This is a genomic window from Erwinia sp. S43 (assembly GCF_016624745.1).
Classification (GTDB): Bacteria; Pseudomonadota; Gammaproteobacteria; order Enterobacterales; family Enterobacteriaceae; genus Erwinia; species Erwinia coffeiphila.
Window position 1 is genome coordinate 115,343 of the sequence record NZ_JACVTX010000009.1, and the last position, 56,409, is coordinate 171,751.

54 protein-coding genes and 1 riboswitch (2 of these 55 only partly in view) are annotated in these 56,409 nt (G+C 56.1%); of the genes, 33 read left to right on the forward strand and 21 right to left on the reverse strand.

Going from position 1 to position 56,409, the window contains the following annotated elements; translation table 11 throughout:
- Window positions 1-105, reverse strand: the 5' portion of a protein-coding gene (locus tag IBT47_RS13285) for a hypothetical protein (RefSeq protein WP_200560785.1). 39 nt of this gene lie to the left of the window's left edge; the window shows 105 of its 144 coding nt (coding positions 1-105); its start codon is at window positions 103-105; its stop codon lies off the left edge, out of view.
- 447 nt (window positions 106-552) lie between these two features.
- Between IBT47_RS13285 and IBT47_RS13290 the strand changes: the two genes are divergently transcribed.
- The 3 genes from IBT47_RS13290 to IBT47_RS13300 are packed head-to-tail and all read left to right on the forward strand — an operon-like array spanning window position 553 to window position 5,049.
- Window positions 553-1,023: a GNAT family N-acetyltransferase gene (locus tag IBT47_RS13290; protein ID WP_200560786.1), complete on the forward strand. Its 471-nt coding sequence runs from the start codon at window positions 553-555 to the stop codon at window positions 1,021-1,023.
- The gene (locus IBT47_RS13295) at window positions 1,020-3,080 is read left to right on the forward strand and encodes a hydantoinase/oxoprolinase family protein (protein WP_200560787.1); all 2,061 of its coding nucleotides are present in this window, start codon (window positions 1,020-1,022) and stop codon (window positions 3,078-3,080) included. The genes IBT47_RS13290 and IBT47_RS13295 overlap by 4 nt, the downstream gene beginning before the upstream one ends.
- Window positions 3,070-5,049, forward strand: coding sequence for a hydantoinase B/oxoprolinase family protein (locus IBT47_RS13300; protein ID WP_200560788.1), 1,980 nt, complete (start codon window positions 3,070-3,072; stop codon window positions 5,047-5,049). The genes IBT47_RS13295 and IBT47_RS13300 overlap by 11 nt, the downstream gene beginning before the upstream one ends.
- A 20-nt stretch (window positions 5,050-5,069) precedes the next feature.
- On the opposite strand, the gene IBT47_RS13305 is transcribed toward IBT47_RS13300, so the two are convergent.
- A complete protein-coding gene (locus tag IBT47_RS13305) occupies window positions 5,070-5,270 on the reverse strand; it encodes a hypothetical protein (protein ID WP_200560789.1) in 201 nt (66 codons plus the stop codon).
- Window positions 5,271-5,582: 312 nt separating this feature from the next.
- Here IBT47_RS13305 and IBT47_RS13310 point away from each other — a divergent pair, with 312 nt between their 5' ends.
- Window positions 5,583-6,101, forward strand: a complete 519-nt coding sequence (locus IBT47_RS13310; RefSeq protein WP_200560790.1) for a GNAT family N-acetyltransferase — start codon at window positions 5,583-5,585, stop codon at window positions 6,099-6,101.
- A 79-nt stretch (window positions 6,102-6,180) separates the two neighbouring features.
- On the opposite strand, the gene IBT47_RS13315 is transcribed toward IBT47_RS13310, so the two are convergent.
- Window positions 6,181-7,125, reverse strand: coding sequence for a GIY-YIG nuclease family protein (locus IBT47_RS13315; RefSeq protein ID WP_200560791.1), 945 nt, complete (start codon window positions 7,123-7,125; stop codon window positions 6,181-6,183).
- Between the two features lie 673 nt (window positions 7,126-7,798).
- Window positions 7,799-8,458 carry an O-methyltransferase gene (locus IBT47_RS13320; protein WP_200560792.1) on the reverse strand — a complete coding sequence of 220 codons (660 nt, stop codon included), beginning with the start codon at window positions 8,456-8,458 and terminating at the stop codon, window positions 7,799-7,801.
- Between the two features lie 673 nt (window positions 8,459-9,131).
- Between IBT47_RS13320 and phnF the strand changes: the two genes are divergently transcribed.
- From phnF to phnN, 9 genes are read left to right on the forward strand one after another with little or no spacing between them, the layout of a single operon-like run.
- Window positions 9,132-9,851: a phosphonate metabolism transcriptional regulator PhnF gene (phnF, locus tag IBT47_RS13325; protein ID WP_200560793.1), complete on the forward strand. Its 720-nt coding sequence runs from the start codon at window positions 9,132-9,134 to the stop codon at window positions 9,849-9,851.
- Window positions 9,852-10,292, forward strand: coding sequence for a phosphonate C-P lyase system protein PhnG (gene phnG, locus IBT47_RS13330; protein ID WP_105594863.1), 441 nt, complete (start codon window positions 9,852-9,854; stop codon window positions 10,290-10,292). It abuts the gene before it with no gap.
- On the forward strand, window positions 10,292-10,867 hold the full coding sequence (gene phnH, locus IBT47_RS13335) for a phosphonate C-P lyase system protein PhnH (RefSeq protein ID WP_200547813.1): 576 nt from the start codon (window positions 10,292-10,294) through the stop codon (window positions 10,865-10,867). Before phnG ends, phnH begins: the two co-directional genes overlap by 1 nt.
- Window positions 10,867-11,943 (forward strand): carbon-phosphorus lyase complex subunit PhnI, encoded by a 1,077-nt coding sequence (locus IBT47_RS13340; RefSeq protein ID WP_200560794.1) that lies wholly within the window; start codon window positions 10,867-10,869, stop codon window positions 11,941-11,943. The genes phnH and IBT47_RS13340 overlap by 1 nt, the downstream gene beginning before the upstream one ends.
- Window positions 11,936-12,778 carry an alpha-D-ribose 1-methylphosphonate 5-phosphate C-P-lyase PhnJ gene (locus IBT47_RS13345; RefSeq protein WP_105594866.1) on the forward strand — a complete coding sequence of 281 codons (843 nt, stop codon included), beginning with the start codon at window positions 11,936-11,938 and terminating at the stop codon, window positions 12,776-12,778. The genes IBT47_RS13340 and IBT47_RS13345 overlap by 8 nt, the downstream gene beginning before the upstream one ends.
- A complete protein-coding gene (phnK, locus tag IBT47_RS13350; protein WP_105594867.1) occupies window positions 12,775-13,533 on the forward strand; it encodes a phosphonate C-P lyase system protein PhnK in 759 nt (252 codons plus the stop codon). The genes IBT47_RS13345 and phnK overlap by 4 nt, the downstream gene beginning before the upstream one ends.
- A gap of 19 nt (window positions 13,534-13,552) precedes the next feature.
- Window positions 13,553-14,257 carry a phosphonate C-P lyase system protein PhnL gene (gene phnL, locus IBT47_RS13355; protein ID WP_105594868.1) on the forward strand — a complete coding sequence of 235 codons (705 nt, stop codon included), beginning with the start codon at window positions 13,553-13,555 and terminating at the stop codon, window positions 14,255-14,257.
- Window positions 14,254-15,390: an alpha-D-ribose 1-methylphosphonate 5-triphosphate diphosphatase gene (gene phnM, locus IBT47_RS13360; RefSeq protein ID WP_200560795.1), complete on the forward strand. Its 1,137-nt coding sequence runs from the start codon at window positions 14,254-14,256 to the stop codon at window positions 15,388-15,390. The genes phnL and phnM overlap by 4 nt, the downstream gene beginning before the upstream one ends.
- Window positions 15,390-15,953: a ribose 1,5-bisphosphokinase gene (gene phnN, locus IBT47_RS13365; RefSeq protein WP_200560796.1), complete on the forward strand. Its 564-nt coding sequence runs from the start codon at window positions 15,390-15,392 to the stop codon at window positions 15,951-15,953. The genes phnM and phnN overlap by 1 nt, the downstream gene beginning before the upstream one ends.
- A gap of 179 nt (window positions 15,954-16,132) precedes the next feature.
- Here phnN and IBT47_RS13370 read toward each other — a convergent pair whose 3' ends face one another.
- Genes IBT47_RS13370 through IBT47_RS13380 form a run of 3 tightly spaced genes read right to left on the reverse strand, consistent with a single transcriptional unit; the run spans window position 16,133 to window position 19,424 of the window.
- Window positions 16,133-17,638, reverse strand: a complete 1,506-nt coding sequence (locus tag IBT47_RS13370; RefSeq protein WP_200560797.1) for an FAD-binding oxidoreductase — start codon at window positions 17,636-17,638, stop codon at window positions 16,133-16,135.
- 17 nt (window positions 17,639-17,655) lie between these two features.
- Window positions 17,656-18,012 (reverse strand): cytochrome c, encoded by a 357-nt coding sequence (locus IBT47_RS13375; RefSeq protein ID WP_200560798.1) that lies wholly within the window; start codon window positions 18,010-18,012, stop codon window positions 17,656-17,658.
- A gap of 20 nt (window positions 18,013-18,032) precedes the next feature.
- On the reverse strand, window positions 18,033-19,424 hold the full coding sequence (locus IBT47_RS13380; protein WP_200560799.1) for a cytochrome c: 1,392 nt from the start codon (window positions 19,422-19,424) through the stop codon (window positions 18,033-18,035).
- Between the two features lie 496 nt (window positions 19,425-19,920).
- A riboswitch (TPP riboswitch) is annotated at window positions 19,921-20,034 on the forward strand.
- A gap of 76 nt (window positions 20,035-20,110) precedes the next feature.
- Here IBT47_RS13380 and IBT47_RS13385 point away from each other — a divergent pair.
- The gene (locus IBT47_RS13385) at window positions 20,111-20,749 is read left to right on the forward strand and encodes a TenA family protein (RefSeq protein WP_200560800.1); all 639 of its coding nucleotides are present in this window, start codon (window positions 20,111-20,113) and stop codon (window positions 20,747-20,749) included.
- 120 nt (window positions 20,750-20,869) lie between these two features.
- Here IBT47_RS13385 and IBT47_RS13390 read toward each other — a convergent pair whose 3' ends face one another.
- Genes IBT47_RS13390 through citC form a run of 6 tightly spaced genes read right to left on the reverse strand, consistent with a single transcriptional unit; the run spans window position 20,870 to window position 26,693 of the window.
- Window positions 20,870-22,333 carry an anion permease gene (locus IBT47_RS13390; protein ID WP_200560801.1) on the reverse strand — a complete coding sequence of 488 codons (1,464 nt, stop codon included), beginning with the start codon at window positions 22,331-22,333 and terminating at the stop codon, window positions 20,870-20,872.
- A gap of 21 nt (window positions 22,334-22,354) precedes the next feature.
- Window positions 22,355-22,906 carry a citrate lyase holo-[acyl-carrier protein] synthase gene (gene citX / locus IBT47_RS13395; protein ID WP_200560802.1) on the reverse strand — a complete coding sequence of 184 codons (552 nt, stop codon included), beginning with the start codon at window positions 22,904-22,906 and terminating at the stop codon, window positions 22,355-22,357.
- A 3-nt stretch (window positions 22,907-22,909) separates the two neighbouring features.
- Window positions 22,910-24,427 (reverse strand): citrate lyase subunit alpha, encoded by a 1,518-nt coding sequence (gene citF / locus IBT47_RS13400; protein ID WP_200560803.1) that lies wholly within the window; start codon window positions 24,425-24,427, stop codon window positions 22,910-22,912.
- A gap of 9 nt (window positions 24,428-24,436) precedes the next feature.
- Entirely contained in the window at window positions 24,437-25,345 is a 909-nt protein-coding gene (locus IBT47_RS13405) for an aldolase/citrate lyase family protein (RefSeq protein ID WP_200560804.1), read from the reverse strand.
- The gene (citD, locus tag IBT47_RS13410) at window positions 25,342-25,638 is read right to left on the reverse strand and encodes a citrate lyase acyl carrier protein (RefSeq protein ID WP_200560805.1); all 297 of its coding nucleotides are present in this window, start codon (window positions 25,636-25,638) and stop codon (window positions 25,342-25,344) included. Before citD ends, IBT47_RS13405 begins: the two co-directional genes overlap by 4 nt.
- Window positions 25,635-26,693: a [citrate (pro-3S)-lyase] ligase gene (citC, locus tag IBT47_RS13415; protein ID WP_200560806.1), complete on the reverse strand. Its 1,059-nt coding sequence runs from the start codon at window positions 26,691-26,693 to the stop codon at window positions 25,635-25,637. The genes citD and citC overlap by 4 nt, the downstream gene beginning before the upstream one ends.
- Before the next feature lie 310 nt (window positions 26,694-27,003).
- On the opposite strand from citC, the gene IBT47_RS13420 reads away from it, so the two are divergent.
- From IBT47_RS13420 to phnE (IBT47_RS13445), 6 genes are all read left to right on the forward strand, one after another.
- Window positions 27,004-28,296, forward strand: a complete 1,293-nt coding sequence (locus IBT47_RS13420; RefSeq protein WP_200560807.1) for an ATP-binding protein — start codon at window positions 27,004-27,006, stop codon at window positions 28,294-28,296.
- The gene (gene dpiA, locus IBT47_RS13425) at window positions 28,265-28,954 is read left to right on the forward strand and encodes a two-component response regulator DpiA (RefSeq protein WP_200560808.1); all 690 of its coding nucleotides are present in this window, start codon (window positions 28,265-28,267) and stop codon (window positions 28,952-28,954) included. The genes IBT47_RS13420 and dpiA overlap by 32 nt, the downstream gene beginning before the upstream one ends.
- Before the next feature lie 121 nt (window positions 28,955-29,075).
- Window positions 29,076-29,909 carry a phosphonate ABC transporter ATP-binding protein gene (phnC, locus tag IBT47_RS13430; protein ID WP_200547831.1) on the forward strand — a complete coding sequence of 278 codons (834 nt, stop codon included), beginning with the start codon at window positions 29,076-29,078 and terminating at the stop codon, window positions 29,907-29,909.
- 24 nt (window positions 29,910-29,933) lie between these two features.
- Entirely contained in the window at window positions 29,934-30,860 is a 927-nt protein-coding gene (gene phnD, locus IBT47_RS13435; RefSeq protein WP_105594885.1) for a phosphonate ABC transporter substrate-binding protein, read from the forward strand.
- Between the two features lie 60 nt (window positions 30,861-30,920).
- Window positions 30,921-31,790 carry a phosphonate ABC transporter, permease protein PhnE gene (gene phnE / locus IBT47_RS13440; protein WP_105594886.1) on the forward strand — a complete coding sequence of 290 codons (870 nt, stop codon included), beginning with the start codon at window positions 30,921-30,923 and terminating at the stop codon, window positions 31,788-31,790.
- On the forward strand, window positions 31,787-32,671 hold the full coding sequence (gene phnE, locus IBT47_RS13445) for a phosphonate ABC transporter, permease protein PhnE (protein WP_200560809.1): 885 nt from the start codon (window positions 31,787-31,789) through the stop codon (window positions 32,669-32,671). Before phnE (IBT47_RS13440) ends, phnE (IBT47_RS13445) begins: the two co-directional genes overlap by 4 nt.
- A 125-nt stretch (window positions 32,672-32,796) precedes the next feature.
- On the opposite strand, the gene IBT47_RS13450 is transcribed toward phnE (IBT47_RS13445), so the two are convergent.
- From IBT47_RS13450 to IBT47_RS13460, 3 genes are all read right to left on the reverse strand, one after another.
- Window positions 32,797-33,624 carry a glycosyltransferase family 8 protein gene (locus IBT47_RS13450; RefSeq protein WP_200560810.1) on the reverse strand — a complete coding sequence of 276 codons (828 nt, stop codon included), beginning with the start codon at window positions 33,622-33,624 and terminating at the stop codon, window positions 32,797-32,799.
- A 12-nt stretch (window positions 33,625-33,636) separates the two neighbouring features.
- Window positions 33,637-35,019, reverse strand: a complete 1,383-nt coding sequence (locus tag IBT47_RS13455) for a D-arabinono-1,4-lactone oxidase (protein WP_200560811.1) — start codon at window positions 35,017-35,019, stop codon at window positions 33,637-33,639.
- 115 nt (window positions 35,020-35,134) lie between these two features.
- The gene (locus IBT47_RS13460; RefSeq protein WP_200560812.1) at window positions 35,135-35,776 is read right to left on the reverse strand and encodes a TetR/AcrR family transcriptional regulator; all 642 of its coding nucleotides are present in this window, start codon (window positions 35,774-35,776) and stop codon (window positions 35,135-35,137) included.
- 287 nt (window positions 35,777-36,063) lie between these two features.
- Here IBT47_RS13460 and IBT47_RS13465 point away from each other — a divergent pair, with 287 nt between their 5' ends.
- From IBT47_RS13465 to IBT47_RS13475, 3 genes are all read left to right on the forward strand, one after another.
- Window positions 36,064-36,507, forward strand: a complete 444-nt coding sequence (locus IBT47_RS13465) for an NUDIX hydrolase (RefSeq protein ID WP_200560813.1) — start codon at window positions 36,064-36,066, stop codon at window positions 36,505-36,507.
- A gap of 180 nt (window positions 36,508-36,687) precedes the next feature.
- Window positions 36,688-37,758 (forward strand): PD-(D/E)XK nuclease family protein, encoded by a 1,071-nt coding sequence (locus IBT47_RS13470; protein ID WP_200560814.1) that lies wholly within the window; start codon window positions 36,688-36,690, stop codon window positions 37,756-37,758.
- A gap of 192 nt (window positions 37,759-37,950) precedes the next feature.
- Window positions 37,951-38,721: a hypothetical protein gene (locus IBT47_RS13475; RefSeq protein ID WP_200560815.1), complete on the forward strand. Its 771-nt coding sequence runs from the start codon at window positions 37,951-37,953 to the stop codon at window positions 38,719-38,721.
- 195 nt (window positions 38,722-38,916) lie between these two features.
- On the opposite strand, the gene IBT47_RS13480 is transcribed toward IBT47_RS13475, so the two are convergent.
- Window positions 38,917-39,681, reverse strand: coding sequence for a hypothetical protein (locus IBT47_RS13480; RefSeq protein WP_200560816.1), 765 nt, complete (start codon window positions 39,679-39,681; stop codon window positions 38,917-38,919).
- Window positions 39,682-39,755: 74 nt separating this feature from the next.
- Entirely contained in the window at window positions 39,756-40,589 is an 834-nt protein-coding gene (locus IBT47_RS13485; RefSeq protein WP_200560817.1) for an AraC family transcriptional regulator, read from the reverse strand.
- A 246-nt stretch (window positions 40,590-40,835) separates the two neighbouring features.
- Between IBT47_RS13485 and IBT47_RS13490 the strand changes: the two genes are divergently transcribed.
- The 8 genes from IBT47_RS13490 to IBT47_RS13525 all read left to right on the forward strand — a co-directional run bounded on the left by IBT47_RS13490 (window position 40,836) and on the right by IBT47_RS13525 (window position 49,669).
- On the forward strand, window positions 40,836-42,143 hold the full coding sequence (locus IBT47_RS13490) for an alpha-glucosidase/alpha-galactosidase (protein WP_200560818.1): 1,308 nt from the start codon (window positions 40,836-40,838) through the stop codon (window positions 42,141-42,143).
- An 87-nt stretch (window positions 42,144-42,230) separates the two neighbouring features.
- Window positions 42,231-43,712, forward strand: a complete 1,482-nt coding sequence (melB, locus tag IBT47_RS13495) for a melibiose:sodium transporter MelB (RefSeq protein ID WP_200560819.1) — start codon at window positions 42,231-42,233, stop codon at window positions 43,710-43,712.
- A gap of 124 nt (window positions 43,713-43,836) precedes the next feature.
- Entirely contained in the window at window positions 43,837-45,360 is a 1,524-nt protein-coding gene (locus IBT47_RS13500) for an ABC transporter substrate-binding protein (protein WP_200560820.1), read from the forward strand.
- Window positions 45,357-46,292, forward strand: a complete 936-nt coding sequence (locus tag IBT47_RS13505; RefSeq protein WP_200560821.1) for an ABC transporter permease — start codon at window positions 45,357-45,359, stop codon at window positions 46,290-46,292. Before IBT47_RS13500 ends, IBT47_RS13505 begins: the two co-directional genes overlap by 4 nt.
- Window positions 46,289-47,089, forward strand: a complete 801-nt coding sequence (locus tag IBT47_RS13510; RefSeq protein ID WP_200560822.1) for an ABC transporter permease — start codon at window positions 46,289-46,291, stop codon at window positions 47,087-47,089. Before IBT47_RS13505 ends, IBT47_RS13510 begins: the two co-directional genes overlap by 4 nt.
- Window positions 47,086-48,537, forward strand: coding sequence for an ABC transporter ATP-binding protein (locus IBT47_RS13515; RefSeq protein ID WP_200560823.1), 1,452 nt, complete (start codon window positions 47,086-47,088; stop codon window positions 48,535-48,537). The genes IBT47_RS13510 and IBT47_RS13515 overlap by 4 nt, the downstream gene beginning before the upstream one ends.
- Before the next feature lie 596 nt (window positions 48,538-49,133).
- Window positions 49,134-49,385 carry a type II toxin-antitoxin system Phd/YefM family antitoxin gene (locus IBT47_RS13520; protein WP_200560824.1) on the forward strand — a complete coding sequence of 84 codons (252 nt, stop codon included), beginning with the start codon at window positions 49,134-49,136 and terminating at the stop codon, window positions 49,383-49,385.
- Window positions 49,382-49,669, forward strand: coding sequence for a type II toxin-antitoxin system RelE/ParE family toxin (locus tag IBT47_RS13525; RefSeq protein ID WP_200560825.1), 288 nt, complete (start codon window positions 49,382-49,384; stop codon window positions 49,667-49,669). Before IBT47_RS13520 ends, IBT47_RS13525 begins: the two co-directional genes overlap by 4 nt.
- A gap of 533 nt (window positions 49,670-50,202) precedes the next feature.
- Here the strand turns inward: IBT47_RS13525 and IBT47_RS13530 are convergent.
- Window positions 50,203-51,231 carry a methionine synthase gene (locus IBT47_RS13530; protein WP_200547847.1) on the reverse strand — a complete coding sequence of 343 codons (1,029 nt, stop codon included), beginning with the start codon at window positions 51,229-51,231 and terminating at the stop codon, window positions 50,203-50,205.
- A gap of 27 nt (window positions 51,232-51,258) precedes the next feature.
- Entirely contained in the window at window positions 51,259-52,242 is a 984-nt protein-coding gene (locus IBT47_RS13535) for a DUF1852 domain-containing protein (RefSeq protein WP_200547848.1), read from the reverse strand.
- 574 nt (window positions 52,243-52,816) lie between these two features.
- On the opposite strand from IBT47_RS13535, the gene IBT47_RS13540 reads away from it, so the two are divergent.
- Window positions 52,817-53,323 (forward strand): ATP-binding protein, encoded by a 507-nt coding sequence (locus tag IBT47_RS13540; protein ID WP_200560826.1) that lies wholly within the window; start codon window positions 52,817-52,819, stop codon window positions 53,321-53,323.
- A 368-nt stretch (window positions 53,324-53,691) separates the two neighbouring features.
- Window positions 53,692-55,683 carry a TonB-dependent siderophore receptor gene (locus IBT47_RS13545; RefSeq protein ID WP_234471888.1) on the forward strand — a complete coding sequence of 664 codons (1,992 nt, stop codon included), beginning with the start codon at window positions 53,692-53,694 and terminating at the stop codon, window positions 55,681-55,683.
- 57 nt (window positions 55,684-55,740) lie between these two features.
- On the opposite strand, the gene IBT47_RS13550 is transcribed toward IBT47_RS13545, so the two are convergent.
- Window positions 55,741-56,409, reverse strand: the 3' portion of a protein-coding gene (locus tag IBT47_RS13550; protein WP_234471889.1) for an ABC transporter substrate-binding protein. The gene runs 447 nt beyond the window's last position; 669 of the gene's 1,116 nt are visible here — the last part of the coding sequence; its start codon lies off the right edge, out of view — the gene reads right to left on this strand; its stop codon occupies window positions 55,741-55,743.

Consider the following 56,409-nt stretch of genomic DNA (forward strand, 5'->3'; position numbering starts at 1 on the left):
ATTTACTTTCCAGCCGTTCATCCTGATATTTTCTGCTTCTGCTTCTGCTTCTGCTTCTGCTTCTGCTTCTGCTTCTGCTTCTGCGTCGACAACTAAAAAATCCATCCATGAACAATTGGTTTTATACAGGCAACCCGGAAATCAAACAGCAGACGGATGGTGGCCCCAAAAGGGGCAATCCACAGCGCTGAACGGAAAGAGGAAGCCAGGATTTGGCCGCATGGACGCGGCCAAAAAACACAGCCGGGGCAGGACGCCCCGTCTGTGTTGTTCCGACAGGCTGATGACTGAAGTGAAGGAATCGCGAAGCGACGCGAGGACCCGCCCCGTTGGGGGCCACCACCCGTCAGCGTTATCGCAGTCACCACAGCCGACTAAGCCCTTTAAATTACAGACTCGATCCCCCATCAAATCGACAGACGACGCAGAAAATTTCCCCACCCACCCGTAATTCCCCACAAAACGCCGTAGTCACCCCCCGTTACAAAAAAATCCCGCCGCCAAAAACCGTACACTCATTTTATCCCCACAAAAAACAGGTCAGGAGCCACCATGCTACAGCCGCTCGTTCCCATCATTGCCGAATGGCAGCGCGACGACTATCTGCTCAGCAGCGACCCAAAACGGCTGGATGTGGCATGGGTCCACCATCAGCTTTCTGAAAACAGCTACTGGGCCAAAGGACAGCCGCTGGCGCAAACGCTGCGCGCCCTGGCGGGATCGCTCTGCTTCGGCATCTATCACCGGGGCCGGCAGGTGGGATTTGGCCGCCTGATCACTGACTACAGCCGCTTTGCCTACCTCAGCGACGTGATCATTGACCCGTCGCAGCGCGGCCACGGGCTCGGCGGCTGGTTTGCCGCCAGTATTTTGCAGCACCCTGAACTCAAAACCGTAAAACGCTGGATGCTGGCCACCGACGATGCCCATGAGGTCTATCGCCGCGCGGGCTGGCAGCCGGTGGAAAAGCCACAACGATTGATGGAATTCATTCCCACCCACCCAGAGGATCACACCGCATGAGTTACCGCGTTGGCGTCGATATTGGCGGCTCGTTCACCGATTTTGCCGTGCTGGACGAGCGAGATAACAGCATTCGAACGCTAAAAGTTCTGTCGCGCCCCGACAGCCCCGGCAGCGAAATTACCACCGGCCTTGCCCAGTTCCGCGAGCGCGACGGCATCCAGCCGCAGGAAATCAGCGCGTTTACCCACGGCACCACCGTCGGCGTCAACGCGGTGATCCAGCGCAAAGGCGTGCGGCTGGCGTTGTTTGCCACAGACGGTTTCTGCGACGTGCTGGAGCTGGCCCGCCTGAAGATCCCCCATATCCACGATCTGTTTTCACGCCGCCCGGCTCCGCTGATTTCCCGCGATCGGGTTTTCGCCATTCGTGAACGCACTGATCGTGACGGCCGGGTATTGCAGGAGGTCGACAGGCAAAGCGTGGTAGAGGCGATTGACGGCGCGCGGGCGGCAGGCTGCGAGGGGATCGTGGTTTCGCTGCTGCACAGCTATCGCAACGGCGGCAACGAGGCGCGGGTGCGGGAACTGGTCGCTGAGCTGGCCCCGGATCTGCTGACCTCCTGCTCGGCGGAGATCTGGCCGATTATTCGTGAGTACGAACGCACCATCACCGCAGTGATCAACGCCTACGTACAGCCAAAGGTCATCCACTATCTCGACTCGTTCGAGCGGGCGCTAAAAGAGATGGGCGTTCCTGTACCACCACGTATCACCAAGTCCAACGGCGGAGTGATGGGGCTGGCGCAGGCCAAAGCGGAATGCGTACAGATGGTGCTTTCCGGTACCGCTTCCGGGGTGATCGGTGCCAGCTATATTGCGGAAAACTGCGGCTTTGACCGTCTGCTGAGCCTGGATATTGGCGGCACCAGCGCTGATGTGGCAGTGATTATCGATGGTCGCCCGGAATACGGCAGCGGTGAAATTATCGGTGACTTCCCGATCTACATTCCGTCGGTTTCCGTCACCTCGGTGGGACAGGGCGGCGGCTCGATCGCCTGGATCGACAATCTGGGGGTGTTACAGGTGGGGCCGGACAGCGCGGGTTCACTGCCTGGCCCGGTCTGCTTCCGCCGCGGCGGTACAGAAGCCACCGCCACCGATGCCTTTGCCGCCTGCGGCATGATCGGCCATGGCGATCTCGGCTACAACGCGGTGCAGGTCGATGTAGCAGGGGCGCGGGCGGCGGTGCAGAAACTGGCCGAACCGCTGGGCATCAGCATTGAAGAGACGGCAGAAAACATTATCGCGCTGGCGATTTCCAGCATGTACAGCGACACCAGCGGGCTAATATCCCGTTTCGGCCTCGATCCGCGCGAGTTCTACTTCCTTGCATTTGGCGGTGCCGGGCCGATGATGGGCTGCTTCCTGGCGCGCGAACTAAAGCTGAAAGGCGTGGTTGTACCGCCAACACCCGGCGTGCTTTCGGCGTTGGGCGGGCTGGTCGCCGATATCAAAAACGACTTTATCAACACGCTTTACTGCGATCTGAACCCGGCTGCCAGTGCCGCTCTGCATGATGCCAGCGGCGTATTGCGCGATGAAGCCGAAGGCTGGCTGCAGCGCGAGTACGGTGGCGATCTGCCGTACCGGCTGAGCTTCTCCGCCGATATGCGCTATCGCGGCCAGTCGTTTGAAATCGACGTGGCGCTGGAGGAAGAATGGCTGCGGGCGGGCAATCTGGCCGCGATCCGTCAGGCTTTCGATGCCCATCACACCCGCCTGTTCGGCCACCACGATGAGCATGCGGCGGTGCAGCTGATTAACCTGCGGCTGGTGCTGAGTTCGCCTACGCCAAAACCGCAGATGAACCTGCTGGCCGCCGCCGAGGGTCCGGTGCAGGTACTGCGCCAGGTGGAAGCCTGGATCGACGGGCGCTGGTGGCAGGTGGATGTGGTTTCCCGCTCCGCGCTGGCCGCCGGGCACCAGCTCACCGGCCCGGTTATCGTCGCGCAGGACGACTGCACCACCTGCGTACCGCCGCAGATGCAGGTCGACGTCGACCGCTTTGGCAACCTGATTATCACCCCCGTTTCCGGAGAACATCATGGCAATTGATGGCCGTAACCTGCAGATCCTCGCCAACTACTGTGCGGCCGCGGCCGACGCGATGGCGTTTACGCTGATGCGCACCGCGCATTCCACCTTTGTTAAAGAGACGGAAGATTTTTCCTGTCAGATCGTCAGCCGCGACGGGCTGGCCTTTGCCTCGCCGCGCAGCTTCGGCGCGCCCTGGTACAGCGGGATTGACTACGGCCCGGTGCTGGCACTGATCGACGGCTATCAGGAAGGGGATATCTGCATCACCAACGATTCCTATGCCGGAAATGTGGCGACCCACTCGCCGGATATCCATATCTGGAAGCCGGTGTTCTACCAGGGGGAAATCGTCTGCTTTGTGGTTGGCCATATCCATAACACCGACGTGGGCGGCGCGGTGCCTGCTTCACTGTCGCGATCCCTGACCGAGATTGTGCAGGAAGGCATACGTATTCCGCCGCTGAAAATCATCAGCGGCGGCCAGATGAATGAGGCGGTAGCGCAGATCATGCGGCTTAACGTGCGTGCGCCGGATCAGAACTGGGGTGACTTTAATGCGCAGATCGCCTCGGTGAATATCGGCGAGCGCAAAGTGCAGGAGATTATCGCCCGCTTCGGCATCGATGACTTCCTGACCGGCGTTGAAGGCATTCTCGACTACGCCGAGCAGCAGGCACGGTCGATTATCAGTACCATTCCCGATGGTGAATATTTCTATGCCGACTACGCCGACGAAGACGGCGAGGGGGGCTATCCGTGCCGTATCGCGATCACCTTGCGGATCAAAGGTGACAGTCTGGAACTGGACTACACCGGCAGCGATCCGCAGCTGGCTTCATCGCTGAATATGCCCACCGGCGGCCGCGAAAGGCACCCGCTGGCACTGGTCGGCGTCACCTATGTGCTGTCGACTCTTGACCGTTCCCTGCTGCTGAATGCCGGCACTCTGCGGCCAACACGCGCCATTCTGCCGCCGGGCACGATAATGAACTGTGAGGCACCGGCGGCGGTAGGGATGCGTTCGCTGACCTGTGCGATGTCGCAGATCGCAACCGTGGGGGCGTTTTCGCTGGCGATGCCTGACAGGCTGCCCGCTAACTCGCCGGGCGGTAATTCGATCATTAATATCCGTACCGTAGATGCGCAGAACCGAACCGTGGTGGCTTCACTTGGCCCGGTCGGCGGCGGTGCGGGCGGCACGCCAAAACACGACGGACCGGACGGTTCCGGCGGGCTGTCGGCGTTCCTGAAGAACACGCCGATCGAGATCAACGAGGCCGAAGTGCCGGTGCGCTTCCATCGTTACGGGCTGGCGGCGGACAGCGCCGGAGCCGGGAAGTACCGCGGCGGGCTGGCAACGGAGATGGCGTTTGAGGTGTTCGCGCCGAATACCACTATTACCGCGCGCAACCGCAACCGTTCGGTGTTTTCCTCCGCCGGTGCGGCGGGTGGGCGTGCGGGGAGCACTTCCTGGTTCCGCACCACGCGCCCCGACGGCAGCGTCATTGAGCACGGCAATACCGATGTCATTCACTGTGGGCCGGGAGATGTGGTGACGGTGAAAGGGCCGGGCGCGGGCGGCTACGGCGCGGCAAAAGATCGCGATGCGCAGGCGGTGCTGCGGGACGTGCAGTGTGGATTCCTCAGCGAGCAGGCGGCGCGCGAGCAGTACGGCGTGGTGGTGCAGCGCGGTGAAATCGATCTGTCTGCTACCGAAGCACTGCGGGCGGCAATGCCGGGTGCGGGCGATAAGCATTTTGATGTGGGAGCGGCGCGCGAAGGCTTCGAGGCGCTGTGGACGGAGGATCGCTATCGTCTGCTGACGGCATTCCTTGCCGAGCGGCCTGTAGTGTGGCGTCATTTCCTTAAGCATCAGGTGTTTGCGGTGGTGCAGAAGGGCGAAGGGAGCGATCTGCCGCTGGATGAGCAGATGGCGGGGCTGTTTGCCCGGCTGATGGCGCAGTTTCCGGCGCTGAGTGCGGCGTAGCGGGGGGACCGTTTTGCCTGTCAGTATCGGTGATAGCGCGGGCTGTTGTTGGTGCTGTCGGTGTTGTTAGTGCTGTCGGTCAGTCGCTGCGATCGCGCGGGCTGGCCGTGCCCCCGTTTGGTCCTGTCCTCGCGCCGCGATGCGGTGCCGTCACTGCGTGCGTCAGCCTGACGAATCGGCACAGACGGGGCGTCTGCCCCGGCTGCGCCTTTCCCTCGCATCCGTGCGGGGGAATCCTGGCTTCCTTTCTGCGTTCAGCGCTGCGGATGTCCCGCCCGGGTGCACGGCCAGCCTGCTATTTTCTTCGGTGCTGCCTGAAAAACATCAGGATCGGTTCAGACTAGGGTGAGTAACTGCATCCGGTCTTACTACCCGTTTGCATTTTTCTCGACCATCGCCAGCAAAATCTGGTTGTACACATTTTGAATATTTGAATGTTTGCTGTGTGCCAGGAGCGGACGTTGTTAAAAGCGTGATATGTTGATGAAGAGTGTGGCATAAAGTTAACATCTTCAAGGAAAGAGGTTTGTCAGATGAATTTAGAAACTGCGCGTTTAATGCTTGAGCCCTTTCATGATTCACACTACGAAGGCTTAAGGTTGATGGATAACGATTCCGGCGTGATGCGTTATATCAGCAAGGGTATTGTTAAGACACCGGAAGAGACTTGGGAAAGTATCAGGCGTGTTCAGGCCCGTTGGGACAAATACGGATTTTCGTGGTGGGCTATCAAAGAGAAGGCTTCCGAGGCCATCGTTGGCGCAGCATGCCTCCAATACTTGGCAAACGTTGAGGGTGAACCCTTAGAGATTGGCTGGCGACTCGTCCCAGAACAGAATGGCAAAGGCTATGCAACCGAAGCGGCTAAAGCGATTATTAATTTTGCGGCTGAGCAGATTGGCGCAACGTATTTAGTGGCTGTTGCTGATCCAGAGAATATGCCCTCTCAGAGAGTGATGCAGCGATTAGGTATGACTTACAAAGCAATAGAACAGCATTACGATGTGCCCTGCGTAGTTTATGAACTTAGCCTCCAGCGCGATCAATCGTAATGGGGATGTTTACACAACGTCCGCTTCGTGCTAAGTGCGGACCATTGCAAAATGGGGTTATTTCGATCAAAACGTAACGTCACAACCAGCCGACGCTCTCTCTCCATTTATAATTAGTAACTTTATCATTTTCACTTATTTTTTTAGAGATAGAGCGAGGTTCTCTTCCTAGATACTCAGCTATTTCTGTCGGGGATAAATCAAAATCGACAAGCATGACTCTAAGTTTTTCCATTTCCTTTAAAGTCCAGGGTTTGCCAAAATTTTCATAAAGAGATACCTTATGCTCTCTGATAGTTCGCTTTCTCTGAATTTCACTTTCCCTCTGAGAAATCTCGCTTTTAAACTGTGAGCGGAACTCTTTAAGGAAATTTTCATCAGTTTCCTTGTTATACAGATTACTAAAAATAAGTTTGGATGCCGGATCTAAATCAGGCGTATCAATAATAAAAGCCTTGGCCTTCTCCATATGCGGGAATTCAATTTTACCCAATATGCTTAGTTGCTTTATATTAAAAAAACCTCTCAAATCAAAAGATTTAATGAGCTTTGATTGGATTACACTTTCAATCCTGCTTGCATTTGAATAACAGTAACCTGCCATTGGAAGGGCCCATACTACCAGTTGAGGAATATATTTTTCTAATGCAATGCTCTGCCAGTCAGTATCAAAGGTTTGGCTTTTAGCTAGCATGTTTTTCGGAAAATCAGAATATAATGTTGTAGATGCCCATATCTTATAATCCTTCGCCAAGGCTTGATAGTGCTTTGTGTGGTTATGAATTTTATAAGCTGACATGAATCGATACACATCATCATCGTGACCCGCGGCATAAATTGTTCGGTTTCCTCTCAGGTAACCGTCGTAATGTTCGTTTATCCTTCTGCCTACATTACAACTTACCCCAACGTAAACCACACGATTGAAAAGTCCTTTATGGACAATAAGATAAACTCCACTACAGCCAGATTTCCTGGCCTCTGATATAGAACCTAAAAATCTCCATTCCATAATTAAATCCATTATTATTGCTACTTTTTTTGTTTATCATTATTTTCGTGAAACTTCAACAAATCAATCCAAGATCTAAGGGCAAAGACTTATATAATTATACTGACCTGCTCCCTGTTGATTCACACAGAATGCTGTTAGCAATGTCCGTTCCTCGCTCAAAGCCGTCAGTCAATTCAGTAGATGACTTGTTTTCATTTTGTTGTGGCAGATATCCAAATGAAATGCAAACAGGCAGGCAGGTAAAATGCAAATGTATGGTCGAGTGAGTGCAAATCCCCACTCGGGAATGTCCTCATGGCTAGCATCGATCTACACAATACCGGGAGCCCCCAACCACCACAGCCCGTTTTCAAAGACAGCCGCACAAAAACTCAAGGAATGACCACCCAGCCCGGTTTTAAAATCGTGAAATAGAGGCCAGAAGGGCAGAGCGCTACGGGACAGGTTAGCTGGGTGTCTGCCGCATGGATGCGGCAGACAGGGTTACTGGGATGGATTAACGGCGCCTTGGCGATCTGTCCGTAACGCTCTGACCTACCACAGCCCGGTTTTAAAACAACCGTACAGAAGCCAAAGGGATAAGCACTCAGCACGGTTTTAAAAACAGCGGCACAGAAGCCAGAAAGGCTGCAACGGGACGTCATAGATGGGCCACATAACGGCCGTCAGGCTCGAAAGTATCTTATTTCACTCGCGCCATCGCCAGTCCATCCCAGCCTTTGGCCCCGACAGTTTGAACCGCCGTGGCTTCCAGCCGATCGTCGTTGCCCACCAGACTGAGAAATTCCCGCAGCCCTTGCAGATTCGGATCGGCATCTTCGGCATCGGTAATTTTCCCGCTGCGAACCACGTTATCACCGATGATTACCGTACCGGAACGCGAGTATTTCAGCGCCCACTCCAGATAGATCGGGTTATTTTGCTTGTCGGCATCGATAAAGATCATATCGAACGGGGCGGAACCTTCGAGGGTTGGCAGCGTATCCCGTGCGGCACCAACCAGGATAGTCACTTTGCTTTCCAGCCCGGCGCTGCGAATGTTGTGACTGGCGATTTCGGCGTGGCGCGGTTGATACTCAAGGGTGATCACTTTGCCATCCTCCGGCAGCGCACGTGCCAGCCAGATCGTGCTGTACCCACCCAGCGTGCCGATTTCCAGAATGCGTCTGGCACCGATCATTTTGGCGAATAGATAGAGTAACTTTCCCTGATTAGGGGCCACGTCAATCGGCGGCAGTCCGGCGTGTTTGTTGGCATCCAGTGCGGCCTGCAGGGCCTCATCCTGCGGGACGAGTTGTTCAATCAGGTAATTATCGACGGCGGCCCAGCGTTCTTGATCCATTTTGCATTTCCTGTTTTGGGGCAGAGGTAATAACTATAAGTCAGATATGAAGAGGTGTGGTCTCTGAAAGCTGAGAGGCTGGCTTATCAGTTTGGGATTTGGTGTAGCTGCTTGTTTCGCATCTGGCGTATCGGGGCTGGCCGGAACGCGGACCCGCTGTCACGTCCGTGTTCGCTCGACCTCGCACTTCCCTGTGCTCGGACGGCCCGCTAACCCGCCCAGCCCCGATTGCCCGCATACTCCTGAGTAGCTGCCTGAAAGCCACGTTCCTCTGGCAGCAACGGAATGATTTTAAAGGGGAACCGTTACGGGACAGGTTAGCCGGGTGTCTGCCGCAAGGATGCGGCAGCCAAGCCCCCAGGGAATGGGTTTACGGCGCCCCGGCGTTCTGCCCGAAACGGTCACCCCATTCACAGTTCTCGCCGCGAAAACTCTCCGAAGGGCCAGATTAGCGATCATTTCTGGCAGCAACACAAAGATTTAACGGTCGGCCTGAACACCTGACTGCCCGCGAATCCGATGCCCTAACGCTCCGCTTTAGCACCATTTCACAAACGTCATCTCCCCTTAACCGCAGTGTCACACAACCCCGGCAAAGTAACGGCCATCGGTGGCAGGAAGCAGCAATTTGAAGACAGCTTCCCGCCGGGTATGACGCTGTGGAGATTTTTTAATGCTCAACTTATCCAGACATCCGACCACTTTATATCAGGCCATCGCCGCCCGGCTGGAAGATGAACTGCGCAGCCGCTATCGCTGCGGCGAATATCTGCCGTCGGAAAAACAGCTGGCCGCACACTATGAGGTCAACCGTCATACCCTGCGCCGCGCGGTGGATGAACTGGTTGATAAAGGACTGGTTCAGCGCCGTCAGGGCGTTGGCATTCTGGTGCTGATGCGCCCGTACGACTACCCGCTGCACGCACAGGCACGGTTCAGCCAGAACCTGATGGAGCAGGGGAGCCACCCCACCAGCGAACGCCTGCTGGCCGTGTTACGCCCCTGCAACGCTGAAGTAGCCGTCGCGCTGGCCTGTAACGAGGGCGATACGGTGATCCACCTGCGCACCCTTCGCCGGGTTAACGGCGTGCCGGTGTGCGTGATTAATCACTACCTGCCCGATCTGGACTGGTGGCCACAGCTGCAAAAGTTTACCAGCGGATCGCTGCACGACTTTATCAGCCAGCAGTTGGGCGAAGATCTGACGCGCAAGCAGACGCGCATCGCTGCCCGCCGCGCACAGGCAAAAGAGAGCCGTCTGCTGGAAGTTACGCTGCATGCACCACTGCTGTGCGTGCGCACTCTGAATACCCGTAACGGCAGCGGCGCGATGGCGGAATACTCCGTCAGCCTGACGCGTGCCGACATGATTGAACTCACGCTGGAGCATTAAATGGAAGCACATAAGGCCCGCCAGCACTGGCTCTCAGTACTGGCCCACAGCAGCCCGCAACAGCTGCTGGCGCACTGGCCATCAACGCTGCAACCGCAGTACCAACTGCTGCGCGCGCCGGAAACCGGGCTGACCCGTCTCCAGGCGCGAATGGGGGGAACCGGGCGACGCTTTATTCTCGGTGATACCACCGTCACCCGCGCGGTGGTCCAGCTGGAAAATGGCACCTGCGGCTACAGCTATATTATCGGGCGCGATAAAGCCCATGCTGAACGCTGCGCGCTGCTGGATGCCCTGCTACAGGACGACAGCGCACAGACTCTTCACCAACAGATTATTGCGCCGCTGGCCGCCGCACGTCAGGAACAGCTGCTGCTGCGTTCCCGTGAAGTTGCCAGCAGTCGCGTTGACTTCTTCACCCTTGTCAGGGGAGACAATTAATGACTCTACTCGCCAGTTTCAGCCATCCGGTCGCCGATGCCCAGCACGCCTTCCGTCGTATTCTTAAAGCCATGAGCGAGCCGGGCGTGATGGTTTCTCTGCCGTCGCTGCCCGCCTGGGGGCGTACCTCTGTGGCGGCAACGGCGGTGCTGATGACGTTGGTGGATCGTGAAACACCGCTGTGGATCGATGAGCGCTTTCATGATGAGGCGCTGCTGAACAATCTGCGTTTTCACACCGGTGCGCCGGTTACCGATCGTACCGACGCGCCGTTTGCTCTACTGCACGCCAAATCCGCCGTTGATATCGCCAGCTTCTCGCCGGGCGACAACGTCTCGCCGGAGAAAAGCAGCACGCTGATTATTGATGTCGCCGGGCTGAGCGGTGGTCTGACGCTGCGCCTGCGCGGTCCCGGACTGATGGAAACCCGGGCGATTGCGCCGCAGCTGCCGGAAAGCGTGCTGAAATTCCTGCGTAAACGCGCGCATACCTTCCCTCAGGGTATCGATCTGATCTTCACCTGTGGCGAAAACATGATGGCCCTGCCGCGCACCACCAATGTGGAGGTGTGCTGATGTACGTTGCGGTGAAAGGGGGCGAGAAGGCGATAGCCGCCGCCCACCGGCTACAGGAAGATCTGCGACGCGGCGACCGCAGTGAGGCGGAGTTGCAGTGTCAGCAGATTGACCAGCAGCTGGGCCTGGCGGTGGACAGGGTGATGACCGAAGGCGGCATCCACGACCGCGAGCTGGCCGCGCTGGCTATCAAGCAGGCCAGTGGCGATCTGGTGGAGGCGATTTTCCTGCTGCGCGCCTATCGCACCACGCTGCCGCGCCTCGCGGACAGCCTGCCGCTGGAGAGCGGAAAGATGCGCGTAGAGCGACGGATCTCCGCCGTTTATAAAGATCTGCCCGGCGGACAGCTGCTGGGGCCAACCTACGATTACACCCACCGCCTGCTGGATTTTACCCTGCTGGCCGAGGGAAAAACGCCGCCCGCGCAGCGAGCAGAACAGCCGCTGGACGAGCGCTGCCCGCATATGTTTGACCTGATGACCCGTGAAGGACTGGCAATTGCCGAAGAGGATGACGGCAGTGAACCGCTGGATATTACCCGCGATCCGCCATCTTACCCGCTGCCGCGCTCGGCGAAGCTACAGCAGCTGGTGCGCGGCGATGAGGGTTTCCTGCTGGCGCTGGGCTATTCCACCCAGCGCGGCTACGGCCGCACCCATCCGTTTGCCGGTGAGATCCGTACCGGCTACGTCACGGTGGAAATCGCGCCCGAGGAGCTGGGCTTCCTGCTGGAGATCGGCGAAATCCTGCTGACCGAATGTGAAATGGTCAACGGCTTTACCACCCCTGCCGATGCCGCACCGCATTTCACCCGCGGCTACGGCCTGGTCTTTGGCCGCGCCGAGCGTAAAGCGATGGCGATGGCGCTGGTGGATCGCGCTCTGCAAACCGATGAGTACGGCGAGCGCATCACCAGCCCGGCACAAGACGAGGAATTTGTCCTGTCGCACGCGGATAACGTTGAGGCGGCGGGCTTTGTTTCGCACCTCAAGCTGCCGCACTACGTCGATTTCCAGGCCGAGCTGGAACTGTTAAAGCGCCTGCGCGCGGAGTATCAGGAGAAGCAACGTGGCTGAACTGCATGGTTACAATCCGGGCTATCTGGATGAGCAAAGCAAACGCACTATCCGCCGGGCGATCCTCAAGGCGGTGGCGATCCCTGGTTATCAGGTTCCGTTCGGCGGGCGTGAAATGCCGATGCCCTACGGCTGGGGAACCGGCGGCATCCAGCTGACCGCCAGTATGATCGGCGAACACGACGTGCTGAAGGTGATCGATCAGGGCGCCGACGATACGACCAATGCGGTTTCTATCCGCCGATTTTTCCAGCGGGTTAGCGGCGCAGCGGTAACCGAGCGTACCGTAGATGCTACGCTGATCCAGACCCGCCACCGCATTCCCGAGACTCCGCTGACTGAAGATCAGGTGCTGATTTATCAGGTGCCGATCCCCGAACCGCTGCGTTTTATCGAGCCGCGCGAAACCGAAACCCGCACCATGCACGCGCTGGAAGAGTACGGCATCATGCAGGTGAAGCTGTATGAGGATATTGCCCGCTACGGTCATATCGCCACCACCTATGCCTATCCGGTGAAGGTCAACGATCGCTACGTGATGGACCCGTCGCCGATCCCGAAATTCGACAACCCGAAAATGCATATGATGCCCGCGCTACAGCTGTTCGGTGCCGGGCGTGAAAAGCGCATCTATGCGCTGCCGCCGTATACCAAAGTGGAAAGCCTCGACTTCGACGATCACCCGTTCACCGTCCAGCAGTGGGATCAGCCCTGCGCCATCTGCGGGTCGCGCACGAGCTATCTGGACGAGGTGGTGATGGACGACAGCGGCACCAGGATGTTTGTCTGCTCCGATACCGATTACTGCCATCAGCAACAGGAAAGCCAGTCATGAATAGTGAGTCACCGCTGCTGACGGTTAATCAGCTTACCCACCTTTATGCGCCGGGTAAGGGTTTCAGCGATGTGTCATTTGAACTTTACCCGGGTGAAGTGCTGGGGATCGTCGGGGAATCCGGCTCCGGGAAGACCACTCTGTTGAAGGCAATTTCGGCCCGACTGCCGCCGCAGCACGGCGAAATTATCTATCAGGGTAATGACCTTTATGCGATGAGCGAAAGTGAACGCCGCCGCCTGCTGCGCACCCAGTGGGGCGTGGTGCATCAGTATCCGATGGACGGATTACGGGCGCAGGTATCGGCCGGTGGCAATATCGGCGAGCGGCTGATGGCGGTCGGCGAGCGCCACTACGGGCAGATCCGCGAGAAGGCCGGCCAGTGGCTGGAAGATGTGGAGATCCCGCTGGCGCGCATCGATGATCTGCCGGGCACTTTCTCCGGCGGTATGCAGCAGCGTTTGCAGATCGCCCGCAACCTGGTCACCGGACCGAAGCTGGTATTTATGGATGAACCGACCGGTGGACTGGATGTGTCGGTGCAGGCGAGGCTGCTGGATCTGCTGCGTAACCTGGTGCGCGATCTCAATCTGGCGGTGGTGATTGTCACCCATGATCTCGGCGTGGCGCGTCTGCTGGCCCATCGTTTGCTGGTGATGAAGCAGGGACAGGTGGTGGAGAGCGGTCTGACCGACAGGGTGCTTGACGATCCGCATCATCCCTATACCCAGCTGCTGGTGTCATCCATTCTGTAACCCATGTTGAGAAACCGCTATGAACCTCAAACTGCGCATCGAGAATCTGTCTAAAACCTTCGTCATGCACAATCAGCACGGCGCAAGGCTTCCGGTGCTGAATAACGCGTCCCTTCAGGTGGCCGCTGGCGAATGCGTGGTGCTGCACGGGCATTCCGGCAGCGGTAAATCCACACTGCTGCGTTCGCTGTACGGTAACTATCTGCCGGACAGCGGCCATATCTGGGTTGAGCACCATCAGCAGTGGGTGGATCTGGTCAGCGCCCCGGCCAGGCAGATCCTCGCGCTGCGCCGCGACACGATTGGCTGGGTCAGCCAGTTTCTGCGGGTGATCCCGCGTATCAGCACGCTGGAAGTGGTGATGCAGCCTCTGCTGGAGCGCGGCGTGGATCGGGCAGAAAGCGAAGAGCGGGCGCAGGCACTGTTGGGGCATCTGAACGTGCCGTCGCGTCTGTGGTCGCTGCCGCCGTCAACATTTTCCGGCGGTGAACAGCAGCGGGTCAATATCGCGCGCGGTTTTATCGCCGAATCCCCGATTCTGCTGTTGGATGAACCCACCGCCTCGCTGGACAGCGTTAACTGTGCGGCAGTGGTTTCGCTGATTGAACAGGCGCGCGCCCGCGGTGCCGCCATCGTCGGAATTTTTCATGATAATGCGGTGCGCGAACGCGTCGCCGATCGTCTGCATGTGATGCAGTCTGTTACCCCGGAGCACGCCGTATGATCATTAACAACGTAAAGCTTATCCTCGAACGGGAAGTGGTCAGCGGCTCGCTGGCCTGTGATAACGGCATCATTACCGCCTATGCCGAAACCCCAAGTCAGCTGCCGGGTGCCATTGATGGTGAAGGCGGCTGGCTGATGCCTGGCATGGTGGAGCTGCACACCGATAACCTGGATAAATTTTTCACCCCGCGCCCGAAGGTGGACTGGCCCGCGCATTCGGCGATGAGCAGCCACGATGCGCTGATTATTGCCAGCGGGATCACCACGGTGCTGGATGCGATTGGCGTGGGCGACGTGCGCGATGGCGGCCACCGTATGGAAAATCTTAACAAGATGATTAATGCCATCCGCCACAGTGAAAAACACGGCCTGAACCGCGCCGAGCATCGCCTGCATCTGCGCTGCGAGCTGCCGCACGACTCCACGCTGCCGCTGTTTGAACAGCTGATGTGCAATCCGGCACTGTCGCTGGTGTCGCTGATGGACCATTCGCCGGGCCAGCGCCAGTACGTTTCGCTGGACGCCTGGCGTATCTATTTCGGCGGGAAATACCAGATGAACGACGAGCAGCTGGATGCCTATCAGGCCGAGCAGCTGCGCCTTGCCTCGCGCTGGTCGACGCCAAATCGTGAGGCGATCTCCGCCTGGTGCCGCCAGTATCATATTCCGCTGGCCAGCCATGATGACGCCACCCACGAACACGTGCTGGAATCGAAAGGCGTGGGCAGCACGGTCGCCGAGTTCCCGACCACCGAAGAGGCCGCATGTTCATCGCGCGAGATGGGGCTACAGGTGCTGATGGGCGCGCCGAATATCGTTCGTGGCGGATCGCACTCCGGCAACGTAGCAGCACGCGACCTGGCCTCGAAGGGGCTGCTGGATATCCTTTCCTCGGATTACTATCCGGCCAGTCTGCTGGATGCCGCCTTCCGTCTGGCTGCTGATGACGAGATCGCGATGGATCTGCCTGCCGCCGTTGCGCTGGTCACCCGTAACCCGGCGCACGCCATCGGGCTGACCGATCGTGGCGTGATCGCTGAAGGAAAACGTGCGGATCTGGTGCTGGTTCATCAGCCAAGGGAACAGGTCTATATCAAAAACGTCTGGGCGAAAGGCCGGATGGTGTTCTGATGGCGCGGTTAATCTGGCTGATGGGGGCATCCGGCTCCGGCAAGGACAGCCTGCTGCTGGCACTGCGCGAAAGCGCTCCCGATCGGGTGGTAGTGGCGCACCGCTATATTACCCGCAGCGCCTCTGCCGGAGGGGAAAATCATATTGCGCTCAGCGAGCATGAGTTCCTGCGCCGCAGCGAGTTCGGCATGTTTGCCATTGAGTGGCAGGCGCACCAGTTTTACTACGCGCTGGGTAGCGAGATCGATCTGTGGCTGGCCAGTGGACTGGACGTGGTGGTCAACGGTTCGCGCCGCCATCTGGCGATTGCACAGCAGCGCTACGGCGACCGTCTGCTGCCGGTGTGCCTGCAGGTTTCGCCGGAGGTGCTGGCAAAGCGGCTGCGCCAGCGCGGACGCGAGGACGAAAGCGAAATTGCCCGTCGGATGCAGCGTGCGGCAGAGCCGATCTCGGCAGGGTGCTTGACGCTAAATAACGACGGGGCACTGGAACGCACGCTAAAAGATTTTTCGCTGCTGCTGGCGGAAGTACCGTGCCGGGATGCGGAACAGAACAGCAGGTAACCGTACTATGGCCAGCCATTGTGCACTTGCGCGCAATGGCTGCCTGGATAAAGGTCAAAGTGACTTTTTCAAAGCCAAACTAAGAAATCAAAAATTGATGACTGATTACCAATGAGCCATTATCTGTTGGCGTATGACGCAATTGACGCGCAAAGCATGCGCAGACTGCCTCCTGTACCTCACATGTCAGAGACAACAACCCCGTCCTTTTCCTGTTTGATATAGCTGTAAAAGCGTTTTTCCGGATCGTACATTTCCCGGACCTGATTCAGCTTCTGCCATTTCTCGGCAGAAAAACACTGATTCACCATCTCCGGGGCGACATCCAAATCGATTTCATTAATGTAGTAACCTTTCGCGTACGGTTTGATCGCCGCGTTGAGTTTCAGCATCAGCTTCCTGTTCGCCTCAATTTCTTCTTCCGTTGAGCCGATCAGATACCAGGAGATATAGTGCGGTGCCCAGTAGGTAAAACTGCACGGTTCCGGCACCGTCGGATTGGTATCAATCACCGAAAAACCAAACGAACGCGAATCAACGGCTTCGTTTTCCAGCAGTTCGGCAACAACCGGCAGCGCCAGCTCTGGCCGATCGGTGAAAAAGGCCGTTTCGCTGGTTCTGCTGGTGCTGTAGGCATCCGTTGCGCCCAGCGCCTGGAACAGATCCAGATAGGTCAGGGAGCGATTATGCACGCTTTGCAGGGTGCACAAATCCGGGAGTTTGCTGTTATTAAAAATGTCGGCCACTTCCCGTGCTTCCGCCTCCGTACTGCCAAATGAAATCACGTTAAGCGCCAGATGCCAGCGCTGTTCTGACGGCGGTGTACCCGGCGGGGAGAACTTGCCCAGCGCGCCGAGGATCTCCGAACGCTTCGCATTGGCCGGCAGCAGCGTCATGATTTCATCCAGCGCGGGGCGCAGGTCCGTAACGGGAAAGTAAAAACTGTTCATAATCGCGGCAGGCGCGTCATGCAGCTTTAGTCTGTAGCGCAATACTACGGCGAAAAATCCCGGGCCAACGCCGCGCATCGCCCAGTAGAGATCCGGGTTTTCTTCGGGCGAGGCCATGACGATCGAGCCGTCCGCTAACATCACCTCTGCCGCCAGAATCGACCCACACGCCATACCATAGGCGGGCATATTCCAGCCCATGCCACCGCCTAACAGAAATCCACCGAGGGTAACGAATCCGGTATGCGCCCCTGGGAATACCAGCCCTTTATCAAAGGTGGCTTCGTTCAATTCCTGACTAAGAACCCCGGGCCCGGCCCAGGCGGTTTTGGTCTGCGGGTCCAGCTCAATACTGTTAAAACGCGACATGTCGATGGTCACTGCGCCGTTACGTAACGGGGCCAGCGTGATGTTATGCCCGGAGCTGCGCAGTGCAACCCGACGCCCCGTCTGCTTTGCATAGAACAGCAGGATTTTTATATCTTCAGCGTCCAGCGGCTGAGCAATCACATCAGGGAATCGTTTCGGCTTTTTATTGTACCAGGTCATCGCCCAGAACCAGCGGAAATAGCGCGGGTCGGCGTGGCTGATAAAGGGCCCCTTGAAGCCTTTTGGTCGAACAGGATCGCTGCCGGCAGCAAAACTGGTGACCGGGCGAAGCAGGCCTGAAAACAGTATGCCAACGGCAGCTGCGGCCTTGAGGAAATGTCTGCGTACCAGTAATAACGTCTGCACAAAAGCTCCTTGTCAGATTACGGGTTGGCGGAAGGCAACTGGCTAAAGTAATGAGAAAGTTGGCTGATATCTGTGTCCGTCAGACCGTTCACAACGTTCTGCATCATGCCGTTTTTACGGCTGCCGTCACGAAAGGCCTGGAGCTGACTGCGTAAATAGGGTGCTTTTTGCCCGGCCAGATTGGGCCACTCCGGATTCTGGCTTATACCGCCCGGACCATGGCAGCTCATGCAGCGGCTGGCCGTTTCGGGCTGCGCAAATTCCTGGCTTTTACCATCCGTGCCATCCGACATCGCCAGTGCCTGCGGCGCAGCGAAAATCGCCATGCTGGTCAGGAAAAGCCATATCAGTAAGCGGCGATTGCTGTTTTTCATACCCACTCCGTCAGTTCTCATTAGTCGCGTACGCTGTTAGCGTTGCGTGTTGTTATATTTTGCTGCACCTCGGCCACCGCTGAAGCGGACACTTCAGGGGCCTGATTGCCCCATGACGAACGAATGAAATTCAATATGTCGGCGATATTTCCGTCGCTGAGTGAATCGGCATAAGCGGGCATGGAATAAAGCGTGTCGTTGTGTTTTGTTTCGGCATTGGTTGCGCCTTCCAGCACAATTTTTATTAAGCTGGCCGGGTCGGGATTATTGACCATGGTATTTAACGCCAGCGCCGGGAATTTATTTTTGTAGCCCAGTCCGTTAGATAAATGGCAGCCTTCGCAGTGGGATAAATACTGTTTTGCTCCGGGGCTTAATGCCTCTCCTCGCGATAACTGATTCAGGGTTGTTAAATCGTAATAGGGCTTATCCTGTATGATATTCGGCTGTAACGAGCGCAGATAAGCGGCGATGGCCGAGAGATCGCTGTCCGACATATATTGTGTGGAGTGGGTGACAACATCGGACATCGGGCCGAAAGTGGCGGTTTTATCTGAACGGCCGGTTTTCAGTAGCGCAACGATTTCATCAGCGTGAGTTTGCCCCAGCCCTGAACGCTGCTCGCCGCGTAGTGAGGGCACCGAATAGCCATCAATGACCTGACCGCCGGACAAGTACTGGGTGCCTTTGCTGTTATCAAAAACGACTTCCTGCAGCGTGATGGCGCGGGGCGTATGGCAGGCACCGCAGTGGCCGAGGCCGGTGACATAATAAGCACCGAGCGCAACCGGTTCTTTCGGCAACGGACCCGGCGGCAGTGGTTTTGGTACAAAAAGCCAGCGCCACCAGGTCATGGGCCAGCGCATCGAGAGCGGCCAGGGAATGGTGTTGTGCTCGCGGGGAGCCGCGACAGGCGTAACACCGTGCATGAAATAGGCATAAAGCGCTGCCATGTCGTTGTCAGTAATACGCGAGTAAGAGGTCCACGGCATGGCGGGGTATAGCGTGTCACCTGAAGGAGCAATGCCGTATCTGACCGCACGTTCAAAGTCGCCAAACGAATAGTTACCAATACCGGTTTTCTTATCCGGCGTGATGTTCGGCGGGATCATGCCACCAATCGGGGAGGCGATGGGTAAACCGCCACTAAACGCCGGTTTACCGGGGGCCGTATGACAGGCAACACAGTCACCCACGCGAGCCAGATATTCACCACGTGCAACCTGTTGTTCATCCATCGGTAAGGATATTTTAGCGAGGGGATAGCCAGGTTTGGGGATGATAAGAGTGGCTAACCAGGCAAGCACGGCAGCCACAGCCACACAGGCAACGACCCCGCTGGTCCAGCGGCATAGCCGGGATGTGGTCGAACATTTGGTGTGATTTTTGGTCTTTCCCTGGCCATTTTTCATCGGTTTTGATGCCTTGAGTGTGAATTATTTTTCGCTATTTAGTGCTCGTTTATTAAAAATTATTAGCAATGCGGGTTTTGATTGTTGAAATAACTCGAGAGGACAGTGTCTGAGTTTCTATATTTAAGTTATAAACGAGGTGAGTATGTTCCAGTGGCGGTCAATTTTTTAAACCAAAAATGCCGAGGCGGGTAAATTCGATTTTTTATTAAGACATACTGGTTATTGCATATAATTTACATTTATTTATGCGAGGCAATACTCAGAATTATGTCTATGCCGTTGTGCCTTATTCGGTAATTTTTCAGACATGAAAAACATATCCATCAGCGCGATCTCACCGGGCTGTTGGATCGATTGGCAACCCTGATTTTGGCAAAACACATGACGGGACAGCAGTTGGTTACGCTGGTAAACTATTTTGCGTACACGGCGGAATTGTCCGCCGCTGTTTTTTGTTTACAACATCTGAACTGACAGGTTATGTTTCTTGCCGAACCTTTCCAGGGGGAGCCCACCAGCGGGCTGAGAGTTTGCACTTGCAACGGTGCGAAGACCCTTAATACCTGATCCGGATAATGCCGGCGAAGGGATGGCGCAACCTGTCTGACTTTTGCCTGCCTCCGATCGAGACGGCCAGAGTATCCACATTCAGTCGCGCTGTCTTTACTTTACAGGACAACACGATGACCGAACGTTTTACCGAAATCCTGCGTAATCAGAATCTGCCAACCTGGTCGGCGGCCGTTAATCACCGTTTCGTTGAGGAGCTGGTGACTGGCACCGTTGACGACCGTGTGATGATCAATTATCTGATTCAGGATCACCGCTTCCTCGACAGCTTCCTGATCCTGGTTGGCGCTGCAATGGCCAGTGCGGACACCACCGAAGCTCGCCTGCGTTTTGGCCGCTTTGCCGGGATGGTTTCCTCCGAAGAAAACACCTATTTCCTGCGTTCGTTTACCGCGCTGGGCGTCAGTGAGCAGCTACGTAACGAACAGCCGGATACTGCGCCGACGGCCGGTTTCAAAGCCATCATGCGTGAAGCGGCAGCCACCCGCAGCTATGCGGCGATCCTTACCGTGCTGAACGTGGCTGAATGGCTGTATTATGACTGGGCGACTCAGGCTGCCCGACCTCTGCCGGAGAATTTCGTCTACGCCGAGTGGGTCACGCTGCACGATAATCCGGATTTCAACGCGTTTGTGGCATTTATCCGTGAGGAACTTGACCGCGTTGGGCCGACGGAATCCTCGCTGTGTGAGGATCTTTTCCGCCGTGCGGTGGGGCTTGAGAAGGCATTTTTTGATGCGGCTTATGCGTAAATCACGCTGAAAGCAGGATAATGTCAATACGAGTTGCCCGAGAAACTCGGGCATCCGGAGCGTCATAAAGAAGGGGCAGAAAGCCAGTGCAGTCTGCCCCCAAAAAACTGCCCCGAAAAATCAGCTCCACAGCGCCAGAATTGGCCAGCCGACCAGCAGCAGTAGCGAAATAAATACCACGCCGAATATCGCACCCAGTCGCCAGTAATCTTTCGACTTAACGTAGCCGCAGCCGTAGATAATCACGCCGGGACCGGTGGCATACGGTGTCAGGCAGCCCATAATCCCAATAGACAGCACCAGCAGGATGCACAGGTGCTCCATCGGCACGCCGGGAATACCTTTCCCCACGGCAAGGATCATCGGCAGCATGGTCGCGGTGTGGGCCGACAGGCTGGCAAACAGATAGTGGGCAAAGTAGAACACCAGCACCAGCGCCACCACCGTGCCGCTGGGGGAGAATCCCTCCAGATGGCGACTCATGGTGTTGGCAAACCAGTCGATAAAGCCGGAGCGGGTCAGGCCATTTGCCATCACCACCAGCGTGGCGAGGTTAACCAGCGTATTCCAGGCGCTGTGATATTTGGTGATGTCCTTCCACGGCACCACGTGCAGCGCCAGCATCAGGGATACCGCCAGCAGGCCGACCGCCGTGGCGTTAATAATTTTGCCGCCAAATACCCACAAAGACAGGCTCAGCAGCACCAGACCAATCAGCGTCATCTCCTGGCGCGTCAGGCGACCCATCTCTTTTAGCGCGCCACCCGCCCAGTTTGAGACTTCCTCGCTGTGGGTGATCTCTGGCTTATAAAGAATATAGGACAGCCAGGGTGCCACGATCAGCAGGATAATCCCCACCGGCAGGAAGCTGAGGAACCACTGCAGCCAACTGATATGAATACCGGCAATTTTACCCACAAACTCCAGGCCCAGCACGTTAGGCGCGGCACCGGTAATAAACATCGATGAGCTGAGGCTGGTGCCTATCACCATCATCCACATCAGGTAGCCGCCGATGCGCTTTGACGAGGGATCGTTGGGGAACGATTTAAACAGCGGCGGCAGGTTTTTGATCACCGGGAACACCGTGCCGCCGGTACGTGCGGTATTGGAAGGGGTAAACGGTGCCAGCATAATGTCGATGATCACGATGGCGTAGCCCAGCGTCAGCGTGCGCTTACCCATAAACTTAACCATAAACAGTGCGATACGTCGGCCCAGACCGGTGACTTCATAGCCCAGCGCGAAGATAAATGCGCCGAACACCAGCCAGACCGTCGAGCTGGAAAAGCCCGCCAGCCCCCATTTCAGCGCCTGTTTACCGGCGTTAAATTCCGGATCTGCCAGCTCGGAGGCATCAAACAACACGTAGTGACTGCCGATAACGCAGATGGTTACGGCGATAAAACTGATCGCGGTTGCCGGGATGGGCTCAAGGATCATCCCAACAATCATCGCCACAAATACCGCAAAATAGTGCCAGGCCTGCGGCGGCATGCCGTCAGGCACCGGGATCAGCAGCATAATGGCGAGAACAATCAGCGGTGCCAGAGATTTCCATATCTTATCTTTCGCAATGGACATAATCGATCCTCTATCAGGGATTTAATGATGGTTAATGGCATCAGCCTTCTGGAGCAGCGCGTCCATCTGGCGGAGCAGGTCGGTCACCGGATGTGCGCGATTGCGGGCGCACACCGAGGCCTCCTGCTGACACAGCAGACAGGTGCGGGGAGGCAGGCCGAAGTCTTTGCGTGACAGCATGGTTCCCTGCGGCGTGAGCACGTCAAAATCCCACAGCCTGCCCAGCGGCGAAGCTTGCTCGAGATCGATCAGCGCGCGTTTCACCCGTTCGGCGGGAGCGCTAACCGCCAGCAGACCTTCCGGGCCGCTGGGGAGCGCAACGCAGCGCTGGCGGTTAATTTCCCAGCCGGACTCTTCCAGTAACTGCCGTAACGCCCGCAGGCCGCGATTAAAAATGTGCCTCGTGAGCGGGCTGTCTTTTACCGATCCCGGAGCCAGAACGGTGAAGGAAATTAACGTACTGGCATCGCGCGACAGCCATTCCTGCTGACGTGCGCGGCGTGCATCCCGGCTGGTCAGCAGCTGTTCCACGGTGATAACGGCGCGGGTCGCCGAGGTGATATATAGCGGCATGATTCACTCCCTGACCTGACGAACGACATCAATCACCGAGCCGTCGCGGTAGCGCACCACCGCAATCGTTCGGTCGGTAAAGGCAATCGGCTGAGGCTTGCCGGTCAGCAGTTCGGCCCGCTCGCGCAGCCATTCAATCGGCACCACCGTCATACCGGCCTCCTTCAGCCGATCGGCCAGTTCGGGGCGGGCCGGATTAACGGCAATACCGTGATCGGTAACCAAAATGTCGATGCTGGAACCAGGCGTCACGCAGGTGGTGACCTTATCAACCAGCGTTGGGATACGGCCCCGAACCAGCGGAGCAACGATAATCGACAGCGCGGCGGCAACCGCCGTGTCGCAGTGGCCGCCTGAAGCACCGCGCAGTACGCCGTCGGAACCGGTCAGCACGTTGACGTTAAAACTGGTGTCCACCTCCAGCGCGCTGAGGATCACCACATCCAGGCGATCGACCGAGGCACCTTTTGAACTCCAGTTGGCGTACTGGTTGGCGCTGATCTCAATATGGTTTGGGTTACGCGCCAGCGATTCCGCCGCGTGGCGGTCAAAGCTTTGCACGTCGAGCAGCTTGCCGATCAGCCCCTTTTCGTGCAGGTCGACCATCGCGGCGGTAATGCCGCCCAGGGCAAACGCGGCGTGAACATCGCGGCGGCGCATACTGTCCTCCAGGAAACGGGTCACCGCCAGTGAGGCACCGCCGGTGCCGGTTTGCAGCGAGAATCCGTTCCTGAAGTAACCAGAGTTAACCACCACTTCGGCGGCGCTGCGGGCGATCAGTAGCTCACGAGGATTGGTGGTCATGCGGGTGGCATCCGCGCCGATTTTGTCGGCATCGCCCACCCGATCGACCTGAACAATCAGATCGACCCGATCCTGCGCAATGCTGGCCGGTGCGTGCGGGTAGCTGACGATTTCTTCAGTCAGCAGCACCACCTTATGGGCGTAATCGGCATCAACTTTGGCATAGCCTAATGAGCCGCAGCAGGCGCGTCCGATGCGGCCATTGGCGTTCCCCGCCGGGTCGCAGGCCGGTACGCCAAGAAAGGCGACATCGATGCTCAGTTCGCCGCGCTCAACCAGCTCTACTCGGCCGCCGTGGGAGTGGATTTGTACCGGTTCGGCAAGCAGCCCGCGTGATATCGCCTCCGCCAGCGGGCCACGCAGGCCGGAGGTGTAAATGCGGCTGACCACGTTATTGCGGATGTGATCGACCAGCGGCGCGTGGCAGTCGTTCAGCGAACTGGAGGCCAGCGTCAGGTTTTTAAATCCCATACGGGCCAGGGTCTCCATCACCGCATTAAGCGTCAGATCGCCACCGCGAAAAGCGTGATGGAAGGAAACGGTCATACCGTCTTTGAGCCCCGAACGGCGAACGGCCTCTTCGAGAGTGCCGCACAGTTTGCCATCCCGGGGTTTCTGCGCCTGCAAATTGAGTTTCGAAGCCGGTTGATACGCCGGATAGTCAAACGCTGACCGGCGCTGCTCGCTGCTGTGTTCCTGCTGTTGATGCTGAGTCATAGTCTGTCCTTATTCATCACGAATTCCGGAAAGCGCCGCGCGGGAAAGTACCAGGCGGGCGCGCTCAATGACCGGGCTGTCGACCATTTTTCCGTTGAGCGACACCACGCCGCGCCCTTCAAGCGCTGCCGTTTCGGCGGCCTCGACAATTTGCTGAGCCTGATTAAAGGCCTTGCGCGTGGGGGCATAGAGGTTGTGCAGCAGATCGATCTGGCGCGGGTTAATCAGCGATTTACCGTCGAAACCCAGCTGGTGGATATGCGCCGCTTCGTACAGGAAACCGGCATCGTTGTTGGCATCGGAATAGACGGTGTCGAACGCCTGAATGCCCGCTGAGCGTGCAGCCTGCAGAATCGAGCAGCGGGCAAACAGAAGCTCCACGCCTTCCGGGGAACGCTCGGTGCGCAGATCGCGCACGTAGTCCTCCGCCCCCAGCGCAATACCGATTAAACGCGGTGACGCATGAGCAATCGCCACCGCCTGGGTAATCCCCTGGGCGGATTCAATCGCCGCCAGTAACCCGGTACTGCCGGGCTCGCGGCCGCACTGCATTTCGATGCGGCTGATTTCAGTCTCAATATCAATAACGTCCTGCGCGGTGTCGGTTTTCGGCAAGCGCACGATATCCGCGCCGCCGCGCACCACGGCCTCCAGATCGTCCAGACCGAAGGCGGAATCCAGGGCATTGACGCGAACAATGGTTTCGACGTCCCGGTAAAGGGGATGCTGGAGTGCGTGATAGACCAGACGGCGGGCGGCGTCTTTCTCGCGCAGGATCACCGAGTCTTCAAGGTCAAACATCAGCGCGTCGGCGCGATAAATAAATGCGTTACTGACCATCGCGGCGTTAGCGCCGGGAACAAACAGCATGCTGCGGCGGATGCGTGAGCGCCGCGCTTCATTATGTTGCGTGGTCATTTTGCGTTCTCCCAGGGCAGGGCTGCGAGGCCAGCGGCGCGGGCCAGCAGGGTTTCCAGACGGGCGCGCAGGATGCAGTCCAGCGCGCCTTTATCGTCAACGATCAGCTGCACGCCCTGTACGCCGTAGTGACGCAGCGCCTGCGCAATGGTGGCGCGGATCGCCTCACCAAACTGCTTTTCAACGCTGCTGTTAATTTGCAGATCGATTTCCTGCCCGTCGGCAGGCGCGATGCGGATCATCACATCGCCTGATTCCAGAGTGCCGGCAACGGCTGCATGGATTATTTTCATGTTTCACCTGTTACTGATTCAGAATGGGGTTGTTTCCCGGCAGGGAGCATTTGCTGCAGATAGTCGAAGGTGGTGGGCGGCACCAGATGTTCGATCGTGGCGACCTGCTGCTTCACCAGCAGCTGGCGGACCCAGGAAGCGGAAATGGCTTTGCCCTGATACTGCACGCGCTCAATTTCAACCAGCTCAATCGGTGGCGCGTCCATCGCCGGATCGCTCAGGCAGCGGCGCATATCGCGGTTGTAATCAGCGGTCACCGTACAAAACGGTTCGCTGCCGACAAAGCGGTGAGTAATTCCCAGCGCCGGGGCAATGTGCTGGCGAAAGATTTGCAGATCGATTTCGGTGTAGCAGTGATCGATCACTCCCTGTTCTTTGATGAAGTAACAGGGGAAGGTGGCGCGGGAGATCAGGTATTCCGAGCCGCGATGCACCGTCAGGCCCGGAATGTCTGCGGTCCCGGCGCGCACCAGCGCCAGGCGATCCTCATACGGGAATCGCGAGGTATCTTCCTTCACCAGGAACACGTGCAACCAGTCGCACCGGGCAGCGGCCTGTTGGATCAGATAGCGGTGGCCGAGGGTGAACGGATTGGCATTCATCACAATACAGCCGGTTTTGCTGCCGCCGCGACGCAGGGTGGTGAGAAAACTGGCGTAGCGCTCCAGGCGGGTGGCATCATTTTCCATCAGCACCATAACGCCGGGAACGCGGGCGAGGGGGTAAAAGCCGCACTGCTTAAATAACGCCTCATTTTCACTTTTCGTGTAAATAAATAAGTGCGTGCACTGCCGTTCATAGGCGAGGTTGATTAATTCCGTCGCCAGCGTTAGCGCCAGGCCTTCCCCGCGCGCGGACTCGCTGATGGCAACGCATTTAATAATATTTCCGGCAATGCCCCCGCAGGCAATCAGCTGCTCATCGCGGGTGACGGTAATAAATACCTCTACCGACGTGTCGATGTTCAAATCGTTTTGGCGTAAAAACTGAATAATGGCGGCCATCTTTCGGTTTTCAGCGCGTTTTACCTGGGAAAAAACACAATGAGATAACATATCTGAACTTTTTCCACCTCTTCACGTTTCCGTTAAGGTAACGTACAGGATGATAAATTTTTTCAAATCAATAACATTCATTACATGAATGCGTTCGGTGAGTGACTAATGCGGCGATATTACGTGCAAGACGTACCGTTTTTTTTGATTTGTTTCATAAACTGCGATCTGATTTAAAAGAGCTTAATGGTTTTTATTTGCTTAATTAATTTTGTGACGGATACTGGCAGGGTTTTATTTTCACTGATGCAGTGTGTTTGAGTTTTATTGACAATAATGGAATCGATCGGGCGAAGCAGGGAATTAAGCAATGGTAAATAAAATGAATAAAAACTGTTTACGCCTGTTCGATCGTCGAATGTTTCCTCTGCGATTCTTCCAGTTTCTGTTACTGATTTCCGCACTGTTAATCGCTGCGCTGGGGCACTATTTTGCCGCCAGATTTGAAGATTATCTGAACCATCAGGTGCGTGATATGGCGATGAATCAGGCGCGGATTATCGCCTCCAACGACAGCGTGGTGGCGGCGGCAGAGGCGCGAGATACCGCTCAGCTTCGTGCCATCGTTCGCCGTCTGGCGAGCGGTTCTGACTTTGACTATCTGGTGATCGGCGATCGCCATTCGATTCGTTTGTATCACCCCAATCCCGCTAAAATTGGCTACCCGATGCAGTGGACCAAACCCGGCGCGCTGGAGAAGGGGGAAAGCTATTTTATTAGCGGGGAAGGGTCGATTGGCGTGGCGCTGCGCGCGAAAACGCCGGTCTTTGACCGACACGGGCAGGTGGTTGGCGTAGTTTCACTCGGTTATCTTTCCAGCAAAATAGAGGGCTGGCGGCGGGACTTTATCCTGCCGGTAGCCGGTGCGTTCGCGGCGATGCTTTTACTGCTGCTGTTGCTGTGGTGGCTGTTTGTCGCCTACCTGCGCCACCGAATGCGCGGCATGGAGCAGTATGTTGACGGCCTGCGAACCCAGCGCCATGAACAGCTCAACTGGATGTCGACGATCAATGGCCTGCTGCAAATGAAGGAGTACGATCGGGTACTGGAGATGGTGCACGGTGAATCGGAGTTGCAACAGGCGACGGTCGATCGCCTGCTGGGATCTTTTGCCGACCGCCAGCTTGCTGGTCTGCTGTTTGGCAAGATGCAGCGGGCGAGTGAACTGGGAATAACACTCGCTGTCGCTGACGGCAGCCAGCTCACGCAGCTCCCCGCAGGACTGAACAGCGGCGAATTTGCCTCTATCGTCGGCAATTTACTGGACAACGCCTTTGAATCCTGCCGAGACGGTTCGCCGGAAGATCGTTACGTGGAGCTGTATCTGAGTGATGAAGGGGCGGAGGTGTTAATCGAAGTAGCCGATCGGGGCTGCGGTATCGCCGAAGCGCAGCGGGAAGCGATCTTTAACCGGGGAGTCAGCAGCAAAGCCGATGATCACGATGAGCACGGTATTGGCCTCTATCTGATTGCTGGCTACGTGGCACGCTGCGGCGGGGTGATTACGCTGGAGGATAATCACCCTCGCGGTACGCTGTTTTCTATTTATTTACCCAAAGTGAAACCAACCCATGGCACAACCCCTGAGCATATTGATCGTTGAAGATGAAACCGCACTGGCTGAAACGCACGCCGAGTTTATTCGCCAGCGCAGCAGCCGCGGCCAGGTGTGGCTGGCGGGCGATTTAGCCCAGGCGCGGGTGATGATTGCGCGTTTCAGACCGTCACTGATCCTGCTTGATAACGCGCTGCCGGATGGAAATGGCATCACACTGCTGCATGAATTGACGGCGGCACACAGCCCGTGCGGCGTGGTTTTCACTACCGCGGCCAGCGATATGGACACGGTCGCGGAAGCTGTCCGCTGCGGTGTTTTTGACTATCTGATTAAACCCGTTTCCTGGTCGCGGCTGGAGCAAACGCTGGATCGCTATCAGCAGCGGTTAACGATGCTGGCAAACCCGGATACCGCCAGCCAGCGGCAGATCGACGAGATGTTTAATGCCTACGCCCGCGCTGCCGGTGAAGTGCCGCTGCCTGCCGGTATTGACGCGTTAACCCTGGCAAAAGTCAGCGATTTGTTTACCGACCCGGACGCGCGATATACCGCCGAAACGGTGGCTCAGGAACTGAAGCTGAGCCGGACCACCGCCCGCCGCTATCTGGAATTCGCCGCCGGCCAGCAGCAGATCTGCGCTGAAATTGTTTATGGCAAAGTCGGGCGTCCCCAGCGCATCTACCGGGCGTCGTCACCGAATTAACGCCGGAAAAATTCTTTTCGCCTGTCACCGTTTCATCACCCGCCTGTCATATGAGCGTCATCGCGCTCGCCCTTAATAAGCGCACAACGACGAACGCGCTTAACAACAACGGTAAATAACAATGGCACAGGCACAGTTAAAAATTGCCCCACAGCATCAGGCGATACCTAATCCGGCCAGCCACGCCAAAGTGCTGGCGGTGAACGGTTTGGGTAAATCCTACGGCTCGCAGGCACGCGTGCTGGACGACATTAACTTCGACCTGCACGCCGGTGAGCTGGTGGCGGTTATCGGCCGTTCCGGCGCGGGGAAATCCACGCTGCTGCACGTGCTGAACGGCACGATCCCGGCCAGTGAGGGTGAGATCCGCCACTTCGCCGAAAACGGCAAACAGCAGAATATCGTTGAGCTGAACGCCCGACAGATGCGCCAGTGGCGCAGTGAGTGCGGCATGATTTTCCAGGATTTCTGCCTGGTGCCGCGTCTGGACGTGCTGACCAATGTCCTGCTGGGGCGTCTGAGCCAGACCTCGACGCTGAAATCCCTGTTTAAAATTTTCCCTGACGAGGATCGCGCCCGCGCCATTGGCCTGCTCGAGTGGCTGAATATGCTGCCGCAGGCGTTACAGCGCGCCGAGAACCTCTCCGGTGGACAGATGCAGCGCGTGGCGATCTGCCGTGCGCTGATGCAAAACCCGAAAATTCTGCTCGCCGACGAACCGGTTGCCTCGCTCGATCCGAAAAACACTCGCCGCATTATGGATGTACTGCGCCAGGTGAGTGAAAACGGCATCAGCGTGATGGTTAACCTGCACTCGGTGGAGCTGGTGAAAGAGTACTGCACGCGCGCTATCGGCATTGCCAAAGGGCGCATTGTTTTTGACGGACATCCGTCGCAGCTGACCGACAGCCTTCTTCATACTCTGTATGGCGAAGAGATGTCGCAGCTTAACTAACACTTTTGGGATACGGACACAGCAATGAAAAAATACCTACTCGCAGCGGTAATCAGCAGTGTTATGGCCGCCAACGCTTTTGCAGCAGACGCGCCAAAAGAACTGAACCTGGGCATTCTCGGCGGCCAGAACGCCACCCAGCAGATCGGTGATAACCAGTGCGTGAAAGACTTCTTCGATAAAGAGCTGAACGTTGATACCAAGCTGCGTAACTCTTCAGACTACTCTGGCGTGATCCAGGGCCTGCTGGGTGGCAAAGTGGATATGGTACTGAGCATGTCTCCATCCTCTTATGCCTCCGTGTACATCGCCGATCCGCAGGCGGTTGACGTGGTTGGTATCGTGGTGGACGATGCGGATAAATCACGCGGCTACCACTCTGTGGTCGTGGTGAAAGCCGACAGCCCGTACAAAAAACTGTCCGACCTGAAAGGTAAATCCTTCGGCATGGCCGACCCGGATTCCACTTCCGGCTTCCTGATCCCGAACCAGAGCTTCAAGAAAGAGTTCGGCGGCAGCGTGGATGACAAATACAACGGCTTCTTCTCCAGCGTGACCTTCTCCGGCGGCCACGAGCAGGATGTGCTGGGCGTGCTGAACGGCCAGTTTGAAGGCGCGGTGACCTGGGCTTCAATGATCGGCGACTACAATACCGGTTATACCAGCGGTGCCTTCACCCGTATGATCCGTGCCGGTCAGCCGGACCTGATGAAGAAAATTCGCATTATCTGGGAATCGCCGCTGATCCCTAACGGCCCGATTCTGGTCAGCAACAAGCTGCCAGCGGACTTCAAAGCCAAACTGATCACCGCGATCAAAAAGCTGGATACCGAACAGCACAGCTGCTTCGTGAAAGCCGTTGGTGGCGCACAGCATATCGGCCCGGCCACGGTAAAAGATTACCAGGCGATTATCGATATGAAACGTGAACTGACCTCCAAGCGTTCTTAATCCGCCGCTTTCTCCCCGTTTGTAAGGGCCGGACTTCCGGCCCTTAATTCAGGTGTCCGCATGACAAATCCCGATTTTGAACGTTACTACCAGCAGATCCGCGGCAGGCAAAAGCGCGATACGCTGCTGTGGTCACTCCTGCTGCTGGGGCTGTATCTTGGCTCGGCGCATCTGGCTGAATTCAATCTGCACACCGTCTGGGTGTCGCTGCCGCACTTCTTTGACTACCTGCGCGAAACCATTCCGGCGCTGCGTTTTGATGCCCTGTTTAAAGATGTGAAGACCGACGGCTCGCTGGCCTGGTGGGGCTATCGCCTGCATATTCAGCTGCCGTTGATTTGGGAAACGCTACAGCTGGCGCTGGCGGCTACGGTGCTGTCGGTGATGGTGGCCGGGGTGCTGGCCTTCCTCGCCGCGGGTAATACCCAGACGCCGCGCGGCGTCAGTTTTGCTATCCGTACCGGGGTGGCGTTTTTACGCACCATGCCGGAACTGGCGTGGGCGGTGATGTTCGTGATGGCCTTTGGTATCGGGGTGATCCCCGGGTTCCTTGCGCTGGCGCTGCACACCATCGGCAGCCTGACCAAGCTGTTCTATGAAGCCATCGAAAGCGCGTCCGACAAGCCGGTGCGCGGCCTGGCCGCGGCGGGAGCCTCGTCGTTCCAACGCATGCGCTTCGCCCTGTGGCCGCAGGTGAAACCGGTATTCCTGTCCTACGGCTTTATGCGCCTGGAAATCAACTTCCGCCAGTCGACCATCCTCGGGCTGGTGGGGGCGGGCGGTATCGGCCAGGAGCTGATGACCAATATTAAACTGGATCGCTACGATCAGGTCAGCATGACGCTGCTGCTGATTATTGTGGTGGTCTCGCTGCTGGATACCTTCTCCGGCAAGGTACGCAAGCGCGTGGTAGAGGGGAAAGCCGCATGATCGTCTCCATCAATAGCGAACGGCAGAACAGCATTCGGCAGCAGCACAGCGCGCTGTTTGCCGTCCAGCGCCGTTACCTGACCAAAACCGGTCTGATCGCCGGGGCCATTCTGCTCTACTATATTTTCTTCTTTGCCAACTTTGGCATCAGCTTGCAGCAGCTGACCATCGGTCTGGGGCAGCTGGGTCACTACTTCCTGCGGATGTTTGTCTGGCACGACGTCGCCAACTGGCCGTTTGCCTACTACTTCGGCCAGATCGGTATCACCATCGGCATCGTCTTCGCCGGGACGCTGACCGCCACGCTGATTGCGCTGCCGCTGTCGTTCTTCGCCGCCCGCAATGTGATGAACACGCCGGTGCTGCGCCCGGTTTCGCTGATCGTCCGCAGGCTGCTGGATCTGCTGCGCGGAATTGATATGGCGATCTGGGGGTTGATCTTCGTACGCGCCGTCGGCATGGGGCCGCTGGCCGGGGTACTGGCGATTATCATGCAGGACGTCGGGCTGCTCGGGAAACTCTATGCCGAAGGGCATGAGGCGGTAGAGCGCTCGCCGGGTCGCGGGCTGAATGCGCTGGGCGCCACGGCGGTGCAGAAGCAGCGCTTCGGGATCTTCACCCAGTCCTTCCCGGCCTTCCTGGCGCTCAGTCTGTATCAGATTGAGTCCAACACTCGCTCGGCGGCGGTGCTGGGCTTTGTCGGGGCCGGTGGCGTCGGGCTGGTTTATGCCGAGAACATGCGCCTGTGGAACTGGGATGTGGTGATGTTTATCACCCTGATTATGGTGGTGATCGTGATGACCATGGATTACCTCTCGGCGAAGCTGCGCAAACGCTATATTCAGGGCCAGCCTGTGCCGCTGTTTGAGGCGAAGAAATAGCGGAACAGTGTGGTTAAGCGCGAAGATAAGCAGGACCGCGACTGACGAGTATAACTACCGCCAGCTGTGATTGATTCTGATGCAGACTTTCGGAATGGAAACGAAAGTCTGCATCATTCACGGGATCAGTTCAGCTGGTCAGCAATCAGCCACCACTTACGGTTAAGCTCATAATACCGATCGCCGGGCTTCGGCGTTTTTTCCCATGGCTTATCGATAATGTAGTGAATGTTTTTTACCCGCCGATCGTTCCATATGTCGGGATGCTGATGCGGCAGCGTCTTCAGCGCGTTGTACACCCACGGCAGCGGTTGCCAGCGATCGCGGTAAAACTGATTCAGGAAATCCTGTTCGGCGAAAAGATAGGTGGACAGGTCATCCAGCGCCGCCAGCTGTGCCATCATCGCGTCAAAAACGGCCTTATCCGGCGTCAGCAGCAGAAAGCCGCCGTTGAGATAGTTATCCACCTTGTCAGGCTGCTCAACGTGCTCCTCTCCCTTGCACCAGCTGTAAAAGCAGTTTTCCGGCGTCCAGTCGCTGGGATAGCTGGCGATGCGATTGGGGTTGCAGCGGCAGGCGTGACAGGCTGCAATGTGATCCGCTGACAGCGGCAGGGCAAAAACCTCGTCCATATTCTGCGTCACCAGCATATCCGCATCCAGAAAGACCAGCCGCTCGAATTCAGTGAACGTCCACGCCGCCAGTTTGGTCCACACTTCGGCAAAACGCGCATTGGCATAACGATTTTCCAGCGTGGGGTCCGGGCTGACCGGGTCCACCTCTCTCACCAGGCAGCCATCCTGCTCCAGCGTTGCCCGCACCCCCGCGCCGATATTCCCGGTGACCATCACCATCAGGGGATAGCGACTGCCGCTCACCTGCAGCGATTTTGCCAGCGCGCGCACGCCAATCAGGTAGCCCGGCTGGGTCAGTAACGTAGTCCATGCCATCATGGCGATATCTCCTTAGCCCAGCAGGCGCTGACTGAACGCGTTGCTGAATGTATGTTGCGGGTCCAGCGCCTCGCGCACTTCACGAAACGCCGCCATTTGCGGATACAGCGTTGACCAGTCGTACAGATCCGCATCAAAGTATTTTCCCCAGTGCGGGCGGCCGCCTTCTTCCGCCAGCAGCTTTTCAACCTCATGCAGAAAGGCCACGCCCTCTGCGGAGAGGGAACCATCCTCGGCGTAATAGACCACAAAGCCGAAGAAGCAGCTCTCCCGCTGCCAGGCCGGGCTGAGCCAGCTTTCCGACGCGCCGGTACAGCGCAGGATCACCGGGTAGTGCAGATGCGGCTGATTCTCCGCGTGCCAGCGTTTAATACGCGCGATAACCGCGCCCGCGCGGGCCAACGGAATGGCGATCTCGACATTGATCTGTGGGGTGGCAATGCCGCGACAAAATACCTGATAGACATCGCCGGTAACGTCCGAAAAATCTTTAAAACGGGTGACGGTACGAAACGGCTTGCCGTTCTCATCGCGGATCTGCGTGTCGTTACGCATATGCTCCAGCGTCTGATCGATGGTCTGATTCATCGCATCGCTGGTTTCCTGCTGGATAAGCGGATCGCCGTGATTAGCGTGATACTGTGCGCGCTCTTCGTCGGTGGCTTCCCGTGCTGCCCATACGTGCACCTGATTCTCATCGGGGAACCACCAGGCTTTGCTCAGCGCATAATTACGGTTCCACTCCAGCAGATCGTCTGCCAGCGAATCGCCGCTGACGGCGTTTTTAAAGCAGGTATAGACCGCAGAAGGGCGGGTGCGCAGCGTCACGGCGGTCACCACGCCAAGGCATCCCAGGCCGAGCTGCACCGCGTGGAACCACGGATGCTGGCGATCAAATTCTTCAACGCTGCCGTCGGCCAGCACCATGCGGATGCGCAGCGCCTCATCACCGATGGAACTCTGATACAGCCCCTGGCCGTGGGTGCCGGTCGCCAGGGCGCCTGCCAGCGTTTGCGAGTCAATAACGCCGGGCGATGCGGGCAGCATGCGTCCCATTGCCGTCAGCAGTTCATACACTTCATGCAGCGGCGTGCCGCCGGCGAAGGTGGCGCTATTGGCATCGTGGGATATCAGGCCGCGCAGCCTGCTGGTATCAATTAGCCGGTCATCGGCGTTTCCCAGCGCCAGCATCCGGCCCGGCGACATTCGGCTGCCCATCACCCTCAGCTTGCCAGACGCAGCGACGACCAGTTCGCACAGGTGACGCTCACTTTCCGGCTGGAGTATCTGCTTTTTATCCGCCAGTGGCGCATTTTGCGCCCAGTTCCACAGGCGAGGTTCCTGTGGCGGCAGCCTGGTAGTGCGCAGAGGAAAATCAGAGGTTTTACGCGTCATCGACAACTCCTGTAAAGCTGGATCGGGAGAGTGGACTATTAAGCGTAGACAAAAAACCCGTTATCTGGTGATAACGGGCGGAGAAATTTGTACAGGCGTAATTTTATTGTACAGATTAACTTCCCGAAGGTTGCAGATAACGCAGAGTGGCATCCACCACCAGTTTACGGTTACGCTTAATGCTCTGGCTTTCCGTCTCTTCGCTGCCGAACAGGCTGTTAAAGGTGTAGCGGTTGGAGACATTATGGAAGCAGATACTGCTGATTAATCGGTGAACATCCACCGTTGAGACGCTGCTGGCGAATTCTCCGCTCTCTTTACCCCGATTCAACACCTCATCCAGCACGTTCAGCGCACTCTGGTTCAGCGTGCGGATCGATTCTGACTGGGTGATATAGCGGCCACGCATCAGGTTTTCACTGCATATCAGCCGCATAAAATCAGGATGGTTGATGTGATAATCAAAGCTGGCTTCGGCCAGGCAGGCAATCGCCTGCGAGGGTGACATCTCGGCGAGGTTCAGGCCGGTTTCATGCTCGCGGATCTGCTGATAGACCTGATGCAGCACCGCAATATAAAGCTGCTCTTTATTATTGAAATGGTAAACCACCATGCGTTTGGTGGTTCCCGCATTATCGGCAATCTGTTCCATGCGCGCGCCCTGCAGGCCAAATTCGGCAAAGGTGGTCAGCGCGCTGGCAATAATGCGTTTTTTTAACCCTTCCGGATCGTTCTTACGTTTGGCGGGGGCAGACATAACCTGTAAATATCCATTATCTTTCCGTGGAAACCGTCACCAGAGTAACGTCTGGCGCGGCGATTTACAAAGAGAGAAAGATTTGGATTTCGCTGCCGCCACTGACTTTCTGCCATCTGCCGGGCACAGAATGCGGCTGGCAGTAGAATGCAGGCGCATTACGATTCAGATTGTCCGCTTGAGAACATCTCTTTCAGATAAATAAGCCGCGCCTGATGCCAATCTTTTATGGTTACATACATAACCAGGAAATTATTTTTATGCAGCTTTGAAGAAAGGAAGCCCTGATGCGTACTCGCCCATCATCCAGGTTGATCGTTCTATCGCAGGAAAACCACGTCTTACTGTTCAATTTTTCCCATAAAAATGATGCCTTAAGCGGCCAGTCATACTGGGCAACGCCGGGTGGGGGAGTTGAAAACAGTGAGTCCTATGAGCAGGCTGCCTTACGCGAATTGTTGGAAGAAACCGGGCTGGAAAGGCATGCAGTTGGAGACTCCGTCGCATCCCGAACCTTCCCAATGATGCTACCTGATGGTGAAACCGTACTGGCAGAAGAGCGTTTCTTTTTAATTTATACGGATAAGGCGGAGATCGATTGCTCAAGGTGGAGCAGAAATGAACGGGAAGTCATCAGCAGGCACCGCTGGTGGACGCGAGAAGAACTTATGCAAACTCATGAAACCGTCTTCCCTCGCGATATTATCCTGGAAATACTGGGGGGCGGTTGACGGGGGTTTTGGTGTGTTATGCGTTGTAATTTTCTGGGTGCGGGATTTTAGTACAGAGTGGTTTTTACATCTGCCGCAAATATAGAGCGTCAATACCTTTGTGCAGACAGGATCACCTCTATGCCAGGGCTCTTTTTGTTGGTATGTTTTTGCCTAGGGAAAGCCGCTGCGGAGAAACCGATGGACCTGTCTGTTCTGGAAGAATTACTGATTCGCCTTAAATCACTGCCTGCTGCTGAAAAAAGTGAGACCAATATCTTTTCGGTTGGTGCCCGCGGACACTATGAAAACCCTGTCAGCGATTTACTCGCTTTCTTTATTGATCCAGATGCTCCCCATGGACTGAATACACTTGTTCTTGGGGCCTTTCTGGAATGCCTGTCATCCGATGTTGATGCATCACTTCTCTCTCCACCAGCCCGAGAGGTTATGACCCAAAAAGGAACTCGAATCGATTTGCTACTTGAGTCGAAAGAATGGGCCATGGTGTTGGAGAATAAAATCTGGCACCAGCAGAACAATCCTTTCAATGATTACAGTGGGTATCTGCAGCAAAAACATCCAGATAAGAAACCGTTCCTGGTGGTTCTGTCGCCGGAGGGACTGGCTCCTGCCGGTTGGACAGGAATAAGCTACAGTATGTTTATTTCTGTTCTGTCGCACAGGCTCGGCATGGCATGCATTTCTTCCCCGCTCAATAAATGGCAGGTATTGCTGCGCGAATTCATTCTGCATCTGGAGACACTGATGGGTAAAAATACGATTGCAGCAGAAACAGAAACCTTTGTTCTCGAAAATTTGCGTAATATTCAGGAAGCGGTGTTACTAAAAAATGCTGTGGTGAAATCACTTCAGGAGGAAGGCCTACGGTTTCTGACAGAGCACTTTTCTGATCGTGGTTATGAGGTCGCAACGGCACTTAATCACTGGGAAGGTTACCCGGCGCTGCGCTTCGGGTTGTCGCACTGGGTGAGTGAATCTGATGTGGTACTTTTTCTAGACAGAACACCTGGAAGACAGTTTGAAGTACGAACGTACATCTGTAGTCTGACGACTCCTGCATTGCAGCATCAAGCAAGACAGATGTTGATACCAGCACTTCATGACGACTGCTGGTCTGAGAGCAGCGGAAGTGTGTTTACCGTCGTTTCTCGGCTGCCACAGAAGCATGAGGCAAAACATCTGATGTTCCAGAGTGTGGCAAAAGCGTTAGAGCAGTTGAACGAATTTGAACTGAGCCATGAGAGATAGCGGCCACCTTTCTTGTTGCGTTGCATTGAATCTGACTATCTAAAAGGTTAGTACATCTCAAATGTTCGTTATGAGCGAGGAGGGGACATAATATGCAAATCACGGAAAGGTTCAAATAAATAACTGGGGGTAAATAGGACTTTAGTGTTATATAATATGAAATTATTAAACCAATAATAGTTAAGGTTTTCAATGGGATTGTGCAAACTTTGTAACCAAGAAAGAACACTAAAAAAGTCACACTCGATACCAAGATCATTTTTCGCAGGAATTAAGGAGGAAGGAAAATGTATTTTAGTTCAAAATGGTATATCAACACTCAACGGTAGCTTTGATCCTAAAGAGGTTATGTTATGTGAAAGTTGCGAAGGATTATTTTCCAGGGAATATGAAGCATATGGAACAAGGGTTCTAAAGGATTATAAAAATGCAATTAAGTTTGATGATTGCATAATACTTAAGAAATTCAATTATAAAAGATTTTATCTATATCTCATAAGTGTGTTATGGCGGGCGTCCATTGCAATGGATAAACATTATTCAGACGTCAGTTTGGGATGTGAGATAGAGGAACTATTAAGGGCCCAGATATTAAAAAACAAAATAAGTATTAGTGATGATGATAAGTTTAGGCTAGACCATTTCATACGCATCTCGATATATAGAATCACTGATTCAACCAAGAATGTTGATGATAAAATTATAAAAAACGTACTAAGCAACATATGTCTTCATAGAGATGATAGCAACAACGGCGTGTTGTATTACTGGATTTGTGATGGATTCATAATTTGGTACTCATTCTATCTTGGTAAAGATATTAATACTACGATGGCATTAAGATTGAAATCTCAATTATTAAACGATAGGCGACAAAAAATATTAAAAATTGAAATAACTGAAAGCATTTTCTTGCAAAGAATATTTAACACTCTAATTAAAGCATCAAAAAATGATGGTTAATTATTGATATATGTTGGTATCATAAAACCTTTGAAAAGTTAATAGGTGAATTGTGCTAGTAGTGCCCTATTTTGGCACTTACCCGCCATAAGACCGCAAGGCAACTTAAAACACTTCAGCCCCCACAGTAAAATCATCTATCTCAGCATCACACTAACAATCGCGGCGGTATTAACCGCCGCGAAAGATAAAAGATCACACCGCAGTAAACCACGGATGCATGCGTTCAACGACCTGCTGGTAGTGTTCTTTAATCAGCTTTTCCTGCCGCTCGGCGTCGGGGAGCGGACCGCCGCGTAGCACGGCTTCGGCGGTAGAGCCGAAAATAATAATGCCACGGGTGGCGATATCGGCGGCGGCAATATAGCCCGCCATCACGTTCTCTTCCAGACCGCTCAGGGCCGACTTTTCACGGCATTCGGCAGCCAGCTTCGTCAGCTGTTTAAACAGGCTAACCGTGTCGCCCAGCACCGGAATTTTTCTGGCGGAGTCGTTGAGAATACGTTGCAGATCGTCGAAAACGTCAGCGCCATTGCCTTCGCTGAACAACGCTTCAAGCGCCTGCTGCCACTGATGATAGGTGTGATTAAACAGCGCATTCTGCACCAGAATCGGGCTGGCGTGCTTCCAGGGAAACTTGTCGATCAGGCGCGAAACCTGCTTCTGTAACGCGGAGAACTGCGATTTGTCGATCAACTTTTTCGGGGTGATCGCATTCAGCTCATCGAGAAACTTCGCAATCTCTTTTTCCGCCTTGGGCGTCCGCAGCGGCAGGCTTTTGCGCTGCTGTAACAGCTTGAGCTGGCTGAGATCGTAAAAGGCCGCACTCACGCGCTCGCCCGCCAGCAGGGCGCGGTTAACCAGCTGGATAACCTCCGCAGACTGCACCTGTGAACGCTGTTCCAGCAGGGAAGAGTGGAGCCGATCGTAAGCCGGAGACAGGCTGAGAACTGTATTCATCAGAATCCTCGCAGAGACGAAACCGCAGCCTTCAGGCCGGATAGTGCCACAGAGTATGGCAGATTATTCTCTGCTCAACAGCCGGAACCTGCTTTTGCCAGACGCCAGGCGCTGGGCGAGCAGTTGAAGCACTGATGAAACACTTTGGCAAACTGCATCTGGCTGCTGTATCCCACTGAATAAGCGATGATTTTTATTGGCAGGCTGCGATCCTCAAGCAGAGAGGTGGCAACATTCATCCGCAGCTGTAACAGATACTGCTTAGGGCCGTAGCCAAACTGCTGCTGAAAAAGGCGGCTGAGGTAGCTGCGGTCGATATTACAAAAGGCGGCCACTTCGCTCATCGTCACGCTGCGGTGATAGTGGCGCTCAAGGTAGTTAACCGCCGCGTCCAGGTGACGATTGCCGCCGCTTGCAGCATCAAAGCGGCGGCCAGCGGCGGCATTGGCAATCAGCGCATCCAGCAGCAGGCAGGTCAGGCCGGTAATGCGCAGCGAATACTGCGGATCTTCGGCAATCAGCTGTTGCAGCAGCTGCGACTCCATGGCTGGTAAAAGTGGATCTTTTGGCCGCCAGACTGGCATATCTCTTCTTAGCCCGCATTTTTCCAAACTTCTGGCGGCGATCAGACCATCCAGTTCGATCCACATATATTCCCACGGCGTCTGTTTATCGGCCGTGTAGGTGGTGATCTCGTGCGGATGAATCAGAAACGCTTCGCCTTTTACCACCGGCCAGCGCTGTTTTTCGGTATACAGCGTGCCGCTGCCGGTTATCACATAATGTAAAAGATAATGCTGCCGAACAGCCGGGCCATAACTGTGACGGCTGGCACAAACTTCGTGGCCGTACTGATAGATATTCAGGCCAAACTGGGTGATGTCATCGGGGTTGATATCTTTTTGCATGATTATTTTCCGTTCTAATTCATGTTATTACAGAATGTTTTTCAAACGGGCTGCGTGATGCCCTTAAAATAGTGTGATGTCACAACATAAAAATCCTTCATCATCGGCGCAATTAGCGAGCCGGATCACACTTCACTGCGGCGGTCATTTTTCACCATATCAATGTCAAAAAATGACATAGGCAGCGACCGCCTGCTTGCCTAGAGTTGAGTCGACTTCTCCTCATGACGTAACAAGGAATCGACAATGAAAATTACCTTTTTAGGTGCGGGCAGTACGGTATTCGCGAAAAATGTGCTGGGGGATATTCTGGCCACCCCGGCGCTGCAGCAGGTGGAAATAGCGCTTTATGATATCGATGCACAGCGCCTGGACGACTCCTGGAGAATGCTAAATAACCTCAATGCCAATCTTTGTCAGGGAAAGGCGCGGATAGAGAAATATTCCGGCGTGGAGCAGCGGCTGAATGCGCTTCGTGGGGCGAACTATGTCATCAATGCCATCCAGGTGGGCGGCTACGATCCCTGCACCATTACCGATTTTGAGGTTGCTAAAAAATTCGGCCTGCGGCAGACCATCGCCGATACGCTGGGCATTGGCGGTATTTTCCGCGCGCTGCGCACCATCCCGGTGATGATGGACTTCGCCCGCGATATGGAAGCGGTGTGCCCGGATGCGTGGCTGCTGAACTACACCAACCCGATGGCCTCGCTGACCGGCGCGATGCTCCAGCACACCGGCATCAAAACCGTCGGCCTGTGCCACAGCGTGCAGGTCTGCGCCGAAACGCTGCTGAAATCCGTGGATATGTCTACCGAGGGGGTGAAATGGCAAATCGCCGGGATCAACCACATGGCCTGGCTATTGAACATTACCCGCGACGGGGAAGACCTTTACCCGGAAATTAAACGCCGCTCCCTCGCGCTGCAGCAGACGACGCACGATGATATGGTGCGCCACGAAATTATGCGGGTGTTCGGTTACTACGTTACCGAATCCTCCGAGCACAACGCCGAGTATATGCCTTACTGGATCAAGCGTAACTACCCGGAGCTGATTGAGCGCTTTAACATTCCGCTGGACGAGTATCCGCGCCGCTGTATTGAGCAGATTGACCGCTGGCAGCAGCAGCGCGACCGCCTGACGCAGAACGACAATCTCAGCCACACCCGCAGCCACGAATATGCCTCGTGGATGATTGAGGCGATGGAAACCGACGTGCCGTATAAAATCGGTGGCAACGTGCTGAATCACGGCCTGATCACCAATCTGCCGAAAGAAGCCTGCGTGGAAGTGCCGTGCCTGGTGGACGGGCAGGGGATCACCCCGTGCTACGTTGGCGACCTGCCGCCGCAGCTGGCCGCGCTGAACCGTACCAATATCAATACCCAGCTGCTGACCATCGAGGCGGCTATCACCGGCAAGAAAGAGCACGTCTATCACGCCGCGCTGCTCGATCCGCATACTTCAGCCGAACTGTCGATTGATGACACCGTCAGGCTGTGCGACGAGCTGATCGCCGCGCACGGCGAATGGCTGCCCTCCCTGCATTAATCCCGATAAACGGGCGAGCCACGACGGTTCGCCCACATGGCCGGGCAGGGTGCCACGGCCGGAGAACACCAACTCTGGGGTATCACGATGAGCGTTTCGCTGAAAACAAAGGTCAGCTACGGGCTGGGTGCCTTTGGCAAAGATTTCGCTATTGGCATTATCTATATGTACCTGATGTACTACTACACCGATGTGGTTGGCGTTTCGGTCAGCATGGTGGCCTCACTGTTCCTGGTGGCGCGTATTCTGGATGCGTTTTTCGACCCGGTGATGGGCTGGATCGTCGAGCGCACCCGCAGCCGCTGGGGGAAATTTAAGCCGTGGATACTGATCGGCACACTGACCAACTCGGTGGTGCTGGTGTCGGTGTTCTGCGCGCACTACTTTGAAGGCGCGGCGTTGATTGCCTGGATCTGGGCCACCTATCTGCTGTGGGGCTTTACCTATACGCTGATGGACGTGCCGTTCTGGTCGCTGGTGCCGTGTATTACTATCGACAAACGCGAGCGCGAAGCGCTGATCCCGTGGCCGCGCTTTTTTGCCAGCCTGGCGGGGTATACCACCGGGGTGATCGGTCTGCCTTTAGTGGCGTATCTGGGCGGTGGCGATAAGGGGCAGGGCTTTATGCTGTTCTCGCTGATTCTGGTGGTGTTCTTTATCCTCTCGGCGATCATTACTCTGTGCAATATCGAAGAAAAATACTCCTCTTCCGCCACGCCGAATGCCGCCGAGCACACCACGATTAAAGCCGTGCTGAGCATGATTTTCCGCAACCGCCCGCTGTTTGCCCTGCTGCTGATGGCGCTGGCGTGGAACCTGGCGCATAACGTGATTACCGCGTTTGCCATCTACTACTTTACCTACGTCGTTGGCCGCGCCGAGCTGTTCCCGTGGTACATGATGTATGCCGGAATAGCCAACCTGATTGCCATTCTGCTGTTCCCGAAACTGGTCGCCCGCTTCTCGCGCCGCGCCATCTGGATCAGCGCCTCGGTGCTGCCGGTGCTTAGCTGCCTGCTGCTGCTGGCGGTGGGCATGTTTGCCCCGGGCAGCGCCACGCTGATCTCGCTGTCCGGTATTCTGGTCAACGTTGGCGGGGCCTTCTTCTGGGTGATGCTGGTGATTATGGTCGCCGACACCGTCGACTACGGCGACTATGCCCTCGGCGTGCGTATCGAAAGCATCGCCTTCTCGGTGCAGACCATGGTGGTGAAAGCCGGTGCTGCATTTGCCGGATTGCTGATTGGCGTGATGCTCGGTGTGGTGGGCTACGTGCCCGGTGCGCAGCAGTCGGCCAGTACGCTGCTCGGCATGCAGGGGATTATGATTGGCCTGCCGCTGATGTTCTTTATGCTGACCCTGTGGATTTACCTGCGCCACTACAAACTGGACGGTGAGCTGCTGCACCGTATGCAGCGCGCGCTTCAGCAAAAGTATGATGGTCACGCCAGCGTCACCGCGCCGCAGGCTGGCACTCTGGCAGGTGATTACCCGACGGGCACCGCGCCATCTACAGCAACGAGCGATAATTACTCCCCGGCCAGTGCGGCGGAGGTGCCACGCAGCTGAATCCGCATGGCGAGATGTAACCACTGATTTCCAATTGTAATGTTATAAAGTAACGGATATCATCCCCGGCGCAGGCGTTTGTCTGCGCTGTTCCATTTTCTCTGGATTAAGGATTGATATTCTGATGCGCAAAACTGTTTTATCGCCGCTGCTGGCGCTGATGCTGACCGCCGTTTCGGCGGGTGCCTTCGCGGATGCTCCGCGCGTGGCGAAGCTGGTGGCCCCGTTTGAGATTAAAGGCACCGATCCCACGCTGTCGGGCGACATCTTCCTGAAAATGTCGATTGTTGAAACGCTGATTAATGCCGATGCCGCCGGAAAACCGCTGCCGGGCCTGGCCAGCAGCTGGAAGGTCAGTGATGATGGCCTGGCGTGGCGCTTCACTCTGCGTTCCGGCGTGACCTTTCACGACGGCAGCCCGCTGACCGCCGACAGCGTGGTCAACGCATTGGAAGTGGCGCGCAGCCAGCCGGGCCTGCTGGATAAAGCTCCGATTACCGCCATCCGCGCCGAAAAGGGGGAGGTGGTGATTGCACTCAGCCAGCCGTTTACTCCGCTGCTGGGGCTACTGACCGAGAACCGCGCGCAGATCCTCGCGCCTGCCTCCTATAATGCCGAACATAAAGTGGTGCAGGTGATCGGCAGCGGGCCTTACCGCCTGACCTCATTACAGGCACCGCAGAAGCTGACCGTCAGCCGCTATGACGGCTACTGGGGCGATAAACCGGCCATTGAACAGGCCAGCTATATGTCGGCGGGCCGTGCGGAAACCCGCGCGCTGATGGCCGAAAGCGGCGATGCCGATATGGTGTTTAACCTCGATCCCGCCAGCCGCGCCAGGCTAAAGAAAAATCCACAGCTGACCCTGCTGGCGGTGTCGATTCCGCGCACCGTGCTGGTGAAAGTTAACGCCGGGCATCCGCTGCTGAACGATGTCCGCGTGCGCCAGGCGCTGAGCCTGGCGATCGATCGAGAAGGGATTGCCCGCGCTATTCTGCGCTATCCGGCTGCGGCCGGGCAGCTGTTCCCGCCGTCGGTGGCGCAGTGGCATAACGCCAGCCTGGCACCGCTGACCACCGACACTGCCCGCGCGCGCGAACTGCTGGCGCAGCTGGGCTGGCAGCCGGGCGCTGACGGCATCCTGCAGCGCGACGGCAAGCCGTTCTCGCTGACGCTGACTACCTATCCCGATCGCCCGGAACTGCCGCTGATTGCCGCCGCGATCCAGCAGCAACTGCGCGAAATCGGCGTGCAGTTGACCATTAACTCGACCAACTCCGGCGAAATCGCCTTAAAACATCACGATGGCTCGATGGAGCTGGGACTGGTGGCGCGTAACTTTGCTCTGACCCCGGACCCGCTCGGCACGCTGCTACAGGACTACCCGCCGCAGGGCGGAGACTGGGGCGCGATGAACTGGTCTGACACTACTTTCAATCGCACGATGGCCCAGCTTGTGCGCGGCAGCAATCCGCAAGAGAGCGACGCAGAGCGTCAGCAGCTGACGCGCATTCTGCAAACCGAGCTGCCGACCATCCCGGTAGCGTGGTACCAGCAAACGGCGGCGGTGTCATCGCGCCTGAGCGGTGCCGCTCTCGATCCGTTTGAACGCACCTTCGGGCTGGAAAAAATGAGGTGGCGTGAATGATCCGTCTGCTCGGTTTCCGTCTGCTGCAGGCCGGGCTGGTGGCGCTGCTGGTGGGCGGTCTGACCTTCGTGCTGATGCGCATGCTGCCCGGTGATGTCGCCTATCGCATCGCCGCCGGACGCTACGGCTACGATCGCGTCGATGCCGCTGCCGCGCAGGCCGTACAGCAGGAGCTGGGGCTGGATCGCCCGGCCTGGCAGGCGCTGGCAGACTGGTTTATGCAGCTGCTGCGCTTTAATCCAGGCAATTCGCTGGTCTCCGGCGAGCCGGTGATGGGCGAAATTGCCCATCAGCTGGGGCAGACAATGCATCTGGCGGCGGTGGCCCTGCTGCTGTCGCTGCTGATGGGGCCGCCGCTGGGCATTATTGCCGGGCTGTCCCCCGGCGGTAAGCTGGATCGCCTGCTGCTGGCGATCTCCACCACGCTACGTGCGCTGCCGCACTTCGTGCTGGGGCTGATCCTGGTTTTGATCTTCGCGCTTGGGCTTGGCCTGCTGCCCGCCGCCGGATATGGCGATGCTGAGCACGTGCTGCTGCCCGCGCTGACGCTGGCGCTGGGGCTGGCTGCGGTTTCCAGCCGGGTGGCGCGTAATGCTATGCGTCAGGTGACGGAATCACAGTGGTACAGCTTTGGCCGCACCAAAGGCCTGAAGCCGGGAACGCTGTTCTGGCGGCACGGCCTGCGCAACGTCAGCGTACCGGTGGTCACTTATCTGAGCGTACAGTTTATCTATCTGGTTGAAGGGGTGATCGTGGTGGAAACCCTGTTCGCCTGGCCTGGAATTGGTCACGCGCTGGTGCATGCCATTTTCCACCGCGACGTGCCGATGATTCAGGGGACCGCGCTGATTATGGGGCTGATGTTTGTGTTGCTTAATGCGTTGAGCGACGGCCTGTGCTACCTGCTGGACCCACGGAGAAAAACCGCATGATGACGCTGTTACGAAAGGCCTCACCCGCGCAGCTGGCGGGGGCGGCGATCCTCCTGCTCCTGCTGATCTTTGCTTTTGTGCTGCCGTTAATCTGGCCGCAGGACCCGGTGCGTCAGCAGCTGATGCTGGCGCTACAGTGGCCGGAATGGCAGTCGCCGTTTGGCTACGATCACCTTGGCCGCTCGCTGTTTGCCCGCCTGACGTCGGCCATTCGGCTGTCGCTGGGCCTGGCGCTGGTCAGCGTACTGAGTGCGATGATCCCCGGCATCCTGCTGGGCGTGCTGGCGGCGTGGCGGGGCGGAATTGTCGACCGCGGCATCGGCCTGCTGTCGGATACGTTTCTTGCGCTGCCGGGGCTGCTGCTGGTGCTGCTGCTTACCGCGCTGGTGCCGGATTCGGCGCTGATGCTGTATGTCGGCATCTCGCTGCTGCTGTGGGTGGAGTATTTTCGTCTGAGCCGGGCGATTGCCCGGCCGATACTGAACTCACCGGCGGTGCAGGCTTCACGCCTGCTGGGCTTCGGTCCGTGGACGATTTTCCGCCGCCACCTGTGGCCGGAAATGGCCCCCATGGTGCTGACCGTCGGTGCCTTCGGTGCAGCCAGCGCGATTATGGCGATTGCCGCGCTGGGCTTTGTCAGCGTCGGCGTGCGTCCGCCCACCCCGGAGCTGGGGCTGATGATGACCGAAATGCTGCCGTACTATGACGAAGCGCCGTACGCACTGCTGCAGCCGGTGGCGGTGGTATTTTTACTGGTATTAAGCCTGCTGCTGCTGGCAGGGAAGGAGAAAGCATGAGCCTGCTGGAGATTGAAAATGCCGCAGTCAGCGGTGACGGCGTGATGGTTGAACCGCTGTCATTTGTGCTGAACCCCGGTGAACCCTTTACCCTGTTGGGCGAAACCGGCTCGGGGAAAAGCCTGCTGGCTCAGGCGGTGATCGGCACGCTGCCGGCCGGACTGGCTGCCAGCGGCACGCTGCGAATTGACGGTGAAGCTTACGATCTGGCTGGCCGTCCGGCGATGGCGCTGTGGGGGCACCGGCTGGGGATCTTGCCGCAGGAGCCGTGGCTGGCGCTTGATCCGACCATGCGGGCTGAACAGCAGGTGGCTGAAGGTTATCGCTACGTGCGCGGTATGGAAAAAAGCCCGGCGCTGCGGGCGGCCAGGGACGATCTGGACGCACTGGGTGTCGGGCACGCTGCGGCTCGCCTGCCGCAGGCGCTGTCCGGCGGCATGGCCCAGCGCGTTGCTTTCGCCGCCGCGCGGGCGGGCGGGGCTCAGATTATCGTCGCCGATGAACCGACCAAGGGGCTGGACGTGGCGCGCCGCGATGAGGTTATCGCGCTGCTGATGCAGGAGGTGCGCGCGGGCGGCGGGCTGTTCACTATCACCCACGACATTGAACTGGCTCGCCAGATCGGTGGTGAAGTTGCGGTGATGCTACACGGTAAGATTATCGAACGCGGCAGGGCGGAGCAGGTGCTGGATCATCCTCAGCATCCGTATACCCGCCAGCTGCTGGCCGCCGATCCGAGCCGCTGGCCGCTGCGCGAACACAGGCCGCACGGCGGTCAGGTGGTGCTGGAGGCAAAAAACCTGAGCAAAACGCGCGGCGGCAGGCAGCTTTTTTCCGGTCAGTCGCTGAGGGTGCATGCCGGAGAGGTGATTGGTATCACCGGGCCGAGCGGCTGTGGTAAAAGCAGCTTTGGCGATATCCTGCTTGGGCTGCTGGCCGCCGACGGCGGTGAGGTTAAGCGCGATCGCCAGCTGGCGGCGGTGAAGTATCAGAAAATCTTCCAGGACCCGCCATCGGCCTTTGCGCCCCGGGTGACGCTGCGCCAGGCGCTGGCGGATGTGGTACGCCACCATAAGCTGGATGCCGGGCGTATTGCACCGCTGATGGCGCGGTTAAAGCTGCAGCCTGTGCTGCTGGATCGTTTGCCCGGTGAGATTTCCGGCGGTGAACTTCAGCGCTTTGCGCTGCTGCGCGTGCTGCTGCTCGATCCGGTGTTTCTTTTTGCCGACGAACCGACCTCGCGCCTTGATGTGTTGACCCAGCAGCAGACGGTGGAGCTGATGGTCGAGGTGGCGGCGGAGCAGAACTGCGCTCTGCTGGTGGTGAGTCACGATGAGGCGTTAATCGATCGGATTAGCCATCGGCGGATTCGTTTTGGCGGTGAGGAAGTGGTTCAGGATATGGGGCGGTCGGCGGTGGCAGTTCCTGCTTTCAACCCGTTAAATTAAGACGCTGTACATTCCGCGTCTGGCTTATCGGGGCTGGCCAGAACGCGGACCCGCTGTCACATCCATGTCCGCTCGGCCTCGCACATCCTTGTGCTCGGACGGTCCGCTTATCCGTCCAGCCCCGATTGCCTGAGTGTTTTGGTGTTGCTGCCGGAGGAAGAACATTCCAGGACTTAACGGACTGGTTCGGTGCTGCATGTACAGTGTCTGGCGTATCGGGGCTGGCCGGAACGCGGACCCGCTGTCACGTCCATGTCCGCTCGACCTCGCACATCCATGTGCTCGGACGGTCCGCTTATCCGTCCAGCCCCGATTGCCTGCATGCTTCGGCGTTGCTGCCTGAACAACCGAGTCTTCTTCGGCAGCAACGCGATGGTCTGAAAGGGGAGAACGTTACGGGACAGGTTAGCCGGGTGTCTGCCGCACGGATGCGGCAGTCAAGCCTCCAGGGAGGGATTCACGGCGACCCGGCGATCTGCCCGTAACGGTCAACCCATTGACTGATCTCGCCGCGAAAACAGCCAATCCAGTACTTGTTAACCAGTCTTTTATTTTGTACTTTAAAGACCTGTTAAACAGTCTCGAAAGGTATTCCCATGCCACACCTTATTCTAAGCGATACCAGTGCCAGCGTTAGTGAACTGAAGAAGAATCCAATGGCAACCGTTAACGCAGGAGAGGGTTACCCGGTTGCTATTTTAAATCGTAATCAACCTGCTTTTTACTGCGTGCCTGCGGAACTGTACGAGAAAATACTTGAAGCGCTCGACGATAATGAACTGGTAAAAATGGTGAGTGAGCGTAGCAATCAGCCCCTGATTGATGTGGATCTGGACAGTTACCTATGAGGTATACGGTTAAATTCAGGGAAGATGCGCTGAAAGAGTGGCAGAAGCTGGATAAGACCATTCAACAGCAGTTTGCTAAGAAACTGAAGAAATGCTGTGATAATCCACATATTCCCTCGGCCAAACTTCGTGGCGTAAAGGATTGTTATAAAATTAAACTTCGCTCGTCGGGTTTTCGTCTGGTGTATCAGGTGATTGACGATAAAGTTATTATCGCCGTTGTCGCGGTGGGTAAACGAGAACGTAGTGAGGTTTATAATCTGGCCAGTGAACGGTTGAGATAGTCTGCTGAATTAGCAGATATTGATAACGTTAGAGTCCCTGCTCCTGCCGTCTCTGGTTCTGCACCTTGCGGGCCGGAATGCTGACCAGCTATCACGTTTCTGTGCTCGGGGGGAATCGCTGCACATTCCGCATCTGGCTTATCGCGGCTGGCCGGAACGCGGACCCGCTGTCACATCCATGTCCGCTCGGCCTCGCACGTCCATGTGCTCGGACGGTCCGCTTATCCGTCCAGCCCCGATTGCCTGCATGCTTCGGCGTTGCTGCCTGAACAACCGAGTCTTCTTCGGCAGCAACGCGATGGTCTGAAAGGAGAGAACGTTACGGGACAGGTTAGCCGGGTGTCTGCCGCACGGATGCGGCAGTCAAGCCTACATGGACGTATTTACGGCGACCCGGCGATCTGCCCGTTACGGTCGCCCCGTACATGGAACTAACCGCGATCTACCCGTAATGGTCGCCATGTTTACCGATTATTCAGCGAAAATAACGAACACAGAAGGCGGCACATCCCTGTGCCTGAACAATCCGTTTATCAGGCAGAAAGCTCTTTACGAACGATCTCTGCACCGGCGCTCAGGGCTTCCAGCTTGCCGGTAGCAACCTGACGGGATAACGGCGTCATACCGCAGTTGGTTGATGGATAAAGCTTATCGGCATCCACGAACTGCAGCGCTTTACGCAGCACATCGGCAACCTGTTCCGGCGTCTCGACGGTGTTAGTGGCCACATCGATCGCGCCGACCATCACTTTTTTACCGCGAATCAGCTCAATCAGATCCATCGGTACGCGGGAGTTCATGCACTCCAGTGAAACGATATCGATGCTGGATTTCTGCAGTTTCGGGAACACCTCTTCATACTGGCGCCACTCGGTGCCCAGCGTTTTTTTCCAGTCGGTATTGGCTTTGATGCCATAGCCGTAGCAGATATGCACAGCCGTTTCGCACTTCAGACCTTCAACGGCGCGTTCCAGAGCGGCGATGCCCCAGTCGTTCACCTCGTCGAAGAAGACGTTGAAGGCTGGCTCATCGAACTGAATGATATCGACACCGGCCGCTTCCAGCTCTTTCGCTTCCTGGTTCAGGATCTTAGCGAATTCCCACGCCAGCTTTTCACGGCTTTTGTAGTGACCATCATACAGCGTGTCGATCATGGTCATTGGACCCGGCAGCGCCCACTTAATCTGCTTATCGGTCAGCTTACGTAAAAACTTCGCATCTTCCACGAAAACGGGTTTTTTACGTACTACTTCACCAATGACCGACGGCACGCTGGCATCGTAACGATTACGGATACGAACGATTTCGCGCTTTTCAAAATCAACGCCGCTCAGGTGTTCAATAAACGTGGTCACGAAGTGCTGACGGGTTTGCTCGCCGTCGCTGACAATATCAATCCCTGCACGAACCTGATTATCCAGCGTCAGGCGTAAAGCATCCTGTTTACCCGCAATTAACTCATCGCCTTCTAATTTCCACGGTGACCAAAGCGTCTCCGGCTGTGCCAGCCATGTTGGTTTCGGTAAGCTGCCAGCGGTTGACGTAGGTAACAAAATTTTCATGAAAAATGACCTTGTATATTGGGTGGATCAAATAGCGTAATCAGCGGACCATTCTTCAAGAACGGCCTGATAAGGTTTGATAAAGTGCAGCTCGGTGAACTTGCCTTGCTCAACGGCTAGCTGGCTACGTTCTACTCGATCGTAAACAATCAGAGTTAATGAGTGATCCTGATGATTCAGGCTTGGCTGATAGCACTGCCCGGCCGCCGAGTTCGCGTTGTAAATCTCAGGGCGGTAAATCTTCTGGAACGTTTCCATGGTGCTGATGGTCGCAATCAGCTCCATATTGGTGTAATCGCTCAGCAGGTCGCCGGTGAAATAGAAGGCCAGCGGCGCAGCGCTATTTGCAGGCATGAAGTAACGCGCATGCAGGCCCATCTTGGCGAAATAGTGATCGGTCAGGGACGGTTCGTCCTGCTGATATTCAATACCCAGCACAGGATGGACATTCCCCGTGCGGGTGTAGACGTTTTTGCTGGAGACGCTCAGGCAGATAACTGGCTGCTTGGAGAAGTGCGCTTTATACGTTTCGGACTTCACGAAGCATTTAAAAATGTTGCCGTGCAGATCGCCGAAATTCTCCGGCGTGCTGAATCCCGTTTTACCTTTATTATGCTCTGACAGCAGCACGCTGAAATCATAATCACGAACGTAGGAGGAGAAGTTATTGCCGACAATACCTTCAATGCGTTCGTTGGTTTCTTTATCAATGATATTGGTTTTTAAAATTTCAATCACCGGGAAAGCACTATTGTGATTTTCGCCAGTAATATTTAAATCAACCGAAATAATATCAAGTTCGATAGCGTAACGATCGCTTTTGGGATTATCCCAGTGCGCCAGGTTATTGAGGCGATTATTCATCATCACCAGGGCATTGCGCAGGTTTTGCTGGCGGGTTTCACCGCGGGCCAGGTTAGCAAAGTTGGTGGTGATGCGCGTATTTTCGGATGGATTGTAGTTCTCATCGAAACGCGTTTTTTTAATCGAAAAATTAAATTCTTGAGTCATGGTAACCTGCCGTCTTGATTTCTGAATTAAAGCTGAATTTATTTATTGCCTTCTCAAATTTGCAATGTTCTTCTGGCTTTTCACTTCAGCAATCTTCATGATTGTCTATAGTAATTAATGCACATTTTATGCCAGACTATTTGCGTGAGGAAAAGTGATTTAATTTCACCGAACATGAAGGAATTTCATGATCGCGTGGGGGCGATGCGGTTTTGGACATGTTTGCAGATTCAGCGTCTGGCTTCAGTCGCTTCAGTCTGCGGGCATGGCGTATCGGGGGTGTACGAACACGGGCCTGCTGCCACGCCCCTGGCCGCTCGGCCTCGCACGTCCAGGTGGTCATGGGCCCGTTTATCCGCCCATCCCCGATTGCCTGCATGTTTCTGAGTTGCAGCCTAAAAACCCGCTGCTTTCTCCTTCATGCTCTGCTAAGTTAAAACAATGAACAATACTTTCTCGGCGTCATCCCACTCAGCGATCATTATTATCACCTCCTATACTCAGGTGGGATAACGCACGTCATTTTCCCGCCGGTAAGGCGGGCCTTACCGGTCATCAACCAGTGAGGTCAGTTATGAATAGCAATACGCCAGTAAAGACAGAAAAAGCCACGCTCCACCTGCTGTGTGGAAAAATCGCCTCCGGTAAATCTACGCTGGCTGACAAACTATCCGCCTCTCCCGGTACTCTGACCATCAGTGAAGATCGCTGGCTTGCTGCACTTTATGCCGGTGAAATGCATTCCGTCGCCGACTATGTGCGCTGCACCGCGAAGCTCAAAGAGGCGATGAAACCGCACCTGGTTTCCTTACTTCAGGGCGGCGTTTCGGTGGTGCTGGACTTTCCGGCAAATACTCGGGCGAATCGCGACTGGATGATGAGCATTGTTGAGGCATCCGGCGCAGATAATCGGCTGCACTATATGAACGTCTCTGATGACGTATGCAGAGCGCGTTTGCGTGCCCGTAATGCGGAAGGTTCACACGATTTTGCGGCGACGGATGCACAGTTTGAATTAATCACCCGCTATTTCACCGAACCCGGAGTGGATGAAGGTTTTGAGGTGATTGAATACCGTTAAGTCCTTCTCCTTTGCCCCTGCTTGATATGTTTTATTGGCGCAGGGTGGGATCTTTCTTATTGTTAATATATTTCACCAAGATATTCATTATATTTGAATAACAATCTGAATTTTATCCCATCCGTTGCCCGGCCTGCTCTCCAGCCGTTCGGACCATTTTGAATAAAGGAAAAACCTGACTTTTAAGTGACTTGACAAAAATTTACTTTCAGCCGTTGGCTATTTCGCTTTCATTGATAATGGTAATGTCTATCAAACTCATTACTAATTGCTAGAAATATTCCGAGCGAACAATGAAACGCACAAAAATAGCTACTGCTTTAACATTCATTCTGGCCAGTAACATGGCCTGGGCCGCGGAAGAAACGATGACCGTTTCAGGCAATATTCTTGGAGATTCGCGGGCCGAAGAGGTGAGAACCTGGGCCGGAAGCCGAACGGTCATTAGTCACGATCAGTTGCAAAAAGGTGCTAACCGTACGCTGGACGATGCGCTACAGCGCGTTCCCGGGGTGAAAATTCAGGATGAGACCGGTACTGGCATTCTTCCGCAGATTTCCGTACGTGGTCTTTACGACAGTCGCAGCGGCCGGGCCCAGTTGCTGGAGGATGGTATTCCGCTGGTACTGGCTCCGTATGGTCAGGAAGGCATGTCTCTGTTCCCGGTCAGCTTCGCTACCATCGATAGAATTGATGTGGTTCGTGGCGGAGCGGCGGTACAGTACGGCCCGAACAACGTGGGGGGCGTCATCAACCTGATCAGCAAGCCCATTCCACTGAAGTGGGAAAATGAAATCGCCGAGCGCGCAACCTTCTATGGGAAAGGCCGAAACCTCTGGGATACCTACCTGCGTACCGGCGGCATGCTGAATGATGATTTCGGCCTGCAGGTGGAAGCGAACCAGGTAAAAGGGAACTCATTCCGCGCTGACAGCGCCAGCGAAGTGCAGAACCTGCGCGTGCGCGGCCTGTGGAATATCAATGAAGATACGACGCTTAACCTCTCCTATCAGTATTACGATGCTCATGCCGACCTTGCCGGTGCGCTAACCGCGGACGACTATCGCCGCGATCGTCGGCAGAATACCCGTCCGTGGGATAACTATGATGGCCACACAAAACGCTACAGCGCAGTCTATAACCAACAGCTGGGTTCCCTTGGATTCATCGACCAGGCAGAATTTAACTGGATGTTCTTTGGCCATGAATCCAAACGTGATTTCCACGTTGGAATGAGCAAAGTCGCTGGTCTAAGCTGGAATCCATCGCTACCTGCCGACATTGTTCAGAACTCACCACGCAGCTTCAAAGTCTGGGGCACGGAACCACGCCTGAGCATGGACATCAATGGCAATAGCGTGAACCAGCAGTGGATCATCGGCGGGCGCTTTGTCAGTGAAGAAGTGGATTATCAGGTGCGTCAGAAAACGCTGGCGACCGGCACCACGGCAATCACTCGTGACTGGAGCTTTGATGACCGGGCCTGGGCAGGGTATATCAGCAACGCCGTAAAACTGTTTGACGACGCGCTCACCATCACCCCGGGAATGCGTTTTGAGCATGTGAATGAGAAATACACCGATAAAAATAGCGGTCAGCACTTCTCTTCTCCGGACGATCAGTGGCTGCCAGGCTTGACGGTCGGCTACCAACTGACCCCTACGTGGTTCCTGTATGCCGATATGCAAAAGAGTCTGCGCCCGGCACAGGTTACGCAGATCGTGAAGGGGGGCGATGTCAGTTCCGAACTGGCGTGGAACTATGAGAGCGGCGTGCGCTATACGCCGACGAAAAATGTCAGTCTTCAGGCCGGGTTGTACCGCATCGACTATAAAGATCAGATTTCTTACGACAGCGTCAGCGACAGCTACCTGAACATTGGCCGCACACGTCACCAGGGCGTGGAGCTGGAAGGGTTCTGGAGCCCGGAAGCGGTTGAAGATCTTAAACTGCACGCCGGTTATGCATACTTGCAGGCTGAGCAGCGTAATGGTCTGAATGCCGGGAAAGACGTGCCTTATGCTTCACGCACTCAGGTCACCCTGGACGGTAGCTATGACTGGCGTGGCACCACTTTCTCGCTGGCGGGCTATTACTTCAGTAAATCGTATTCTGATGCGGCCAATACACGTGAAGAAAACAGTGCCGGTTCAGTTGGGCAACTGCCTTCCTACTGGGTATGGAATGCACAGGTCAGCCGCGACCTATACAAATCTAACGATACGCTGCTTAACGGTTATGTTGGCGTTAATAACCTGTTCAACCGCGACTACTGGTTCCGCGGTATCGACACCAGCCCGTGGGGACGCCAGCCTGCACCGGGTCGTTCCGTTACTGCCGGACTTAGCCTGAAGTTCTGATTAACGGTAAAATAACGCCAGCTTGAGAGAAGCCAGTTCGTAGTGAACTGGCTTTTTTTATGGCTGTAAGAAGAACAAACCGCTATAGGGAAGGCCAACGTATTCCCGATAGGCAGTGGCGAGATCGGCCTGCGGATCGACATCGGCGAAGGCCTGAGGATGAAAAAGTTTGGCCATGGCTTCCAGCGCAATCACATTAAACGGACTATCGTAAAACTGATGATAGATCGCCATGATCCGCATTGATTTATCTGCTGACAACACGCTAACTCCCTGCCGCTGCATGAGCGATTGTAAGCGGGGCAGAGCACTGGCTCGCGTGGCTTCATAGCCTAGCGCCACGGCCTGCGACGTGCCGCCGCGCTGGCTCCAGTCCGCTCCACTCATCAGATAAACATCCGGGCGCGCAACGATCAGCAGTTCCGCGCTGATGTCTCCGCCCTGAGGTGGGACTTTATCGGCCATCAGGTTTCGTCCGCCTGCTACCGGAATAAACTGACCAAAGCTTTCACGCCCGAACACGGCACAGCAGCCGTCGCCGGCCATCCCGGCATGATTTTCAAACACCACGCCCGGCCACTGTGATTGTGGAATTGCCGCGACTCGCTGCGCTGTCCGTTCCAGCAGACTTTGCCAAAGGTTGAGAAATCTGTCGGCGTTCTGCTGTTCACCGGTCACCTGCCCGAGCAGGCGCAGACTTAAAGGTGTGTTGGTTAATGGCTGCTG

What these genes read in the sequence shown, in the direction of transcription:
- dpiA (WP_200560808.1), top strand. Translation starts at nt 28,265, where the DNA reads ATGGCACAACCCCTGAGCATATTGATCGTTGAAGATGAAACCGCACTG.
- IBT47_RS13455 (WP_200560811.1), bottom strand. Translation starts at nt 35,019, where the DNA reads ATGACGCGTAAAACCTCTGATTTTCCTCTGCGCACTACCAGGCTGCCG.
- IBT47_RS13525 (WP_200560825.1), top strand. Translation starts at nt 49,382, where the DNA reads ATGAGGTATACGGTTAAATTCAGGGAAGATGCGCTGAAAGAGTGGCAG.
- IBT47_RS13405 (WP_200560804.1), bottom strand. Translation starts at nt 25,345, where the DNA reads ATGACCACGCAACATAATGAAGCGCGGCGCTCACGCATCCGCCGCAGC.
- IBT47_RS13515 (WP_200560823.1), top strand. Translation starts at nt 47,086, where the DNA reads ATGAGCCTGCTGGAGATTGAAAATGCCGCAGTCAGCGGTGACGGCGTG.
- IBT47_RS13485 (WP_200560817.1), bottom strand. Translation starts at nt 40,589, where the DNA reads ATGCAAAAAGATATCAACCCCGATGACATCACCCAGTTTGGCCTGAAT.
- phnK (WP_105594867.1), top strand. Translation starts at nt 12,775, where the DNA reads ATGAATAGTGAGTCACCGCTGCTGACGGTTAATCAGCTTACCCACCTT.
- phnF (WP_200560793.1), top strand. Translation starts at nt 9,132, where the DNA reads ATGCTCAACTTATCCAGACATCCGACCACTTTATATCAGGCCATCGCC.
- IBT47_RS13375 (WP_200560798.1), bottom strand. Translation starts at nt 18,012, where the DNA reads ATGAAAAACAGCAATCGCCGCTTACTGATATGGCTTTTCCTGACCAGC.
- IBT47_RS13480 (WP_200560816.1), bottom strand. Translation starts at nt 39,681, where the DNA reads ATGAATACAGTTCTCAGCCTGTCTCCGGCTTACGATCGGCTCCACTCT.
- IBT47_RS13490 (WP_200560818.1), top strand. Translation starts at nt 40,836, where the DNA reads ATGAAAATTACCTTTTTAGGTGCGGGCAGTACGGTATTCGCGAAAAAT.
- phnM (WP_200560795.1), top strand. Translation starts at nt 14,254, where the DNA reads ATGATCATTAACAACGTAAAGCTTATCCTCGAACGGGAAGTGGTCAGC.
- IBT47_RS13470 (WP_200560814.1), top strand. Translation starts at nt 36,688, where the DNA reads ATGGACCTGTCTGTTCTGGAAGAATTACTGATTCGCCTTAAATCACTG.
- IBT47_RS13305 (WP_200560789.1), bottom strand. Translation starts at nt 5,270, where the DNA reads ATGCGAGGGAAAGGCGCAGCCGGGGCAGACGCCCCGTCTGTGCCGATT.
- IBT47_RS13465 (WP_200560813.1), top strand. Translation starts at nt 36,064, where the DNA reads ATGCGTACTCGCCCATCATCCAGGTTGATCGTTCTATCGCAGGAAAAC.
- IBT47_RS13310 (WP_200560790.1), top strand. Translation starts at nt 5,583, where the DNA reads ATGAATTTAGAAACTGCGCGTTTAATGCTTGAGCCCTTTCATGATTCA.
- melB (WP_200560819.1), top strand. Translation starts at nt 42,231, where the DNA reads ATGAGCGTTTCGCTGAAAACAAAGGTCAGCTACGGGCTGGGTGCCTTT.
- phnC (WP_200547831.1), top strand. Translation starts at nt 29,076, where the DNA reads ATGGCACAGGCACAGTTAAAAATTGCCCCACAGCATCAGGCGATACCT.
- IBT47_RS13295 (WP_200560787.1), top strand. Translation starts at nt 1,020, where the DNA reads ATGAGTTACCGCGTTGGCGTCGATATTGGCGGCTCGTTCACCGATTTT.
- IBT47_RS13460 (WP_200560812.1), bottom strand. Translation starts at nt 35,776, where the DNA reads ATGTCTGCCCCCGCCAAACGTAAGAACGATCCGGAAGGGTTAAAAAAA.
- IBT47_RS13385 (WP_200560800.1), top strand. Translation starts at nt 20,111, where the DNA reads ATGACCGAACGTTTTACCGAAATCCTGCGTAATCAGAATCTGCCAACC.
- IBT47_RS13535 (WP_200547848.1), bottom strand. Translation starts at nt 52,242, where the DNA reads ATGACTCAAGAATTTAATTTTTCGATTAAAAAAACGCGTTTCGATGAG.
- IBT47_RS13530 (WP_200547847.1), bottom strand. Translation starts at nt 51,231, where the DNA reads ATGAAAATTTTGTTACCTACGTCAACCGCTGGCAGCTTACCGAAACCA.
- IBT47_RS13390 (WP_200560801.1), bottom strand. Translation starts at nt 22,333, where the DNA reads ATGTCCATTGCGAAAGATAAGATATGGAAATCTCTGGCACCGCTGATT.
- citX (WP_200560802.1), bottom strand. Translation starts at nt 22,906, where the DNA reads ATGCCGCTATATATCACCTCGGCGACCCGCGCCGTTATCACCGTGGAA.
- citD (WP_200560805.1), bottom strand. Translation starts at nt 25,638, where the DNA reads ATGAAAATAATCCATGCAGCCGTTGCCGGCACTCTGGAATCAGGCGAT.
- IBT47_RS13380 (WP_200560799.1), bottom strand. Translation starts at nt 19,424, where the DNA reads ATGAAAAATGGCCAGGGAAAGACCAAAAATCACACCAAATGTTCGACC.
- phnE (WP_200560809.1), top strand. Translation starts at nt 31,787, where the DNA reads ATGATCGTCTCCATCAATAGCGAACGGCAGAACAGCATTCGGCAGCAG.
- phnE (WP_105594886.1), top strand. Translation starts at nt 30,921, where the DNA reads ATGACAAATCCCGATTTTGAACGTTACTACCAGCAGATCCGCGGCAGG.
- IBT47_RS13545 (WP_234471888.1), top strand. Translation starts at nt 53,692, where the DNA reads ATGACCGTTTCAGGCAATATTCTTGGAGATTCGCGGGCCGAAGAGGTG.
- phnH (WP_200547813.1), top strand. Translation starts at nt 10,292, where the DNA reads ATGACTCTACTCGCCAGTTTCAGCCATCCGGTCGCCGATGCCCAGCAC.
- citF (WP_200560803.1), bottom strand. Translation starts at nt 24,427, where the DNA reads ATGACTCAGCATCAACAGCAGGAACACAGCAGCGAGCAGCGCCGGTCA.
- IBT47_RS13520 (WP_200560824.1), top strand. Translation starts at nt 49,134, where the DNA reads ATGCCACACCTTATTCTAAGCGATACCAGTGCCAGCGTTAGTGAACTG.
- phnL (WP_105594868.1), top strand. Translation starts at nt 13,553, where the DNA reads ATGAACCTCAAACTGCGCATCGAGAATCTGTCTAAAACCTTCGTCATG.
- IBT47_RS13320 (WP_200560792.1), bottom strand. Translation starts at nt 8,458, where the DNA reads ATGGATCAAGAACGCTGGGCCGCCGTCGATAATTACCTGATTGAACAA.
- phnD (WP_105594885.1), top strand. Translation starts at nt 29,934, where the DNA reads ATGAAAAAATACCTACTCGCAGCGGTAATCAGCAGTGTTATGGCCGCC.
- IBT47_RS13505 (WP_200560821.1), top strand. Translation starts at nt 45,357, where the DNA reads ATGATCCGTCTGCTCGGTTTCCGTCTGCTGCAGGCCGGGCTGGTGGCG.
- IBT47_RS13290 (WP_200560786.1), top strand. Translation starts at nt 553, where the DNA reads ATGCTACAGCCGCTCGTTCCCATCATTGCCGAATGGCAGCGCGACGAC.
- phnG (WP_105594863.1), top strand. Translation starts at nt 9,852, where the DNA reads ATGGAAGCACATAAGGCCCGCCAGCACTGGCTCTCAGTACTGGCCCAC.
- phnN (WP_200560796.1), top strand. Translation starts at nt 15,390, where the DNA reads ATGGCGCGGTTAATCTGGCTGATGGGGGCATCCGGCTCCGGCAAGGAC.
- IBT47_RS13475 (WP_200560815.1), top strand. Translation starts at nt 37,951, where the DNA reads ATGGGATTGTGCAAACTTTGTAACCAAGAAAGAACACTAAAAAAGTCA.
- IBT47_RS13420 (WP_200560807.1), top strand. Translation starts at nt 27,004, where the DNA reads ATGGTAAATAAAATGAATAAAAACTGTTTACGCCTGTTCGATCGTCGA.
- IBT47_RS13500 (WP_200560820.1), top strand. Translation starts at nt 43,837, where the DNA reads ATGCGCAAAACTGTTTTATCGCCGCTGCTGGCGCTGATGCTGACCGCC.
- citC (WP_200560806.1), bottom strand. Translation starts at nt 26,693, where the DNA reads ATGTTATCTCATTGTGTTTTTTCCCAGGTAAAACGCGCTGAAAACCGA.
- IBT47_RS13300 (WP_200560788.1), top strand. Translation starts at nt 3,070, where the DNA reads ATGGCAATTGATGGCCGTAACCTGCAGATCCTCGCCAACTACTGTGCG.
- IBT47_RS13510 (WP_200560822.1), top strand. Translation starts at nt 46,289, where the DNA reads ATGATGACGCTGTTACGAAAGGCCTCACCCGCGCAGCTGGCGGGGGCG.
- IBT47_RS13340 (WP_200560794.1), top strand. Translation starts at nt 10,867, where the DNA reads ATGTACGTTGCGGTGAAAGGGGGCGAGAAGGCGATAGCCGCCGCCCAC.
- IBT47_RS13450 (WP_200560810.1), bottom strand. Translation starts at nt 33,624, where the DNA reads ATGATGGCATGGACTACGTTACTGACCCAGCCGGGCTACCTGATTGGC.
- IBT47_RS13315 (WP_200560791.1), bottom strand. Translation starts at nt 7,125, where the DNA reads ATGGATTTAATTATGGAATGGAGATTTTTAGGTTCTATATCAGAGGCC.
- IBT47_RS13540 (WP_200560826.1), top strand. Translation starts at nt 52,817, where the DNA reads ATGAATAGCAATACGCCAGTAAAGACAGAAAAAGCCACGCTCCACCTG.